Raw genomic sequence first — 57,671 nt, 5'->3', positions numbered from 1 at the left:
TGGAAGATAATGAGGACCCATGGAGGATGGACACGGACTGTTTCCCGAATATAGTGGGACGATTTGAGTTGATGGAAGCGGAGCAAGGAACGTCCTTCTCGGGGGTCAAGCACACGGTGTTACCTTCCGTCCGCGTTATTGAGGACGGCGAGGTGCGAACCGTCATTGAGGCGGTGTTCCGATACCAGGATTCCTTTCTCTGTCAGACCTATAAGCTGCCGAAACGAGGGACTGAAATCGAGGTGCAGGTGAAGGTATATTGGAACGAGAAGGATCGGATGCTGAAGCTGTCCATTCCAACCGTCATACCGCAGGGGGCGTATCGGGGGCAGACCGCGTACGGGATTAGCGAGCTGGCTGCGAATGGGCAAGAGTGCGTAGCGCAGCGATGGGTGGCGCTTGAATCGGCTGCAGCCGATATGGCGGTCACATGTATAAACAATGGCCAGTATGGCTCCGACTGTCAAAATGGAGAGATTCGTTTGTCGCTGCTGCGCAGTGCGGGATACTGTGCCCACCCGATTTTGGATCGGCCGATCGTCGTGCAGGATCGCTTTTTGCCGCGGATTGACCAAGGGGAGCGGAACTTTACCTTCTGGCTCAACGCTGGAACTGTATCGGCGCGGCGTGAAGCGATTGACCGCGAGGCGACGGTTCATAATGAGCAGCCGTTTGCCCTCTCCTTCTTCCCGCATGGAGGCGGTAAAGCTGTAGGTACAGCGCTTGAACTGGATGATCAGGTCATTCAAATGACGGCTTTCAAGCAGTTGGAACAAGGAGACGGCTACGCAATCCGTTTGTTCGAGCCAACGGGTATAGGCAGAACGACAACAGTGCGAATCCCGGCGCTGCAAATTGAACAGCAAGTCGAGCTGCAGGGCTTCGAAATCAAAACGCTGAAGCTGGACCTTAAGGCCGGCAAACTTACAGCAACAACATTGTTAGAGGCTTAATATACAACAAGGCAGGGGTATACAAAGTAACAATGTATACGCTTGCTTTTTTTGTTTATTTGCGACTGGAAAGTGGTTCTTACGAACTATATGTTATTAATTGGATTTATTAAATGAAAAAATTCTAATAAACACAGAAAAGGGCCTATTACCTGACTATTCAGGACTAAATACTCTGTTGCCGCTCCATCGAGATTGGCTATCCTTGTAGGTAGTTCAAATTTTGGGAGGACAATTAAGTGAAGAAGTGGACAGTACTATTTTTGACAGTTGTGATGGTTATTAGCTTGGCAGCTTGCGGTTCGAAGGAGAAAGACGGCGCTAACGGCGGCAACAGCAAGCCGGAGCAAACGACGAATAAAGGCGCAGGCGGCAACACAACTGGCAACTCTGAAAAACAAACAAACGCTGGAAATAAAGAAGCAACAGGTGCGGTTCCAACTGTTGAAGAGCTGATCGAAAAAACAGCAAAAGCTGGCGCTGAGTTGAAAAGCTTCTCGATGGATTCCACAGTGAACCAAAACATCGTGGTTGAGCAAGGCGGTCAAAAGCAAGAGCAAAAAGTTGACATGAAGATGAAATCGGATTTCGTTAAAGAGCCATTGCAAATGTTCCAAGAAATCCAAATGGCTACACCGCAAGGCGACCAAACTATCAAGCAATATATTACCGAAGACGGCATCTTTACTGAAACTAACGGTGCATGGGTGAAGCTTCCAAATGAAATGAAGGATCAAATGATTGCTTCAATGCAAGCGTCCATGGAGCCAGAAAAACAGCTGGAACAATTCAAATCGATCGCAAACGATACAAAAATCGTTGAAGAAGGCGACAATTACGTATTGACGGCTGAGCTGTCCGGCGACAATGTGAAAGAACTCGCTAAAGAGCTGATGGGCCAAACCGGTGGAGCTAATGAGCAAGTTGCGGCTATGATGGAGTCGATGAACATCAAGAGTATCAAAATCGTGAGCGGCGTGAATAAAGAAACGTTCTTGCCAACGCGTTCCGATGTCAACATGTCCATGGAAATGGAGCAGGAAGGTCAAAAAGTTACCCTCGACATGGTAATGACAAGCGCGATCTCCAAACATAACGAAGTAGCAGAAATCAAGGTTCCAAAAGAAGCATTGGACGCTCCTGCTGCTCAATAATTCAATAGTTGTTCCCAACGTCAAAGTTCTATTTTATAGAGCTTTGACGTTTTTTTGCTGTCAGATGATCGAGTCAATTATAATAGTATTAAAGAAACAAGGGAGGGAGTAAAGTGCCGCTATATTTTCGCGATAATTTTTTTAGTGCAGGTGTCACAGAGATTATGAATGAGCAAGGGGAGCGAATCGGGGAAGTTGATCTGAAAACCATGTTCGGCTCATCACTTGATATCCGTGAGTTAGACGGTAAACTAGTTTGTCATGGATCTTTTCGTTTCTTCTCGAACAAATGGGAAGTTACGGATGGCGGGGAGCGATTGCTTGGTGTCCTTCGTGCGCGTATGGCGATGTTCTCCAAAAAGTTTGAATATGCGTCAGAAAATAATCAAACCTACTATATAAATTCTCCGGCCTTTTCTAAAGCCTATGAAATTAAGGATCATCAGGAGCAAATTGTGGCGGCCTTTGAGCGTACCAGCAATTGGCTGATGCCGAGCGCATTTCGGCTGGATAATATCACTCATGCGTTGGACGACTATGAGTTAATTGCCGTTGTATTGGGCGTTAATGCGATTCACAAAAGGCATAATGATGCAGCAGCAGGCAGCCATTAGTGAACTGCCTGCTGTTGCATGCTTGTTGCATGCTTGACGTATTACTTCACGCTCATAACTTTGCCTTTCGTCATATCTACCAGCTCATCGGGCGTAAGCTCGAATACCGCTTTAGGGTGACCGGCTGCAGCCCATAATGTCGTAAATTGCAGCAAATCCTCATCAATGATCGTGACTGGTGGCTTTACATGGCCAACAGGGGCTACCCCGCCGATGACATACCCGGTATGCTCGCGGACGAAGTCGGCGTCAGCCTTGCCGAACTTTTCGCCCAGCTGCTCTGCAAGCGCCTTTTCATTAACGCGGTTGATCCCGCTTGTAACGACGAGGAGCGATTGGCCGCTGCTTTTGATCCGGAAAATAATTGATTTGGCAATTTGGGCTACTTCACAGCCAATGGCATCTGCCGCCTCTTGTGCGGTGCGTGCGCTGTCCGGCAGCTCGACAACTTTATTGTGGTACCCAAGCGATTGCAGGTGATCTTGAAATTTTTGTGCAGATTCTTTCAGTGACGTTGTCATAGTGGTGATTCCTCCAAATACTAATCTTCAGCATAATGCATTGTTACTTGAATGATCGTATCCGCATCAGACGGATTCAAGTAGCGATGCGGCACATTGGCCGCGAAGCGGATTGCGCTTCCTTCTTCTAATACATACAGCTCATCTCTTACTTGCATATGGAACGTTCCCGAGACAACAACGATATATTCCTGTACGCCATCATTGTGCGGTGACGACAAATAATTGCCCGACGGCTGCAGCACAATCGTAAATATTTCAATCCGCGTTTGCGGATCGAAGGGAAACAGCATATACACTCTGCATTTGCCGTCATCCTCGGTCACATGAGGAACAGGGCTGCGTCTCGCAATCGATACGGTCGTCTCGTCATCCTTCAATAGCGCGGAAAAGGAAGTATTGAGCCCTGTGGCAATTTTCCAAACTGTCGTTATCGTTGGCTGGGTATCGCCTCGCTCAATTTGATGCAGCATCCCTTTGCTTACCCCTGTCAGTTCGGCTGCCTTATCCAGACTCAAACCTCTTTGCTTGCGCAGACGATGTAGGTTTTGTCCGATTCGGACATGAATGGCGTCGTGTACGACGACCAGCTCCTTTCACTATCTTGTATAGTATATTATACAATTATAATTGAGTATAATACAAGCTTGGTGTTTGATGGGCTGCCGATGAGGGGGAGGTGTCAGAATGTTGTACAAAATACAACATTTCAGCCAGGATCTTGCCGTATTTTGCAAAAATGTTGTACATTATGCAATAACCATCCCCATTTCGCCCCCTTAGAGAAGCAGATTGTTGTATTTCGTACAACAATTCGGGGAATCCTTGCTTCCCACGATAAATTTGTTGCACAAGCTGCAACATTGGGATGGTTGTTTCCTTCGCCGGACCATGGCGTAAGAGTTATTGGTCTCAAATCTATGGGGAAATCAGAAGGATGTGATATCGAGTGGATTTGGCATATCTGGAAGAACGGCTGCGATTGTTGCAGTTGGAGTGTGAGCGGTTAAGAGAAGAAAATGACCGATTGCGAAAGCGGATATCGCAGCTGGAAGGGACTTCGAATATCCCGGCGGGCTCCTATCTTTTGGAAGAGGAAGAAATGTATTTTGATGATAGAACGCCTGAAGCAACCGATGATCGCAATGATAAAGCAGATGAGGGTGTCACCTGGCGATCCTCCTCGAGCGATAAAATTGCATTGTTTCGAAGCTTGTTTAGGGGCAGGGAAGATGTGTATCCGGTAAGATGGCAGAATAAAGCCGGAAAAGCGGGCTATTCTCCTGCATGTGACAACGAATGGACGGCAGTATGCAAGAAGCCGCAGGTTAAGTGTTCGGAATGCAAGCATCAAATGTTCCATTCAATAACAGATGAAGTGATCCACGATCACCTGGATGCATCAAAAAATCGCACGATCGGTATTTACCCTTTGCTTTCTAATGAACACTGCTATTTTATTGCACTTGATTTGGACAAGAAAGGCTGGGAGGAGGATGCGAAAGCGCTGCTCCATGCATGTGATCAATTATCGGTTCCAGCTGCGCTGGAGCGCTCCAGATCAGGAAATGGCGGACATTTATGGATTTTCTTCGAGCAAGCTCTTCCGGCAGTAACCGCAAGAAAGCTTGGTGCTGCATTAATTACCCGGGCAATGGAAGGGCGGCATCAGATGGCTCTTGATTCCTATGATCGTATGTTCCCTAATCAAGATACGCTGCCAAAGGGCGGGTTCGGGAATCTGATTGCACTGCCGCTTCAAGGTTTGCCCCGTAAACAAGGCAACAGCGTCTTTGTAAATAGCCAGTTGCTTGCTTATAAAGATCAGTGGGCCTATTTGTCCTCCATAAGAAGAATGACTTCTGATGAAGTGGAAATGATTATTCGAAATGCAGTACAGTCATCGGGTTTGTTAAACGCGGGCTTTATGATTGAAGCGGATGACGCTGTACCTTGGGAAACGCCGGAAGAGACAGATTGGTTTGCGGATATGAGGCTGGATTCGCTAAGTGTTGTTAATATCGTCCTTGCTAATATGATCTATATCGAGAAAACGGGCTTACCGGCGAAAGTGATTAATCGGCTCATACGATTGGCAGCTTTTCAAAATCCGGAATTTTATAAGGCGCAGGCGATGCGTCTCTCGACATATGGTAAACCAAGAGTGATCGGATGTGCGGATAACGATCATCCTCGCTATCTCGCTCTGCCGCGCGGATGCTACGAGCAGTTGATCGAACTTTTGAGTAAAGCTAATCTTCAATTTCAAGTAAGGGACGAACGGGTCAAGGGAAATGAAATCGATATTAGTTTCATCGGAGAGCTAACGATGCTGCAAGACACAGCAGCAAGAGCGATGCTGGCTCATGATACAGGTATTTTATCGGCAACTACGGCTTTTGGCAAAACAGTAGTAGCCTCCAGCATCATAGCAACGCGGAAAGTAAGCACTCTTATTCTTGTACATCGGCGGGAACTAATGGAGCAGTGGAAAGAACGGTTAACAGCTTTCTTGCATGTCCCTTCGCAATCAATTGGGCTGATTGGCGGGGGCAAGGACAAGAGAACGGGTAAGATTGACATTGCGGTTATGCAGAGTGTGAATGTGAAAGGGTCAGTAAAAGATTATGTCGCTGAGTATGGTCAAATTGTCGTAGATGAGTGCCATCATATTTCTGCTTTCAGCTTCGAGCAAATATTGAAGACAGTCAAGGCACGTTATGTGTTCGGTCTGACGGCTACGCCTTCCCGTAAGGATGGGCATCAACCGATTGTTCTGATGCAGTGCGGGCCTATCCGCTGCCGTATCGATGCGCGAAGTCAGGCGTTGGCGCGCCCTTTTTCACATAGGGTTAAACCCCGTTATACGACGTTCAAGCTGCCTGTAGAAAGCGGCCAAGCGACAATTCAAGAAATTTATCAGCTCTTAACGGAAGATGAAGCTAGAAATGAAATGGTATTTAATGATTTATTAACTTGTCTTGAGCAAGGGAGGTCACCTTTGCTGTTGTCTGAACGGACTTCTCATGTCGAGTATTTTGAGCAGCGGCTGAAAGGTTTTGCCAAAAATATTATTGTGCTGCGGGGCGGGATGGGCAAGAAGCAACGGGAGGCCATCAGGCAAAAAATGGCCGGTATCGGGGACGATGAAGAGTGTGTTTTCATCGCTACCGGCAAGCTTATTGGGGAAGGGTTTGATTATTCCAGACTGGATACGCTCTTCCTGGCTTTGCCAATTTCCTGGAGCGGCACGCTTCAACAGTATGTGGGGCGCCTTCATCGTCTTCATAAAGGGAAGAAGGAAGTTCAGGTATACGATTACATTGATCTGCAGGTCCCTATGTTAAACAGTATGTACAAGAAAAGAGTGAAAGGGTATAAAACAATGGGATATATAGGAGCGGAATTGTGATTTAAAGCGGGATGATAATGGGCATAGTGGGCAGTATGGTATAATGAAGACACTAAGGCAAAGGGGGCAGGAGGATTTGAAGCTTCCATATGGCATTTCGAATTTTAAAACAATACGTCAAGAGAAGTATTTGTATGTGGACAAAACCAAGTTCATTGAACCGTTAGAGAATGCCGGAAAATATGTATTCTTTATTCGTCCGCGGCGTTTCGGCAAAAGTCTGTTTCTCTCGATGCTGCAGCATTATTATGATGCAGGTGCCAGCGAAGAGTTTCAGGAGCTTTTTGGCGATCTTTATGTTGGCCAGCATCCTACCCCTCTGCGAAATCAATATTTAATCCTGAAATTGAACTTCTCAGCGTTGAACACAAATACAGCATTGGAGTTTGAGCAGTCTTTCAAGCGAAGACTTGCACAAGGGATACAAGCCTTTGTTCAGCAGTATACAAATTTACTGCCAGATGATTTGCCACGATATAATTGGCAAGGTGATCTGCCAGATGTTGCTTCTATGGTCATCAGCATTGTAGAGTTAGTCCGGCGTTGTAATCGTAAAATCTATGTTATCGTCGATGAATATGATCATTTTGCTAATGATGTTATCGCAATGGGAGATGCCCCGCTCTATAAAGAGATGATTCGGGCTGCTGGTGTTGTAAGAGATTTTTATGAAGCTTTGAAGATCGGGACCAGTAGTACTATAGACCGGATTTTTATAACCGGACTTTCTCCGATTATGTTGGATGATATGACTAGTGGATTTAACATTGCAACCAATCTTACAATTAATTTGGCGATGAATGATATGCTTGGATTCACGGATGATGATATGCGTAGTATCATTCAAAAAATTGAGGCAACTGGCCGGGAAGAACTGCTTCAAACAGAAATGAAACGTTATTATAACGGCTATTGTTTTCATGTTGATGCGACAAGGAAGGTCTACAATCCGGATATGGTACTGTATTTTTTCAATGAATGGCGTATTAGCGGGCAGTATCCCTCCCAGATGATCGATGACAACGTGAAGACAGATTATGGTCGCTTGCAGCGGTTAATTGCGAATGAACGAAATCGCAACCAGCTTGACTTCATTTTACGGAATGAAACGGTATGTACAACTATTGTAAGCAAATTTTCTTTTGATCGTATGTATGATGAAGAATATTTTGTCTCGTTACTGTTTTACATGGGACTACTCACAATCACTGGATCAAAGTATGGGCAAATGGAACTTGGCATACCCAATCTTGTTATTCGCCAGCTGTTCTGGGAATATTTCGAGCGGCGGATAAAGGAACAGACAGGTCTTCACTATGATACAACCGAACTTAGTAAAGCGGTCTGGGAATTGGCTTTTGATGGTAAGCTAACACCTTTAATAGATTTTCTTAATCAACGAGTGCTGAGTGTCCTGTCATATAGAGACCTCATACAGTTTGATGAGAAGCATTTGAAAATCTTACTATTGTCTTATGTGGCTCTATCCAACATTTACACTCCAATTAGTGAACGTGAGACAGTTAGTGGCTATACAGATATTTACTTAGAGCCTGATTTTCGACTAACGGGAAAACCATATAAGTGGCTATGGGAACTCAAGTATTTGAAAGCAAGTGATCGTAATAAGTTGGATTTAGTTATACAACAGGGGAAAGAGCAATTAAAACGTTACACAAGCAATTTAGGGCCGGATGGCGATCAGGATATTAAAATGGCTGTACTTGTACTTGTAGGCAAAGAGGAGATTGTGCCAGCTCTAATCGATCAGTAGAGAAGGGAACCGATTTTGAAAACGACAATCGGAATGCTGTTACTGCTGACGCTCGCCGTTATTTCTGCAGGATGCAGTAAAAGCGAGAGCAGCTTTGAGCCAAATACATTTTCCAATCAAGACATGTGTATAGTGAAAAAGAATGACAAGCAAGCCGCTATTTGCTACGGGATGACCCGTGCGAAGGCGGAAGAAATCGCGGGAATCGAAATGGACAGCCAGGTAGCAGTATTTTCGAACTACTCATCAGGCTTGAAAATCTTTTACCGGGATAACGCAGTCGCTGGAGTAGCATTAGTGGAAGGCTCTGAAGGCGCATATGAGACGGCGCGAGGCGCCGAGCTGGGCATGTCCAGGTCAGAAATTATGAAACTGTATGGTGAAGAATATGCAATAACGGAAACCGAGCGCAATTTGGATTATGCATATGATACGACTGCAAACAAGTTTTCAAATAAAACGGAAGCGGGCGGGAAAAGTCAGGGAGAGAGCCAGTCGATCTATCTCTTTTCCAGCTTCTACAGCGGCGAGGAGCAAAAAGCGGAAACACTGTTTCTGATCGACCGCAAAATGGCTGTTTTTATGAATTAATCAGCCCAATGTCTATTTTTATCAAATACAGACGAGAAGAATCCTTCCTCAAAGCGGAAGCTTAGGTAGGAGATGAATCGTCTTCGGACAAGGGGGGCAACTTTGCTATCTCAATTGTCCGACATGATTTTCAAGCCGTCCCTTCCCTATTTGAAATCGAACTGGTGTTCTGGTATAATGATAGATATGGGGGGATTGGAATTGAGTCTGAATACGATTACGATCAAAGTTCCTTTGTATCGGCCCACATTGGTGAAACAAGACATGTATAGAATCATGCGAGCCCACTTTTCACAAGCTAGCAACCAAGCCCTTCTGTACCTACAGGAAGGCCCAGTACGTAAGGCAACAGAGTTGGATCGCCTGCTTCGTTCCATACCACTACCATCCACGCTGCTTCAAGAAGCAAGAAAACTGGCGGTCAGCCGGTATCAAGATTGGCGGAAGTATGCCAACACCAAGGGGTTTCCTTCCTTTCGAGCAAACCTCTCGATCCTGTTTGACAATCAGAACTGGCGGCTCCGTTTCGATCAAGGACACCTGAAAATCGGCATCCCCACCATCGAAGGGCATTTAACCATCGATAAATATGTGCCTGTGAGCACCAACGATTATTCCTTATTTTGGGTGAATTACCTTCTGACCGGGGAAATGGATCCAAACAGCAAACACTATAAACCTTCGTACGAAGGAATCTCGAAACCGAAAAAAGGGAATGCGCAGCTTTTTGAGTGCAACGGGAAGTAGTATTTTGCTTTCACCCTTTCTTTTGAACTTCAGAAAACGCGGAAAACGAACAAGGCGATTGGCGTTGATCGCGGATTACGCCTCATTGCGGTTGCCGCCGATGCCGATACGGGGAACTACCTGACCTTTAACGGGAAACGTATTGGCCATATTCGCAGGCGGTATGCCCGTTTACGAAGGGAAATCCAGCAAGCGAAAAATATGAAAGCGCTCAAACGACTCGCACATAAAGAACGACGCATGATGCAATATTGGAATCATGTCATGGCCAAAAAAATCGTGCAATTTGCGCGTGCGAGCGGGGCATCCATCATCAAGCTGGAAGACCTGAGCCACATTCGTTCGATGAAAAAATATTGGAAGCGTGCAGATCGCAATATTCATGCCTGGGCGTTCTATGATTTGGAACGAAAGATCACCTATAAAGCCGCGTTAGCCGAGCTAAACGTGGAAAAGGTGAATCCCTATAAAACCTCACAGGAATGCAGTCAATGCGGAATCATTCGGAAAAACCATCGCAGGAAAGATCAATTCCAATGCTCTTGTGGCTATCACGATAATGCGGACGTCAATGCCGCCTTCGTCATATCCCGCAGACCATCTCTTGTCATATAAGACAAAACGACGGCGTAAAAAGCCGTTGTGCAGGGCTAGATACCTTGCATAAGGCACCTGACTGTGCTGAATACCTAACCGAAAAGTTCTATCCGTCACACCAAAAGGCGTTCAACATGGACGGAACTGAACCCCGGAGTTTGTTCGGATACAGAAGCAAGAGTACGAACCTCCTCTGTGATCATGAAACAAATTCCTAAGGTAACGGTAACTGAACCTGCTTCACGCTAATGAGGCGAATAAGGGGAATCCCCCGCCGCTAAAGCAAAGTGTAGGCGGGGGAGGATGTCAAAACCTATCTTTAAAAATCAAACTTCTGCATATGAGTTGAAGGCGTTATCCTAATTAAGACAATCAAGAGGGTACCAGGGGTAACGCCATGCTTAGAATAACAAACAAAATGAGGATGAAAAGTTTATTCGGTCGGATGTTTTTCTCCTTCATTTTGCTGCTGATTGTTTTTGCACTGGCAATTACAATGCTCGCGCAACAGCGAAACGCCCTATCTGCTAGCGGCGGTCAATCGCAAGCTGAAGGATGTGCTGTTTACCAACGAAAGCATTGATTCGATCTATATGTACAATGGGATGAGCAAGCTTATTTTAAGCAGCAATTTCTATGCGAAAGCAGAGCTGCCGACGGTAGAATGGCTGCGCGAGAGCAATGTTGCCAGTCTCGGCAAGGCGATACCGCGGCTGCTTAAATTGGAGACAGCTCCGAATAAATTAGAGGTTCATCCTGTCTACTCCATCTTCTACTACGATCGCTTTGAGGATAGCGGAAAGATTAGCAGTATGATCGCACTGAACGTGAAGGCTGACAGGTTGTCCGGTGCAGTTGATTCTAATGAGCCGGCAGTAAGCGACTTGTTGGCAGTGGACGGCCAGGGACTTGTTGTTTCGCCGGCAACAGGAGAATTCAGGTTTTTGCAAAATCTGTCCGCTGAAAACGATGTGCGTCAAATTATTTCTTAAGCCGGAGCATACGGGAGAAGACGAGCTGGATTTTAAGACAGGTACAGTGGCGTACCGATTTGTCGAGGATTACATGGGACGAAACGGCGCTGCCTTTGAGCTTGTCCGAATTGGTGCGGACATCGTATTGTTTCTCGGCCGGGAAGCGGATCATATGCCGCTGCAGCAGCAGCTTTTGACTGACATTGTATGGCAATATGAAATGAAAGTAACGCTCAGCATGGGGGATACGTACGAGCAGGCGCGCGATGCCTCTTTGTACAAGATCGTCTATGGAGCGGATGAGGTTTTGCTGTATGACCAAGTAGTAAGCGGCCTAAGCAATGATTTTGAATATCCGTTTGATAAGCATGAGGGGCTGCTGGAAGCGGTCAGGCTGCATAAAACAGAGCAGATCGAACCGATATTGGATGAACTGTTTGCTATTTTTAAAACTTTTTCCTATCCGGTCATTATGCTATCGATCATTGAATATTTGACCGAGCTGCGCATTAGAAAAGCAAACGAATATTTAATTGGCTCGCAAATGCCGGTCAAAGAGGTCGGCGAAAAGGTTGGGTTTCTCAATCCCTCGTATTTCGTCACCTGGTATAAAAAGCACACAGGCTTCGCGCCAACTGAATACCGCAGACAACGAAAGGCGCTTCCGTAAAGGAAGTGTTTCAAGGGGGAATAAGGCATGCGCATTCGCAAATACGACTATGTAACGCGAGAGGCTATGGCGGAGGAGGAAGGAACGGGCGGTATTCACCCTTATCACGAAATGCTGTATATTGCCTCCGGAGAGGTGATGCTGAAATGGATGGGGACTGTATATCGGGCAGTGGGGCCGGCGCTTTTTCTGCTTACGCCCAATACCCCGCATCAGCTGATTGTGACATCACCGCAAAGCAGCTACGGATTTTTGGAGCTGGAATTGGATCCGGCTGACTATTTTCCCTCCTTTGAAGAAATACAAATATGGAATGAGATGCAAGGTTATGAAGACTGGGGTACACAAGCACATGGGCATATATTCAGCTGTGTAGAACAGATGTGGGACATGCTGCGCATGCCGAAGTATTCCAGGCAGCTTCGGATTGAAGTTGCCTTGCTGGACAGCAGAAAAATATTTTTGTTCATCCATGATTTTTTGGAAAATGACACTGCTGAACAGGATGAGCGTAAAATTGCTTCAGAGGAAGCCGTTCACTTCTTGATGCGGTTCATGGAGACGGATTACAGGGAAAACATTACGTTAAATACTTTGACGCAATATGTGCATCTGAACACGTCGTATTTGATCCGGTTGTTTCATAGGGTGACGGGAATGTCGCCGCTCGGCTATCTGCAAGAATTGCGCATGAGTGCGGCGAAATCTTTTTTGTCGATGACAACCATGTCTGTACAGGAAGTTGCAGAGGCGGTAGGTTACCAAAGCATCCACTACTTCAGCAGGCTGTTCAAGCAAAAATACGGACAAAGCCCGACCCAATGGAGGAACGGAGAGCGCGGGAAAGATCGTGAATGTAAAGTTACATAATGAAGGTCAAACAGACAGCGCAGTCCTCCCGGATCGCTGTTTTTTGCTATGCACGTAAAGCGAAAGTCAATTTCGTACAAAAGTTGTGCTGCCTGAGCCCGCACTTTCAAAAAAATACCCGCCCATCCAGAAGTGAGAAAACGCCATTCCTGCAAAGACTTTTATAAGGCGATCCATTACCATAGAAACCAGGAAGAGAAGCGAAGCTAACCAAACGATCTCTTCGGTGCAATAGACGGTTACCATACTGATCGGGGGAGAGAAGGTAAAATGTGAGGTCATGCCAGTAGCATTGAAAGCGTTATCATGATCCGTTAACATGAAAAAACTTTTTAGGAGGATGAATATGTACGAAGGGAAATTCCGCAAAAAACAAGTCTGGAAGCTCGGATTGCTGTCTTTTGTCATCATTTCGCTGCTGGGTGCTGCTGTTGGCTGTGCCTCCAATAAGTCGCCGTCAAATGGAACGGCTCCCGGCAGCGATGCTGCGAAACCGTTCAAATTCACCTACGCGAGGCCGACGTGGGGGCCAGCGACGTATACGAAAGGCGGCGCGTATGAAAAGGAATTGTTCAAACGGGCCAATGTCGATATTGATGTGCGCATCATTTCCGTCATGGATTACGATGCCACCATTAAAACGACGGTCGCTTCCGGCGACATGCCGGATGTCATTTGGGGGCTTGGCCCGATCGATTCGTTCTGGAAAGATGTGCAGGATCAGGGCGGCTTTCTAAAAATCAACGAATATCTGGACCGTTATCCAGCTGTTAAAGAAGCGGTTCCGAACGGGATCTGGAAGAAGATGGCCGACGAAAAAGGAGATATCTATTTCATTCCCAATCTGATTTACCCGGTTGTGCCTTTCTTCATTAATTACCGGGCCGATATTTTCGAGCAGCTGGGGATTGCCGAGCCGACGACGATCAAGGAGTTCGAAGCGGCGTTGGAAACGATAAAAAATAGCGGGCTGGATGTCGTGCCGCTAACACATGGCAATACCAGCCTGACCTGGGCCGCTAAGGACATTGCTACCTCATTGGGGACGACTGGCGGCTGGGTGCCTTCGCAGGAAGATCCGAACAGGCTGGTACCACCGGAAATGCAGGAAGCGCATGTGGACTTTGTATTCTGGCTGCAGGATCTGAAGAAGCGAGGCCTGCTGGATGAGGAAGTGGGCGTCAATCCCGATTCGTCATTCGGCGAAACGAAATTCAAGAGCGGACGCGCAGCTGTTATGCTCGGCCATTACCCTAATACGACTGAGCTTAAAAAGGCTGTGCCGAATGCAAAAATCAAAATTATGGGCCCGCTAACCGGCCCGAATGGCGAGCAGGGCGGAACGCGGGTTGTCTTTCCGCAGGACAGGGGCTTCTATATTAATGCGAAAGCGAAAGATAAAGCGGAAGGGATCTTTCAATTTTTGAATTGGACCTTGACCGAAGGGGCTGAATTTAGACGCTACGGGATTGAAGGCAAGACGTACAATATCGATGCAGAGGGACGAAAGGTTCCGATTCCGGACGATCAGCGGGAAAATGAATATAAACTGGCGCAAATCGAGCCGTTGAAATTTATTGATCCGATGAGTGAAAAGCTGGATTGGGAGGCCAAGGAGCTTGAGTTTATCGGACTCGGCATGCAGGACCAATTCGACTATTATAAAAGCAAATTTGAGCAGTATACCGCTACTACCTACTACGATTACAAAGACCCGACTGTCACATCGCCTACCCAAGCGGAAATTGGTCCGCAAATTTGGGAGGATTATATGGGCAAAGTGGATGGCAGCATATTGACTGATTTCAAGGTGACCAAGGAAATGTGGAAGCAGGCGCGTCAGAAATGGCTGGATGCAGGCGGACAAAAAATTGCCGATGAAGTCAACGAGCTGCAAAAAGATAAATCCAAACCGAATTATCTTGAATAAATAACATTTTAGCGGGGCAGGGGCTGGCTGGTTCAGGGCCATGCTCCCCTCATTCAATAAGAAAGGAGCAGCCCATATGAGTACGGAAGCCGCATATTCTGGACCTGACAGGACACGGAAGCCAGGGAGACAGCAGAAAAGCAGGCTTGGCACTCGCATCTGGAAATCGCGCTACCTCTATCTGCTGATTTTGCCGACGATTATCTATTTTGCGATTTTTACTTATGCGCCCTTCTACGGCATAAGCATTGCCTTTAAAGATTACAAAATTATGGCGGGCATATGGGATAGCCCGTGGGTCGGCTTTAAACATTTTGCAGCGATTTTCACCTCGGAGAAATTCCCGTATTTATTGAAGAACACGATTATTATCAGCTTATACCGGATTGCATTCGGCTTCCCGGTTCCGATCCTGTTCGCCTTGCTGCTTAATGAGGTTCGGAGCATTTGGTTTAAACGCTCGATTCAGACGATTACGTATTTTCCCCATTTTCTGTCCTGGGTTGTCTTTGCCGGTATCATCTATAATTTTATCGGCCCGAACGGCATCATCAACCTTCTGCTTGTCAACGCAGGCTTCGAAAAAATCAATTTCACCACGAATGAGGAGCTGTTCCGCTCAATTGTCGTTGTAACGGCCATTCTGAAGGAGTTTGGCTGGGGGGCGATCATTTATTTGGCGGCACTGGCCGGCATCGATTCGCAGCTGTATGAAGCGGCCAAGATCGACGGAGCGGGTAAACTGCGGCAAATCTGGCATATCACCTTGCCGGGGATCAGGCCGATTATCGCACTGCTTTTCTGCTTGCAGCTGGCCGGCATTTTAGATGCCGGATTTGATCAAATTTTCATGTTTTTAAACCCTGCTGTCTATGATGTAGGGGATATTATCGACACGTATGTATATAGGCTGGGTCTTCTGCAATCACAATTCGAGATGGCGACAGCTGTCGGGTTGTTCAAAGGGGTCATTGGCATGATCTTCATCATTACCGCCAACTCGTTCATACGCAGGATGGGAGAGAAATCATTATGGTAGAGCAGACTGCCGGCATCGAGTCCGTTCATTCTGAGAAGGAACTGGCAGGGATGAACAAATTGGATGCCAATCCTTGGTGGGTACAGACGATCATCTATCTGATTTTGATTGGAGCCGGTTTAATTACGCTTGTGCCGATGGTGAACGTATGGGCGATCTCGTTTAGCGAGGCGCATGAAGTATTTGCGAATCCGATGATGCTGTGGCCCAAATCGTTCACTTTGGAGGCGTATCATTATATTTTCAATACAAAAGTATTATTGAAGTCGTTTGGCATTACGGTCTTCGTTACCGTCACAGGCACCTTTCTGAATCTCGTGTTTACGGCGACAGGGGCTTACGGGCTATCAAAAACGTATGTGCCGGGCCATAAAATATTGCTTTGGATCGTCATCATTCCAATGCTGTTCGGAGCCGGCTTGATTCCAATGTATATGCTGCTGAAAAATATTGGTCTGCTAAACAGTGTATGGGTGCTGATTTTGCCGCAGCTGGTTGCCTCATTCAATCTGATTCTAATGCGGAACTTTTTCTGGAGCATACCGGAAAGCCTGGAGGAATCGGCGCAAATCGACGGGGCTTCAGAGCTGCGCGTACTATGGAGCGTCATCCTGCCTTTGTCCAAGCCGGTAATTGCGACAGTTGGCCTGTTTTATGCGGTCGGGCACTGGAACGATTTTTTCACCGGATTGTTCTTTATCAGCGATAACAGCAAGTGGCCGCTGCAAATGGTGCTGCGTTCGATCATTATCGATTTCAACATGCTCAATATGGGTACTCAGAGTACAAGTGCGATGAATGACGCCAGCAAGATGGTCGTTCAGCCGGAAAATATTAAAGCTGCTACGATCATTTTTGCCATCGTGCCTATTTTGGTCGTTTATCCTTTTCTGCAAAAATATTTTGTGAAAGGCATTATGTTGGGCTCGGTAAAAGGCTAATTTCCCGGATGAGATAAGGAGGAAATAAAAGATGGACATGACGAGAAGAAAGCTGCTTGTATCGCTTGGAATGGCAGGGGCTGCGGTAGCCGCAAGCACGGTTGTTGGCGGAAGAATCGGGTATGCCGGCGCTGCTGGTTCTGCTGAGGAGTGTGTAGCTGGTAGTAGTTGCGTGATGATGGTAACTATTGCCGAGCTGCGGGCCGAAGCTGCTCCGGCAGGAGAGCTGTATGCCGTTACGGATCAAGGCCGTGAGGGATTATTCCGTTATGATCCGGCAGATACGGCGTCAGGCGACAATGAAGGACTAGTGCTCGTGTCCGTGAGTGGCAAACGATATAAAAGAGTTTGTGACGATGTCATCAATGCCCACTGGTTCGGGGCGAAGGGCGACGGCATACAAGATGACACGTCCGCCATTCAGCTTGCAATCGATGCCGGGCCGGGAACGGTCCTTTTGCCCCGCGGCACCTACCGGGTCACCGCTCCGATCAGCTTGCGCGGACGGAATGTCATTCTGGCCGGGGAAGGGATCGATGTTACCGTAATTGAGGCGTCTGCCGTGATGGCAGCAGTCATTGATGCCGATGAGACCAGCGATGTGAGAGTGTCGCCGTTCGAGATTCATCATCTGACGGTCAACGGCGGTCAAGCGGCGGCAGCAGGCGTTAAAATAAGATACCGCCATCTCGTCAAGCTGTGCAGCGTCCGCATTTGGAACGCAGGGGACGGCCTGCATGCCAAGGACACATGGCTGACCTCCTGCGATAACTGCTTGTTCGAGCATTGCGTCAACGGGGTTTATCTGGTCGGCTCCAATCATCGCAGCCAATTCAGCGCTTGCTCCTTTCAGGGCAATACAGGATATCAGCTGAGAATTGATCAGCTCGGAACAGGAGGCGACGGCAATGATGCGCTGGTATTTGCAAACTGCGATTTCGAATTTAGCGGGACGGGCGGCGGAGGCATCTATTTCGACGGCGGAACGGCCTCTTTTCAGACCTGCTATATCGGAGAAGGCATCGATAAGGAGATATTCCGGATGAAGGGCGGACTGGTGAGCGTTGACGGCGGTATCTTTTTTTACGGAAAAACGGCGGACAGCTTCGGTTTTTGGCTGGATGGCGGGACGATCACAGTTGCGGGGGCAAAAATCGCGCCGCAAACTTATTTCGGTTTTCAGACGCTGACCAAATATAACGGGGGCAAAGTCAGCTTTAGCCGTGTAAGCGGAGCGACGCCCGTAGGCGGGGATCAGGTAATGGCCGGCGACCCGCTTGATTATGGACCGGCATATCCGGTGTTTGCGGAACGGCTGGGCAAGTCGTATACGGCCAATTCCTCCAATGCTACGATCACAAATACGGTGGCTGCCAACGGGAGAAAGGTGACTTGCACGGCGCCGCTTGGCGTCAATCCTGTCATATCGCTTTATTCACCGTTAGTTTCCACGGCCTGGCGGGACGGGGAGGAGGTATATCTTGTCGTTAACTATGCCTCGAACAAAACGGTAAAGGTCGGCTTGTTCGGCGAAACGATGGGAGCTGCCCCGGCCCGGCTCCTGGGGTATATGCCAAACAGCAGCGGACTCAATCAGACGTATGTGAAGTTTGATTCCACGTTCAACGCGGGAGGCTATACGGTGTTGGAGTTTTATGTGGACAGCGCGCAGGCTGGGGATTACATCCAGATCAACGAGGTGTTCCTGGCCGATTCGCGCATGGTGGCCAAAGGGAGAGGCAATTTCGGCAACCTGTATAAATGCTGATAGGTGACGGTAAGCAAAACCTCAATGAACAAAATGGCAGGATGCTGTGGCAATAACATGTAGTTCCAGAAAACGATCCTGAGTCGTCTCTAAAGCGGCCCGGGATCGTTTTGATTATGTAGATATGAAAAGACAAGGGAAGATATGAAACTGTTTCTATTCGAATCGTCCGCCGCTTTTTACAATGGAAGTGTATTCCATAAATTGTACAGGAGGGACGAATGATGAGGAACGCATTGTTCACCGTGTTGACGTGTATGATGGCCGCTTTGCTCGCAGTAGGCAATTTCGGGCTTCCGCCGGATCGGATCGCTTACGCCGCGGAAACAAAGATTGTACTGACGCCATCGATGGTGACAAACGAGTCGGGACTTGGCGATGCAACGCTGCTTGTGGATGAGCAGGCGCTGGCCGGCGACCCGGCGAACGGAACGGGCGGCGCGCCGGTGACGAGCTGGCAGGCCGGTTGGAATGCGTCGCTTTATCCTGCGCAAGCGTATATCGACCTCGGTCAGCTTTACGACTTGACCAGCATTTATTTAAGGGACACGTATGACATGTACCCGATTACGATCTCTGCAGGCAGCCCCGGCAACTGGACCGAGCTGTTCACCGATCCGCTGACCGGGTGGATGACCTGGGACGCGCACCCGGTTGACGTGAAGACGCGGTATGTGCGCGTCATGCTGCACGATCCGCGGGTGAACATGAGCGAGATCGTGCTGTATGGCACGCCGGCAGACGGAGGCGGAGGCGGAGATACAATTGCGCCGGCTGCAGTAACGGATCTTGCGGCAACTTCATCGACTGCGAGTACGGTCAGCTTGACGTGGACGGCGCCCGGCGACGACGGGATGACCGGCACAGCGTCTTCCTATGATATCCGGTACAGCATGAGCGACATTAAAGCAGCCGACTGGGCATCCGCCACGCCGGCTGTCGGCGCGCCGGCTCCCGCTCTCGCCGGCACCGCTCAATCGATGACCGTGACCGGGCTGAGTCCCGCCACGACCTACTATTTTGCGCTCCGCGCCAAAGACGGGGCCGGTAATGAAGCGGATCTGTCTAATGTGGCGAGTGTTACGACTGCTACTACCAACGATACGATCCCCCCAGCGGCCATTAAAACGCTGAAGGCCGTCTCCTGGACGTCCGATTCGGTTACGCTGGCCTGGACGGCGCCGGGCGACGACGGCATGACTGGACAGGCAAGCTCATACGAGATCCGTTATGGCGATAAAACGATCGTCGATGGAAAAACCTCTCAGCCTGACGTATGGTCCGAGTCCGCCGTGTTCAACCAGACGGCGGTGCCGAAGCCGGCCGGCGGCGCAGAAACGATGACCGTGACCGGGCTTTTGCCGGGCACGTTCTACAGCTTCGCCATCAAGACGAAAGATAAGGCTGGCAATACGTCGGCTTTGTCCAACTCGATCGCGGTCCGGACCGATCCGAATCCTGCCGACATGGAATCGGGCATGTTGACCGAATGGTACGACGACACAAGCTTGAGTTCGTTCCAGGGACGCGTTATCTACGACCGGTTCGACTGGAAGAGCTGGCTGCAGCCGAACGAAGTGAAGCAATTCGGCTTGCGGGCGACCGCCCGGGTGAAGCCGGCATATTCTCAGACCTACACTTTCTACACGAAGGGTTCCTCCACTACAGGCGTGCGTCTGTGGGTCGGCGGTCAATTGCTGGTCGACACGTGGAACAATCCGACCGCAACGGAGCAATCCGCTGCGCTCGCTCTTACGGCAAACCAATTCTATGATGTTCGCTTAGAGATGAAAGGAACCGATCGCGCATCGTTTTTACAGGTCTATTGGTCGAGTCCCGGCCAGGCCAAGGAATTGCTCAAAACGCCGAAGCTGACTGCATTGCCGGACTCGATTCCGCCGAACGCGATCACCGACTTGACGGCCGCGCCGTCGGGAAAGTCGTCCGTGCAGCTTGCCTTTACGGCGCCGGGCGACGACGATATCGTCCTGCCGGGATTGAGTACCGCCTGGGGAAGGGTGGCGACCTACGAGGTCCGCTACAGCACTGCGGAGTCAATTACAGCAGATAACTGGGATCAAGCAACGAAAGCGACCGTGTACCCGGTTTCCAAAAAAGCCGGCGATGCCGAATTGATTGCGGTAAACGGACTTCGCGCCGGTACGACGTATTATTTTGCGGTTAAGGGAGTGGACGAGGCGGGCAATGCTTCGGCCGTCTCCAACCCAGTGTCGGCAATGACAGCCGGCACGGCGGATACGATCGCTCCCGGTACCGTCTCCAATCTGACGGCCTCCAATCCGACGCTGACGACCGTCCAACTGAACTGGACCGCGCCGGGCAACGACGGCTCGACAGGCAAGGCCGCCAGCTATGAAGTCCGCTTCGGCCAATCGTCGATCAATGCGACCAATTGGGACGCCGCGACTCGGGTAATCGGGGCGCCGGAGCCGGCTGCTGCGGGCACTGCACAATCGATGACAGTGCAAGGCCTCCGTCCCGGCACCACTTATTCTTTCGCGCTGCGAACGTCTGACGAGGCGGGCAACGTGTCGGCGATTTCCGCTCCGGCCTCAATCACGACGCCAGTAGCGCCGGGCGGGTACATCATCGCCGGGGCCTCGTCGATGGATTTAATTGTGAAACCGGCCGAAGCAGGCAAAGTTTACTACGCGGTGTATAACGCGGCGCAGACGCCGCCGACCGCGGCCGCGCTCAAAGCGGCGGCGCAAGGAGCGAATGGCGGAGCGCTGGTCAAAAACGGGGTCATGCCGGTCGACCAGGCGGGAGCCGAAACCGTTCGCACGATCGGCAAGCTGGCAGACAATGCGACCTACTATACGTATTGGGTGGCGGAAGGACAAAGCTCCGGCCTCGGCACGGTGTATAGCTCGACGAATACGCTTGCGGCCAGGCAGCGTCTCGTGCAATTTACTTCGCCGCTCGCCGGCGTAGGTACGGTTCAGTATTTGCTCTACATGCCGGAGGAGGCATACCGCAATCCGAACGGCGCATACCCGATGCTGCTATTCATGCCCGGCGGCACGGAGGAAGGGACCGATGCGGGCAAGCTGACGACGAACGGGCCGGCCAAGCGAATCAAGAATGGCGACGAGATGCCATTTATCGTTGTCACAGCGCAGTCCAAAGGAACGCCAAACACGCGGTGGTACACGCCGGGCTACGCCGATCAGTTCGTAAACCATGCGATGGGACGCTTCCCGGGTGATCCGAATCGTTTGTATGTCACCGGCCTGAGCAACGGCGGGGGCGGAGCGTACTACTACGCAACCGAGCATCCCGAGAGAGTAGCCGCACTGCTGCCCGTAGCGCCGCAGCTGAAAAACCATGACGCGACTGGCTATCCGTCGTTTATGACGAAAGAACTGGCCGCCCGGCTGAACGGTATTCCGCAGTGGACGTTCACCAACTCGAACGACGGCACAATTATGAGAAACTGGGTTGAGAAACCGATTCGCTTTCTGGTGGACAGCCCGAATCCACCCGTCCTGTCACCGATGCTGACCGTCTATCAGGAGAACGCTCATTCCGGATGGGAGGAAACATACGCCAATCCCGATATTTATACCTGGATGCTACAGCAATCCAAGTAGACTGCCAAACCGGATTTGAAAGCTAAATTCCATAGGAGGGTGAACAATGAGAAAAGCGGTACGGACTGTAATTGCTGTTTGGCTGGGTGTAGCGCTGTGTTTCGGGAGCGCAGCAGCCGCTCCGGACGGCGGAGCCAGTGGGAGCGACGAAGCGGCCGCTCCCAACAGGATTGCTGGTATGGAGACAAAAATCGTACTAACGCCGTCGATGGTGACAAACGAGTCGGGACTTGGCGATGCGACGCTGCTTGTGGATGAGCAGACGCTCTCCGGCGACCCGGCGAACGGAACGGGCGGCGCGCCGGTGACGAGTTGGCAGGCCGGTTGGAACGTGTCGCTTTATCCTGCGCACGCCTATATCGATCTCGGCCAGCTTTACGACTTGACGAGCATTTATTTGAGGGACACGTACGACATGTACCCGATTACGATCTCTGCAGGCAGCCCCGGCAACTGGACCGAGCTGTTCACCGATCCGCTGACCGGGTGGATGACCTGGAACGCGCACCCGGTTGACGTGAAGACGCGGTATGTGCGCGTCACGCTGCACGATCCGCGGGTGAACATGAGCGAAATCGTGTTGTATGGCACGCCGGCAGACGGAGGCGGAGATACAACTGCGCCGGCTGCAGTAACCGATCTGGCGGCAACTTCGTCGACTGCGAGTACGGTGAGCTTGACGTGGACGGCGCCGGGCGACGACGGAATGACCGGCACGGCGTCTTCCTATGAAATCCGGTACAGCACGAGCGACATTAAAAAAGCCGACTGGGCATCCGCCACGCAAGCTGTCGGCGCGCCGGCTCCCGCTCCCGCTGGCACCGCTCAATCGATGACCGTGACCGGGCTAAGTCCCGCCACGACCTATTATTTTGCGCTCCGCGCCAAAGACGGGGCCGGTAACGAAGCGGATCTCTCTAACGTGGTGAGCAAAGCGACTGCGCCCGTTTCACCCAGCACAAAAATTCCGCTGACCGCTTCGATGATTCTAAATGAGGCGACCAACGGCGACGCGACTTTGCTGGTCGACGAACAGGACCTCGCTGGGGATCCGAAAGCGGGGGCAGGGGGACATCCGGTTACGTATTGGAATCCGGGATATTTTGAAGGTTACTATCCGGCAAGCGCCGTCATCGACCTAGGGACAGATTATCAATTGACCGACGTCTACTTGTATGATGGGAGCGGCGGCGGCAAGATGTCCGTATTGGCAGGAACGCCGTTCAATTGGACGCACCTGTTTGACGACCCGCTGTCGCAGCAGAACAAGTGGATCGCGCATCCCATAAACATTACAACCCGCTACGTTCAGGTCAAATTCGACGGATGCTGCCGCAATATGCACGAAATTGTACTTTACGGCACGCCGCTTGGCACGCCGGCCCCGCCGCCGGCGTCGACGCCGCATACGCCGCCGACGATGGATCAACTGATGGGCGTCAACGCGTTCATCGACGATCCGCAGGACAAGATGCAGGCTGCAGGCTTTGTACGGGAATATCACAACTGGTTTTGGGACGAAGGGGATGCCTGGGACTTTCAAAATCATTCGACCGTGTATCCCGGCTATCCGAATAACGCGAACAAGTTCAACCCCAGCTACGGTGGCGGAGGCGGCTGGAACTTTGACGCCTATTACCAAAGCCTGAAAGGTGCCGGTTTGACGGTAGTGCCGGCAATCCAGGGCAGCGTCGACTGGCTGTCCGACGGGTTTGGACACAAGCCGGTTTCATCGGGGAAAGATGCCTTGCTGCCATCGTCCTATGCCGAGCATGCCGACCATATGTTTCAGTTTGCGGCTCGCTATGGCAGTACGGTCGTTGCTGACAGCAAGCTGAAGCTTGCTGCGGGCCAGGCAAGAAGCACCGGGCTGAATACGCTGCAATATTTCGAAGACTGGAACGAGCAAGATGCGAACTGGTCCGGGCGGATGTCCTATTTCACGCCGTATGAATATGCGGCGATGGCCAGCGCGGACTATGACGGCCACCAGGGGGCGATGGGGAATACGTACGGCGTGAAGAATGCCGATCCGAACGCGAAGATGGTGATGGGCGGACTGGCCGATCCTGATCTGGACTATATCAAGGCGCTCAAGTTCTGGTCCGACTGGAATCGCCGAGGAAGCCTGCCGTTCGACGTGGTCAACGTCCACTTGTATAACAACAAGCCTTCTGGATCCGGATATGTGGGCATCAGTCCGGAGGAAGGAAAGTTCAAGGAGCAGCTTGAGCAATTCGTCGATTACCGCAACCGCTACTTGCCGGGCAAGGAGATGTGGATTACCGAATTCGGCTACGATACGCACCCGGGATCCGATCAACGCTCACCTGAAATCGGACCCAATTCGCAGTTCGAAGTGCAGGCGCAATGGCTCGTGCGCTCCTATCTGGCGGCGGCAGCGGCCGGTGTTGACAAGGCGGTCATGTTCATGCTCCGCGACGAGCAGTATATTCCGGAAAAATTCCAGAACAGCGGGCTGATTACCAACAAGGCGACCGGGAGCGTGCCGAAAATTTCCTGGTACTACGTCTATACGCTCAAAAACCGGTTGAGCGGTATGCGCTATCTCGCCGAGGAGAATTCCGGCAATGCCAACGTCAAAATCTACAAGTTCAAAAGCGCAAACAGCTCGAGCGGGGCTTACGTCATCTGGTGTCCGACGAGTAACAATACGACAGTGAACGGCTATCAGCTTCAACTTGCCGGGACATCGACCAGCGCGACCCAGGTTGCGCTCGCAAACGGGAATACGAACGGCGTGCAATCCAACTTGACAATCAGCGGCGGCAAAGTAACGGTGAACGTCAGCGAGCGGCCGATCTTCGTCATGGTCGACAATATTCAGTAAAACTGCGAGCGGCGTCTCCCTGCAAAGGGGGGCGTCGCCGACGTGTTTCCCTGGAACTGACGATTGCCGAACATGCGCTATCCCGGACTTGGAAAAATTTGATATGATAGGTTTAAAACTTCCGGAAAACCGGCCGGGAGGAGCGTTTCGCTCGTCCATTATCGAGGGGGAGAACTGCTATGGAGCCAGCCAAGCAGAGCCGTTTCAAGCTTACGATTTTTGCCCAACTAATCGCCGCCTTTCTGCTCGTCATCGCTCCGATCTACGGCATCGGTCTGCTTATGAACCTGATGGGCGAGTCCGTTGTCAAGGAAGAGCTGTCCAAGTCGCTTGAATCCCGCGTCGACTTCTATTTGCATTCGCTGGAGATCGAGACGGAGCATATGTTCGGGATGTTGCAGGAGTACGTAGTTGACGAGGATTTGCAGCATCTGACGTTTTTGTACGGCATCATGACCTTAAGCGAATGGTCGGATACAGTGCGGAGCATTCAGAACAAGTTGCGGGTCATCAAGAGTTCCAATCATTACGTCAAAAGCGTCGAAGCCCACGTCCTGACGCTTGGCCGGACGTTGTCGAGCGAACGGTCGATCGCCGATGCGATCGATCCGGAGTACGAGGCGGCCAAGCTGATGCTGGACGAGACGGGCAGCGGCATCTATTATGCCGGAGAGCGGATGTTCATCGGCATCTCATATCCCAGTCCGCCGGTGTTTCAGCAACAACCGGGCTTCGTGCTGGCGATTGAGGTGAACGGCGATGCGATCCGCGACGTGCTGCAAGCTTTTTCCGATTACGGTCATTCAGGAGCGGCCTTGTTCAACATCGGGCAGAAGCGGGTGCTGACACACGATTCGCAAGCGGCTATCGTCCCTGTCATGCAGACGTATGTGCAGGAGGAGCGGGCGGCCGGGCGAACATCCGGTGTAAAAACGCTTCGTGCCGCGGGAGAGTCCTATTTGGTCTCCTACCGGTACTCTCCGCCTCTGGACAGCTATTTGGCGGCATATATCCCCAGCGAGCAGATGCTCAAACCGATCGATACGTACAAAAACTTGCTGTGGCTCATGTCGCTGGCATCGCTTGCCATCGTCATTTTGTATTCCAATTGGATCTACCGGCGGATTCACATGCCAATCCGCACGATGGTGCGCGCTTTCCGCAAAGTCGAACAAGGGCAACTGGAGCCGATCGGCTCGCCCCGGCGCAACGACGAGTTCCGCTACCTGTTCAACCGCTTCAATCTGATGACGGAAAGGCTGAAGATGCTTATCGATGAAGTGTATGAACAAAAGATCCGTTCCCAAAGTTCCGAACTAAAGCAATTGCAGGCGCAGATCAACCCCCATTTTCTATACAATACGTACTTTATTCTGTATCGGCTCGCACAGGAAAACGACAATGACAGTATTATGCTGTTCAGTCAGTACTTAGGCGAATATTTCCGCTACATTACCCGCAGCGGTTCGGATGAAGCGACGCTGGAGCAGGAGGTGCAGCATGCGCGGACGTATACGGAAATTCAGAATATCCGCTTCATGAACCGGATTGCCGTCGACTTCGGCGAGTTGCCGGAGGCATGCCGGGAGGCGTCGATTCCGCGTCTCGTACTGCAGCCGCTAATCGAGAATGCCTACAAGTACGGGATGGAGCGGAAACGCAAGGGAGGGCGCATCCGCATACGGATCGGCCGGGAAAACGAAACAGGGGCGATTGTTCTGACTGTGGAGGACAACGGCGACCAGCTGACGGAAGAGATACTCCGCAAGCTCGCAGCCGATTTTGCATCATCCTCTGTCCGGGAAATGGAATATACAGGACTGCTTAACGTGCACCGCCGGCTGCAAATCCGGTTCGGGGAGCGGTGCGGGCTTACGGTTGCGCGCAGCGAATGGGGCGGCATGAAAGTCGCAATGACTATACCGGGGAGGGATGGCGATGTATCGTCTGCTGATCGTCGATGACGAACCGATTATTGTAGAGGGGCTGAGTGCCTTGTTCCAAAGGCTTGATCGGCTGCAACTGGAAGTGTATCGGGCTTTCGACGGGTATGAGGCACTCGAGCTTGTCCGCAAGCTGCGAATGGATATCGTGTTGACCGATATTGAAATGCCGGGCATGAACGGCATCGAGCTGCAGCGGCAAATCGGCCGGCTCTGGCCAAGGTGCAAGTTCATCTTCTTGACGGGCTATGATACGTTCGACTATATCCAGTCCTCCATCCGCGGCGGCGCAGTCGACTATGTGCTGAAGACTGAAGGGGATGCGCCAATCATTGCCGCCGTGGAGAAGGCGATCGGCAGTATGCAGCTTGAGATGGATGCAGACAACTTGCTTCGCGGCGCCCGCACGCGGATGAAGGCGGCTTTGCCGGCGCTGCGCCGGGAATATTTGAACGCTTTGCTGTCCGGAAGCGCTTCTTGCGCGGGGGAAGAGCGGCGGGATAAATTTGGCGAACTGGACATTCCGCTTAATGCGGCGGCGCCAGTTCATCTCGTGTTGTGCCGGCTGGACCGGTGGCGGGACGAATGGTCCGGCTCGCCCGACAATTTGACGCTCTATGCGGTAAGCAATGTGGCCGAGGAATTGCTCGCGCCAGATTGCCTCGTCGTTCATCTGGCTGCGGGGCAGCGCCGGCTCGTCCTGTTCGTACAGCCAAAGGACGGGATGGAGGCCTGCGCAGCGCTTGCAGACGGCAGAGCGTTCGACGGTTATTTGCTGGGGACACTTGAGGAAGTCCAGGCCGCATGCCGCCAATATTTGAAAACGGTTTGCTCGTTCGCTGTTTCTCAAGAGCCATACGCATGGGAGCAGTTGGCCGACAAGTACGACAGGCTCACGTTGTTGTTCGAGCGGGGGCTCGGGCTTGGCAGCGAGACGCTTTTGTCCGATGAACGGATGTTTGCCGGCGGAGACCGGCAATTGCGAACGAAAGTTAACCGGATCCGGCTGCTGGAAGCGCATTTGGCCAATAAGGATACAGCTAAATTTTTCGCCCTGTTCGACGAGATAGCGGCTGCGATCGCGGAGCCGGAAGCGATGCAGACCGGCGCGACGTTAGAAGCGTTCTACGAATTGACCGCCGTCTTTATCTCTCAGCTGAATCGGCTGGAATTGTTCGCGTTCGCTTCCGAGCGGATGAACGTCGGCAAGCTGCTGTCCATTCGCGAACATGAGTCGTGGCCGGAGGCGGCTGCGTATTTCCGCCGGTTGGCAGAATGGTTGTTCGCGCGGATGAGCGAGCAGAATGAACGGGAGACGAGCGACGTAGTAGTTGCGGTGAACGATTATGTGACAGAACATCTGGGGGAAGATCTGTCGCTCAATCGTCTGGCGGAGCTGGTCTATTTGACCCCGTTCTATCTGTCCCGCCTGTACAAGCAGAAGACCGGCTCGTCGATCAGCGATTATATCACCGAGACGCGTCTTGACGAGGCCAAGCGTCTGCTTGAGCAGACGCATTTGAAAATTCACGAAATCGGCGAGCGTGTCGGTTACGATTCGGCCGCTTATTTCACCAAGTTTTTCAAGAAGCTGACACGGATGACTCCGCAAGAATACCGCGATTCCGCGAAAAGGCGATGAAGGGAGACGAGCGAAGAGCGAGTTAGCGAGGCTGCCGTCGGAGGGCCGGAGGCTGATATCCCCGGGTTCACCTCCCGGCATATTCAACGGGCGATCGATGCCGTTTCGAGAGAGGGGGCGGTTTCGTCAGATCTATGTGAATGACTTAAAGAAGATATGAAAGGAACAAGAAAAGCGAAACGTTGCTATTTCGCCTGACTCCCCCGACTCTTCATAATAAAGAAAGAACGAAAAATTTTTCTAAAGCTCCAGGGGAGGGAAAGAGTCATGAACAGAAAAAGAGTGCAAACGCTTTTGCTGGCAGTCGTACTGGCGTTGACGGCGGCGCTCGCCGCTTGCAGCCAAAACGGGACTGACGGCGGTAACTCCGGCAAGAAGACGGGCGAACAAACAGATGATTCCGGCCAGACAAAAAGCGATACGGGAGTGAAGATGGAGAGCGGACCGCTTGGGAAATACGATCCGCCGATCGAACTGACGACCGTTAGATCTGTTAATGCAGGCGTTCAGTTTCAGGGAGACGACTCGTACGACAGCAACATCTGGACTAAGGACTACGAAAGCGTACTCGGGATCAAGGTGAAGAACAAATGGAAAGTCAGCGATCAGCAATACCAGAACAAGATGACGGTGACGATTGTATCGGGCGATACGCCGGATTTCATGCTGGTCGACGCCCAGCAGTTTCAGACGCTTGTACAGGCGGAGCAACTGCTGGATCTGACATCGCTGTTCGACGAGTACGCGACCGACCTGACTAAGAGCAGTCTGGACGAGGCGGGAGGGGTCAAACGGCAGGCCGGCACGGTCGGCGGCAAGCTGTACGGCATCGCGGCGGACGGCGGCGGGCGGGATGACGCGCATCTGCTGTACATTCGCCAGGACTGGCTCGACAATTTGAAGCTCGAGCCGCCGAAGACGATGGATGACGTGATCAAAATCGCGATCGCCTTCACCAAGGACGACCCGGACCAGGACGGGCAGAACAATACGTACGGACTTGCGCTTGAGAAAAACCTGTTCGGCGGCTGGGCCGCCCTGAACGGCTTCATGAACGGCTATCACGCCTATCCGTACAATCCGGGCAACGGCAACGGCACAAGCCTCGTTTTTATGAAAGGGGCGGACGGCAAGCCCGTATGGGCCGACGCGCAGCCGGAAGTGAAGACGGCGCTCGGCAAGCTGAGCGAACTGTTCAAGGCCGGAGTCATCTATCCGGAATTTAGCGTCATCGATGGCGTCAAGGCCGGTGAGCTGGCGACATCGGGCAAGGTGGGCATGACATTCGGCTCGTTCTACGTGCCGACTTGGCCGATTAACAATATGAAAAAGGAAAACCCGAAAGTAGAGTGGGGCATCTACCCGATCGTCTCCGCCGACGGCGAAGCGGCCAAAGCGCTCAGCACCTCCGTCGTGCCGACGAAGTTTTATGTCATCAGCAAAAAATCGAAACATCCGGAAGCGGTTATCAAACTGCTCAATTATACGAACGAGAAGTTGCATGGGGAAAGCAGGGATATCAAGTATCATACGGTGAAGGATGCGAATGGCAACAGCCTGTCGGTTCATATGTACCCGCCGATTTCGGGCACCTTTGCAGACAAAAATCAGAGCTATTTCTATCAGTTGCAAGATGCGCTTGACAAGAAAGATCCATCTGGCCTGGACGAGGAAGCGAAGCTTTACTACGACCAGGTGATGCAATACCGCAGCGGCGATTGGACAGTCTGGTTCGCGGGCAAGTTGTGGGACAAAGGCGGGGTATTCGACCGTCTCGGCGAGTACAAGAAGGAGGAGAGAATCGTCGTCACCTCCTATCTCGGAGCGCCTACGCCGACGATGCTGTCCAAAGGAACAGCCCTCCGCGACCTGGAAGTGAAGACGTTTACGGAAATCATTATGGGTGCCAAGCCGCTCGATTACTTTGACGAATTCGTCAAGCAGTGGCATGAGCAGGGAGGGCAGCAAATTCTCGATGAAGTGGACGCTATGTCCGGCGGCGGAGCTTCCCAATGAATCGGGGGAAATGGAGGCTGGAACTGCCGCTCCATTTGATGATCTTGCCCGGCCTCGTTCTTGTCTTTGTTTTCTCGTACGGTCCGATGGCCGGGTTGTCTATCGCCTTCCAGCAGTTTCTGCCGGGCAAAGGGTTGTTCGGCTCAGAGTGGGTCGGGTGGGATCATTTCAAATATGTCTACAGCTTGCCGGATACGCATAATGTCATTCGCAATACGCTCGTCATCTCGGTCATGAAAATCGCCGTCGGCTTGGTCGCGCCGATCGTCGTCGCACTTCTTCTCAATGAAGTGCGACGGCGGCACTTCAAACGGGCTGTGCAGACAATCGTTTATTTCCCGCATTTTCTGTCCTGGGTCATTCTGGCGGGCATTGTCATCGACATACTCTCGCCGGTTTCGGGCATCGTCAACGCTGGGTTGGCCGCTGTCGGCCTGCCGAAAATTTTTTTCCTCGGGGATGCCGGCTGGTTTCCCTTTGTGCTGGTCGGCTCCGACGTCTGGAAGGAATTCGGTTTCGGCACGATCGTCTACATGGCGGCTCTCGCTGGAATTAATCCGGCGCTGTACGAAGCCGCCGTTGTGGACGGGGCAGGCCGCTTAAAGCAGACGTTTCACGTCACACTGCCAGGCATTGTGCCGATCATTGTGTTGATGGCGACCCTCAGTCTCGGCAACGTGCTTAACGCCGGATTCGATCAGGTGTTTAATTTATACAGTCCGACAGTTTATAGCACTGGCGATATTTTGGACACCTATGTATACCGGCTTGGCCTGGCCAACGGGCAGTTCGGCGTAGCGACTGCGGTCGGCCTGTTCAAATCGGTCATCTCGTTTTTGCTCATCTCCGTTTCGTACGGGTTAGCGTATCGGCTTGCCAACTATCGAATTTTCTAATATACGCGTCGGAAAGGAGCAGGACATGCGGCATCTTATTTCGTGGCCCCGCAGATTGTTTCTTGTGTGCAACGGCATCTTGTTGACGCTGTTGTCCATCGCCTGTCTTCTGCCGCTGATCAATGTGCTTGCCGTGTCGTTCAGTTCGGCGGCGGCGGTGGAAGCCGGTCGCGTGACGTTCTGGCCGGTCGAATTTACGCTGCGTTCGTACAGCTATGTGGCCGCCAAGCCGGAATTTGTCCAGTCGATGTGGATTTCGCTGCAACGGGTGCTGTTCGGTGTCGCGATCAACATGGCGCTGACGGTGCTGATCGCGTATCCGCTTTCCAAGGAACCCGTCCAGTTCCGGTTCCGCACCGTCTACGCCTGGTTGTTCGTGTTCACGATGTTGTTCTCTGGCGGCCTCATTCCAACATATATCGTTGTCAAGGAACTAGGCCTGATCGACACCGTCTGGGCGCTCGTCCTGCCGGGGGCGGTGCCGGTGTTCAATGTCATCTTGCTGCTGAATTTTTTCCGCAGTTTGCCGAAGGAAGTACTCGAATCGTCGTTTATCGACGGGGCGGGTCATTGGCAGACGTTGTGGCGGATGGCGATGCCGTTGTCGCTGCCTGCGATCGCTACGGTGACGTTGTTTGCCATCGTCGGCCACTGGAATGAGTGGTTCTCGGGCCTCATCTATATGAACGATCCCGAGCGGTATCCGCTGGCCAGCTACTTGCAGACGGTTATTGTCAGGCTGGATTTGACGCAGATCAATGACGCGACCCAGGCGCAGTTTCTGTCCGAGCTGAACGACCGGGGGCTGCGGGCGGCGCAAATTTTTCTCGGCGCCCTGCCGGTGCTGCTTGTGTATCCGTTCCTGCAGCGATATTTCACGACGGGGATCGTACTTGGCAGCGTCAAAGAGTGATGGGAACGGAGGGGTGGTATATGCTGGCTCGCTGGGACACGCAAAAATTGCGGGAACTGCTGCTGCCCGTGGAGCGTTTCGCACCGTTTCCGCGGGCAGACGACCGTGCCGGCTGGGCGGCGGTCGCGCCGCATACCCGGGATGCCTGGCTCGCGCTTGCTGAGCAGCACGCCGGTTATGAATGGCCGGCCGTCAGGGTGCGCGACTACAGGACGTACTGGACGGATGGCAATGTGATGAATTATGTGAACCGTCTGTTCGAGCGGCGCACAGTACTCGGCATTATGACGATGGCGGAGTGCATGGAGGGGAAGGGGCGGTTCATGGAACAAATCGTCGACGGCATCTACGCGATCTGTGAGGAGACGACGTGGGTGCCGCCGCTTCACCGGCTCCATGCTGGAAACGAACTTGACGAGTGTATGCCGGAGGCTTCCGATCATGCGGTTGAGCTGATGACAGCGACGACGGCGGATTTGCTCGTATGGATTCATTATTTGCTGCGCGCTCCGCTCGATAACATCAGCATCCGGATTGGGCGCCGCATCGAGCGGGAGGTACGCGAACGGCTGATGGTGCCTTATATGCAGCGCAGCGATTACTGGTGGATGGGGTTTCGCGAAGGAGTGCGCGTCAACAACTGGAACCCGTGGTGCAATAGCTGTGTATTGATGGTTTTTCTGCTGTTGGAAACCGACGCGGCTGCACGGGCTGAGGGCGTCGGAAAAGCGATGCGCAGCCTTGACGCGTTCATTCGGACTTATCCGTCAGACGGCTGCTGCGACGAAGGGCCGATGTACTGGGGCGCTGCCGGCGGCGGATTGCTTGCTTCGCTCGAACTGCTTGCGGAAGCTTCCGGCGGGCGGATCGATCTGTTCGACGATCCGCTTGTCCGCGATATCGGCACATATATTGCCAAGGTACACATTCATGATGCGTATTACGCCGCATTCGCAGACGGAGATGCCCGCGCTGGCATCGGCGGGAATCTTGTGTACCGGTATGGCCGCTGCATCGGAGATCAGGCGCTCATGCAACTCGGGGCGAGTATTCTGCCAGACCGGATGCCGGTGCCGGGGCTGCACAACTGGTTTGGGCTATACGGCTATTTGCGCGATGTATTCGGCGAGCGGGAACGACTGTCTGCGGAGCGGACGGCACCTTATGTGCGCGACACCTGGTTTCCGGTGACGCAAGTAATGACCGCCAGGGAGCAGGAGGGCAGCGAGCGGGGGCTGTACGTTGCGGCCAAAGGCGGACATAACGGGGAGTCGCACAACCATAACGATATCGGCAGCTTTCTCGTGTTTGCGGACGGCTGCCCGCTAATCATCGATCCGGGGACCGAATCATACAAAGCGCAGACGTTTGGGCCAGACCGCTACCAGTTGTGGTATTTGCAATCAAAATATCATAATTTGCCGACGGTGCGCGGCATTGGGCAAAAGGAAGGCAAGGTGTTCCGCGCCCGCGATGTTCATTACCGGCAAAACGATGAGCGGTCGGAGCTTCGGCTTAACTTGGCCGAGGCGTATCCGGCCGAAGCAGGCATCGTCCGCTGGGTCAGGACGGTTTCTCTGGACCGCGACAGTGCCAAACGCCGCATCGAAGTGACCGACGACTTCGAACTGAAGGAGCCGGCCTGCGAAATCGAGTACAGTCTGATGACGCCTTGTCTGCCGGAAGTGACCGCCCCGGGCGAGATTCGGCTGCCTTACGCCGTCGGGCTTTATGCACGGCTCTGCTTCGACGCTGAATTTGTGCGGCCGGTCATCGAAACGATCGAGCTGGGTGATCAGAGGCTAAAGAACAACTGGGGAGAGCGGATATTTCGCATCGTTTTGACGGAGAAGACCGCGCGGATGGCGGGAATCCGGACGTTGACGATCCGGCTGAACAACGAAAGCGGGGAGTGATCCCCGCTTTCGGTATGTGCGTACATAATTATTCCGTTTTCTCATGGTCATTCGAGATCCGCAGCACATCAAACAGCTTGAACATCAGGCTGAACACAATCGCGACGACAGTTGCCAGCGCCATGCCGGACAACGAGAAGCTGCCATAAGTAATTTTGACGCCGCTCAGTCCGGTAACAAGCACGATCAAGGTCAGGAACAGATTGGTCGGCTTGCTGTAATCGACCTTGGATTCCACCAGCATGCGGAAGCCGGAGGCGGCGATGACGCCGAACAGCATCAGCGATACGCCGCCCATAACCGGTTCCGGGATGTTGGAGATGAGCGCCGAAAATTTGCCGAAGAAGGAAAGTACGATGGCAATGACCGCCGCCCCGCCGATGACGAAGGTCGAATAGACACGCGTAATGGCCAGAACGCCGATATTTTCGCCGTAAGTCGTATTTGGCGTGGAGCCGACAAAGCCGGACAAGAGCGTCGAGATGCCGTTGCCGAGCATGGAGCGGTGCAGCCCCGGATCTTTGGACAAATCTTTATTAACGATATTGCCGGTGACGATCAAGTGGCCGATATGCTCGACGATGACGACGAGCGCCGCAGGCGCAATTGTCAAAATAGCCGACAGCTCGAAGGTCGGGAGCGTAAAAGTAGGCGCTTGCAGCCAGCTTTTGCCGTTCAGAACGTCGAAGTTGACGAAGCCCCCCATGAAATAGGCAATGACATAACCGGCAACGATCCCGAACAAAATCGGAATAATCCGCATAAAGCCACGGAACAGCACGGAGCCGAGAATGGTAATCGCCAGCGTGACGGTAGACAAGGTGACGGTTGCAGGATCCATCGACCAGCTTGTCCCAAGGTCCTTGGGAATCCAACCCGCCATGCCGGCTGCGGTCGGAACCAGCTCCAGGCCGATTACGGCAACGATCGCGCCCATAGCAGCCGGCGGGAACACGACATTGATCCAGCGGGTACCGGCTACTTGAATGATCCAAGCCAACAGGCTGAAAATAATGCCGGAGACGATAAATCCGCCCAGTGCAGCCGAGTATCCGTCACTGTGCGAAGAGTACTGGCCGATAACTGCACCAGCCGGTGCAATAAAAGCAAAGCTGGAGCCAAGGTAAGCCGGAATTTTTCCTTTACAAATCCATATGTAGAGCAAGGTGCCAATCCCGTTCATCAACAAGCATATTGACGGGTCGATCTCTAATATTGTGGGGACGAGTACTGTTGATCCGAACATGGCGAACAAGTGCTGCAAGCTGAGCAGAGTGCTTTGCACCATGGGCGGTCTTTCGTGGACCCCGATTTCTTTTCTCATCTGTCTCTATTCCTCCATAGCTGTAATAATATCCTTGTTGATTCTACCTACTAGCTTGTCCTTTTGGCAAGCATATTTTTCACCCCGCGAAAGAGAAAGAATTATGGCTAAGAGTGGCTGACCAAGAGGCATGCGGACCTACGATCCGCTATTTGCTCGAAAACAGGTGCTTCGAAGTTTTGGCGGACACAGGATCCGTTATTTGCCGATTTTGCTGGGGTTCAGCGGCGTTTTGAAGCCAATAACGGAACGAGGGTCCGCGAGCAAGCCGTTTTTGCTTTTTTGTTCACAGATAACGGATCCATGGTCCGCTTAGCTTATTCACGCTCATTCAGGAACACGAGCCGACGTTTAAGCTCAGCTTAGAGCGCGTCCACAATGAGTAGACAGCCTCCTACGATACGCTTGGGTCCGTTTCGCCCTTAAGTCAAAGAAAAAACCGCCCGAAGGCGGATTCTCTTTGATTTTTATTTATAAACTCAACTTTCTCAAACGAGCATTCGCTGGAAAACAACAGCCTTAAGCGTTAGCGTACATACCGACAGCGCATGAACGCTAACGGATGTCACAGCCGCTATTTTCGAAAATTTGGCCGATCTGAAATTGTAACGGAACTGTGAGCCGCTATTTGATGATTTTTAGCACGATTTCGAGAGAAAAAGTCCAATTAAGGTCGCTCAAATCCGTTAGATTTCCAAAAGAGGTTCTTTTGGCGAAATAGGGTCGGTGACTTCCGTTAGATCAATTCTCGTGTTTTCACGGGAAGAAACTTGGCGATAGCGCCAAGGACGGCGTCAGCCATTTCTTCTTGTGCTATCGATTTAGCGGGCTTCGCCGCCAAAAATAATGTCCATATGGCGGGCAGTGTCATAAATGAGCTGCAGCGGATTGGCTTCATAGATGCCGAGCTCCGCAGTTATCGTATCGGTATAGCCGATTTCCTGCAGGGCGGTGCGCACTTCATGCCACGGGACATTGCCGGCGAGCAGCGGGACGAAGCCATTGCCGTTGCCGACAGCCGTCAGGAAGTCCTTCACATGGATTTTGAAAATACGCTGGCCGAGAATGCGAATCCATTGCTGCGGGAAGCCGTAGAGCAGGATGTTGCCGACATCGAAGTAAACGCCTACATTCGGCGAGCCGACATCGTCAACATAGCGCGCCATCTCCAGCGGCGACAGCAAAAACCGGTTCCATACATTTTCAATGCCGATCCGCACACCCCGTTTCTCGGCTTCCTCGGCCAAAATCCGAATCTCCCGATGGCTGCGCTCATAACAGGCATCATAGGAGGTTTCCGCGGTGACGGAGCCCGGCACGACAAGTACTGTATCGATACCGAGCAATTCGGCAATTTCCATCTGTTTGGATACAACCCGGCGGCCCTGCTCACGCACAGCGTCATCTGCCGAAGAAAGCGGATACTGCCACAGCAGGCTGGTGGAGAGGCTGCGCAGCTGCAAGCCATGCTGACGTGCGAGCTGGCCGATTTTTTCCGCTTCCGCTGCGGTTGTATCCATCGTAAACCCGATGCCGCCAGGCTCATATAAATTTAGCTCCACTGCCCCGTAGCCGGCATCGCCGCTTACAGCCATCACCTGTTCAAGGGGAGTATCGCTTTTGAAGCACCATTGGTTGATCGATTTAATCATCGCTTTAGCGCTCCTTTCCCGTTTCCAGCACGACCGGTTGTCGGACTGCGGCGGAATCATTAGCGGCCAGTGTGACCTCTAACGTATCTACAGCATCGCTAAAATCAGCGAGCAGCAGCGTTGGATCGTTGTTGCGGATCGCTTCGACGAACGCTTTATCCTGCTCGTAGTAGAAGTCCATTTTCGACACCTCGGTAATATCCTGATGGTCGTCGACGATGCGCAGTGTAGGGATATCAACCATCACATAGAAGTCATGCCCGAAAAATTCAATGCCGCCGCGCCCGACATAATTGGCCAGGCAACTGCTCGTAATATTGCCGATTGCCCCGGATTCCATGACGAAGGAGACGGTGCCGACATCGTAAGCGGTTGCTTCCGGATCGATGTTGCGCAAATGTCTTTGCTCATGGATCGCGCTAACCTCTTTGACGTCCCCAGCCAAATAGCGGATCAAGTCCATCTGATGGGTGGATTGCTCGACAAGCTGGCCGCCGGACTGCTCGATCATCCGCCACCAGCGCGGGCCTGGCAGACCGCCGAGACGGTACGAAAGAATGAGATCGATCTTTTTGTCCGCCAAATAAGCTTTCGCTTTCGCTACTGTATCCAAATAACGCAGGCAATAGCCGGAAGTGTGAATAATACCGGACTCGCGAATAATCTGCTCTTTCCGCCGCGCGTCTGCTACGTTCAGGCCGACAGGCTTTTCGGAAAGGATGTGGATGCCTTTGCGGGCCGCCTGCTCTTCAATATCGCCCCGGGCAAATGGCGGCGTACAAATAAATACGCCATCGATTTCACCGGAATCAAACATTTGGCCGCTGCTTGCAAAAGATTTAGCGCCGTATGCCGCCGCCACCTCCTGCGAGCGCTCTTGATTAATGTCGTAAACAGCTGTCACTTCGGCATGCTCAATACGCTGCAATGTTTTAATATGATGCTCAGCCATGCCCCCAACACCGATAAATCCAATACGAACCGTCATCGTTCCATTGCTCCCTTCGCCGCCTGCAAAGTCATATTTATGATCATTGCGGAGTAAACTTCTTCTTGACTACAGAGCAAGGATAATACATTAAGTGCAGGATGTCGTTATTGAAATCGTCAAAATATTTACACAAAACGTGCACGCTAGCCATGATGCTGCAGCTTGCGCCATTCCGTCGGCGATACGCCTTCGGTTTGCTTGAACCATTGCGAGAAGGAATGCAGGCGGGTAAAGCCGATTTGCAGCGCAATTTCCATCATTTCTTTGTCTGAGGAGCTGAGCAGCCATTTGGCCTCGGCCATGCGGCACTGCTGCTGATATTGCTTGGGACTCATATGGTAGACCTGCTCAAACAGCCGCCGGAAGCCGGTCTCGGAAAATCCGGCCATTTCGGCGAGCGCAGATATTTGCACGCCCTCCTGCAAATTTTCGCGTATATAGTCAGCTGCCTTGGCGATGGTAAAGGATTGCTGATCTTTATAAGAATGCTCCAGTAAAAATAGAAGGATGACCTCCATCCATGCCCGGTACGTTCGTGCCTGTTCGTTCAGATGCGAAGCCTTTATGCGGATCCATTCCCGGAAGAGCCGCTCGAATCGTTCCTTGTCCAATCGCGATAGGGTAAAAAAGGTCGGGCTGTCCTGTTCGGGACTGAGCTTAGTGAGCAATTCGCTTATCGACGACGGAACATGTTCCAGGTGAATGACGGCATAGCGATTTTTTCCATATGCTTCGAATCGGTGATCGGTCTTTGCTGGTATAATAACAATATGGCCCATTTCGAGCGGCAGCCTGCCTTGCCGCCATTCGAACAGACCGCGCCCTTCCAGCACAAATTCGATTTCCAGACTAGAATGCTGGTGGAAGCCGGGGTCCCGCCATTCGATATCGCTTGTATGGATGAAACTTCTCACTTGAAGTTCCGTATGCATAGAATAATCCTCTCCTTTGACACAAGGCTCTTCGTGCAGACTGGAGTAGAGGACAGTCCTACTTGTGGGCCTTCCTTCAACATTCGCTCACAGTAGTGGAACATCCTGCTATGAAAATGAAAACAACGAAGGAGTTGAGTTCATATTGTCCAGGCGCAAAATGACGATTCGAACGTTGGCGGCAGTCTGCTGCTGTTCAATGCTAGTATCGGTATTGGCTGTTATGCCGGAGAAAAAGGCGGCAGCTGTGGTGGGATGGCATGTACAGGAAGCGGTTAAAAACCGGACGAAGGATGAAATTACCCGGCGCTGGCTGGCCCATATGCCACTGGCCGCCGGATCGTTATATATGGAAGGCAAACAAATCTATGAAAATTTGCCTTCGCTCGTCCCGGGCCATTATCAGGGTGGAAAATTAAAGTCCGCCTACATTCTGGATGGCATTCATGCGGTTAATTTTGCCCGCTATCTGGCAGGACTGCCGGACGATATCGAACCGGACTGGTCGCTTGCGGATCAGCAGCAGGCTGCGGCGCTGAGCAATGCCGTAATCGACCGGTTGGAGCATGCGCCGCCGCAAGTGCCGGAGATGAACGACGAGCTGTATTTGCTGGGTTATCAAGGAGCGTCAAAGAGCAATTTGCATGCCGGCAGCCAGACTTTTTATAATAATGTGCTTGATTATATGGGAGATAGCGATGACAGCAATATTGATCAGGTTGGTCACCGTCGCTGGATATTGAATCCGCTTATGACCAAGACGATGTTCGGCATGGTACATAGCAATCTCAGGCAATATCCCTATCCTTATTCCTCGATGTATGCTGTAAGCAGCGACCGCAAGGCCGAAGAGATCAGCTTCGATTACATTGCGTGGCCGTCCGCCGGATGGTTTCCGACAGAATGGTTCGCGGCCGAGGATGCTTGGTCCGTGTCGATCAATGATCGGCATTTTGATGCAGATCGCACCGGACAGATCGCCGTCCGAATGGTGCGGGAGCGCGATGGACAGACATGGGTATTTGACAAGCAGGAAACGAATCCGGCTGCAAATTTTTTTACAGTTACCGGCCGGCCTGGCGATCCATTCTGTATCATCTTTCGCCCCAAAGCTTTGGCTGAGCTGCAGGATGGAGATACCTATCAAATTACGATAGATGGCTTGTACAAAAAAGATGGAACATCCGCTTCACTTACATACAAAACGGCTTTCTTTGAGATGGTGCCGCGGATATACAGTAAAGAGGCGATGATCAGGCTGGCGCCGGGCAATCGCCTGCCGCTCGAATTCGGATGGACAAAGCCGCCATTGTCAGGCATGCGTCCTTACTTTGACAGCTCCAATCCGGATGTGCTGACAGTGGACCAGAGCGGCCGGGTGTATGCAGCAGAATCCGGCACAGCGGTGGTAAGAGTTCTTGGCTATTTTGGCGATGAAACCTCCGTCCTGTTTGATATAGAGGAGCCGGATGCCGCCGACCGGCCGAGCGTATGGGCGCTGCAGGGTTATCGTCAGGCGAAAAACCTCGGTTTTGTGGATTATGAGTACGACCGCCAATATAAGGAGGAAATCGACCGGCGGGGCTATGCAGTGATGGCGGTGCGTCTTGTGGAGCGGATATTGGATCAGCCGCTAGACGTACCGGAATCGCCGTTTGTCGATTTGGCAGATGACAGCATCTCGAAGGCTTACGGCTATGGCATTGTACGCGGAGGCTCAGCGCAAAAATTCAACTCATCGGCGAGCATATCCCGTCAGGAGGCTGCCGTCATTTTAATGAATGTCTATGATAAATTGGCGGCGGCCAATCCTGCTGCAGTCAAAACGCGAACGAAGCGCGCGAGCGAGAAGTTTGCCGATGACGAGGCGATTGCCGCATGGGCCAGAAGCAGCGTATACCGCGCGGCCGAGGCCGGCTTGATGGCGGGAAAGGGCGCACGCTTCGAGCCCGAAGCGCTGCTGTCCAGAGAGGAAGCGTTTATCCTGATGGTGCGTTTATATGATTCGGTGCTGCGCGAGCAATAAAAAAAGATGGGGCAGAATGTGTTGTTCTGCCTCATCTTTTTTTAATATTTTTAAAATTTAGGTTGGTGTGGCCTAAACTTGGGGGACTCACTATCATAGAAGGACGTGAAGTGTTTTCTAAAGCCAAGTGGACATGCTACGACGCGGCATCATCACGACATTGACGAGTGGGGCTAACGAACCTCAGACACGCTATTGGCCAAAAAATCGGCTTCTTCAGCGTGTAACGAACCGGACACACGTTATTGGAGGAAAAAAGGCGGGAAAGCGGCCGATTTTCGGTAAATAACGATCGGTAGATTCGTTACGCCACAGATGGCCCCATTTTGAGCCGAATAAGGATTGTCAGGTTCGTTAGCGGGTAGCTTCAACCTTCGTTGAAGAGTTTGCGAACTAGGCATACCTTTAGGTCGTTCATCCTCGAAGGACTTCGATAGATCGCACTAAGGACGCGTCAGCCGTTTCTTCTCAATGCTTACGCCATCAGCGCTGCCTGACGCTTGAAGTGGTCTTCGATGACCAGGCAGGCCATAGCTTCGACAACCGGAACAATACGCGGGCAGATGCAAGGATCGTGACGGCCCTCGGTTCTAATTTCGCATTCCTCGCCAAAAATATTCATCGTCCGCTGCGGTGAAGAAATAGACGAGGTTGGTTTGACGGCAATGCGGAATACAATTTCCGCACCTGTGCTGATGCCGCCAATAATGCCGCCGGCGTTGTTCGTCAAAAAGCCGGACTTGTCCATCTGGTCATTATGCTCGCTGCCCTGCATGGCCGCCGCGGCAAAGCCGGCGCCAAATTCAATGCCTTTGACGGCGCCGATCGACAGCATGGCTTTTGCCAGCTCGGCGTCAAGCTTGTCGAAGGCAGGCTCGCCAAGACCTGCAGGGACGTTGCGAATGCGGCATTCGACGATACCGCCGCAGCTGTCGCCGATCGAGGAGAGATGCTCGATTTTTTTCACCATTTCAATCGCAGCTTCTGGATCGCAGGCTCTTACCGGGTTTTTCTCGATCGATGCTTCATCGAAAGTTTTGCAGGCAATGCCGCCAACTTCCTTCGTGTAAGCGACGACCGAGACGCCTCTGTTTTCCAGCGATTTTCTGGCGATCGCGCCGGCGGCGACGCGTGCGGCAGTCTCGCGGCCAGATGCGCGGCCGCTTCCGCGGTGGTCGCGAATGCCGTATTTTTGCAAGTAAGTATAGTCAGCATGACCCGGGCGGAAAGAATTTTGAATATCGCTATAAGCTTCTGGCCGCATATCTGTGTTGTACAGCATAATAGCGATCGGGACACCGGTCGTTTTCCCTTCAAATACACCAGACAAAATGTGGATTTTATCATACTCTTTCCGCGGTGTTGTCACCGAGGATTGTCCCGGTTTTCTGCGGTCCATCTGTACCTGGATGTAGCTTTCATCAATTTCGATGCCAGGGGTAACGCCATCTACAATAACGCCGACTGCTGGGCCATGGGATTCACCAAAAGTAGATATTTTAAAATGTTCGCCAAAAACGCTTCCTGCCATTGTAATCACTCCAATTATTCGTTGTCTCTATCCGATATGTATAGTTTAGCAGTATAATTGCAATAAATGAAATAGATATAACTGGACGCTGTGATAGAGAGGGTTTATGCCAATGACGATTCATACAGAATGGTACCGGATTTTCATGTATGCCGCTCAGTTCGGAAATTTAACGAAAGCAGGGCAAATGCTGCATATGACGCAGCCATCGGTCAGCTATGCGATCAAGCAGCTGGAGGAAGCGCTTGGCATGACGCTGTTCGACCGGTTGTCCAAAGGTGTCCGGCTCACTCAGGAGGGGCAGCTGCTTTTTGAGCATGTCAAGCTTGCATTTGCTCACCTGGATACAGGCGAGAAGCAGATGCGGCAGCTCAAGCAATTTAAAGACGGACAAGTGCGGATTGGCGCGAATGGAGCCATTATTAAAGATATTTTGCTTCCCAAGCTCGATTTATTCCATCAATCGTATCCTGACATTCATGTTCGCCTCATTCAAAACCGGACAAGTCTTATCGTACAGCATCTGAAGGAAGGCAAGCTCGATATCGGCTTTATTCATTTGCCGCTTGATGATAGCGAGCTTGCGATTAAATATACCGCTCCGCTGCGTAATTGCTTTGTCGTCGGCGCCCGCTACCGCGAGCTTGCGGAGTATGTTGTGACAACCGCGCAGTTGCTGACGATTCCGCTGCTGCTGCTGTCGGCCGGCAGCAGGACGAGGTCATTCGTGGAACAATGGTTCAGCAGGCAGGGCTATACGATTGATGCCGATATTGAGCTGAACAGCTTGGAAATGCTGGCTGTATTCGCCGAACGCGGCTATGGCGCAGCTTTTGTCCCGCGTTCTTATGTTGAGGCAGAACTGGCTCGTGGTGTACTGTTTGAATTGCATACAGAGGTACCAATTGACGATCGGCAATTTGGGATTGCAACCCGGCGTGATCTTACATTGTCTTTGCCGACAGCCAAATTTTTGGAACTGTTTCAGCACGAAGCATAACGAAGGAAATGTTGCAAAAGAGTCAATTGCATAAATACGGGCGGCTATTCGTCCAATCCCCGGTCGGGAACCTTTCATACTCTATATCAGGCTTTCAAACAATAAGGATGGGAGTGTTCACACCGAATGGACGAAATGTATCATTTGTGTTTGCGACATATGAACCGCAGGGTTCGGATCAGTACGCGAAGCGGAGCATGCCACGAAGGCGTCATCGTGGGCTTGGACAGGAATCACGTCTTCTTGCGACCGGTGGGAAATGCAAGGATATCTGGGCAAAAAGGGAAAAAGAAAAGAACGAAGGTTTCCAAAAGTGCAAGGATTTCCGGTTGGGGTTTCGGGTTCGGGTCCGGCATTGTGGCGTTATCGCTGTTCACTCTTCTGGCCATCGCGTTGATCTGATGAATGAGCTGTTTTCCAAACTCCGCAACGAGACCCCCGCAAAGCCGAGAGGCTAAGCGGGGGTTTTTGGGATTCTCGTTTCATCGAACGATCGGCATCGGCATGGTCGGATCAATTTCGATGTGCTCACTGGCCGGAGGCTCGGGATATGTCAGCTTGCCCCGCTCGGCGAGAGTGCCCATGTCGTTCGCCTTCAGGAGGCTGTCGGACAAGGTGAACAGCGTATCGCCCGCGTATAGAATCCGCCGGACGGACTTCGCGTAATCGTAGTCGTACTGGCCGCTCTTGAGCAGATCGTCGTTCGACAGATGCGTGATCCGCCCGCGAAGCTTAAAGCCTTCGTTCAAGTCGACACGGTAGACGTAGGCGCCTTGATAGACGAATTCCCCGTATTCGGTAATGTCGTTCGTGCCGTCTCCGGACGTTTTGTTCGGAATCTCCATGAGCTCGACCGGGAAAGCGAGCAGATTTTTGGACTTGGAGAACAGCAAGGCTTTCGGATTGCCCAGCAGCTCGGAGCCGGTTCCCCGATCGCCGATGATTTCCTTGAATTTCTCCTTCGGATGGCTGACGTCGGAGACGTCGAACAGCGCCATTTTCAACCCTTGGTAAAACGCCGTCGGCTCCTCCATTCCAGATCCTTTAACCGATTGCACCTCCGTATCCTTGCCAAAGCCGATGATGTGGTTGTCATCGTATGGATGCAAATAGTCGCTGTAACCCGGAATTTTCAATTGGCCGAGGACGGCCGGCTTCGCCGGATTGCGAAGATCGATCGCGAACAGCGGATCAACGTTGCGGAACGTTACCATATAGGCTCGCCCTCCGAGAAAACGGGCCGAGTAAATCCGTTCGCCCGGCGCCAGCTTCTCCAGCTTACCTGCCGTCTTCATGCTTTCGTCGAGCACGTACAAATTGTTCGAGGCGCGATCTTCTCCGGTCCCCCACACGTTTCCTTTGGTCGTCGCGATCCGGAAGTAGCCGTTATGTTCGTCCATCGAGTATTGGTTCAAGACTGTTCCCGGGACCGTACCTTCTCCGGTGTAGACGATGCTGCCGCCGTCCAAGCGGAATTTGTGCACCCGCGTTTGTTCGCGGAAGCCCTCCCCGTTCGGAACGTATTCGGAGATGGCGACGTACAGATGCTTCGCGGAAGCGTAGATCGTCTGTCCAGAACCGAGATATGCGGACACCTGCATCTCTCGTCCGGGCGAATCGAGATCCAGAGCGCCGACGAGCATCGTCGTGGCGTCAGGAGAATCAGGGAAGTACCGAACCCGTTCGAGCGGTAGCTTCTTCAATTCGGAAGATTTGCCCGTATCGCCGTACCAAGGCTCGTAATCTTCGGAAGTTTCGTAATTCGCCGGGTAAAAATAGCCCTTGTTCGTAACGAGATAAAGCGCTCCGTCAATTTTGCGGGAGGACACGTAATCGCCTTCGAGCGTCGTTTCGCGTACCAGCTTGGGCACGCCGGAGCCGCCGAGCTCGTAAATCTTCGTCTTCACGGCGCTTCTCGAAGCAGCCGGAGGAGCTATGATGGCCATCTTATCCTTGCCGGAACTTGGGACGGCGCTTTTCGCAGCGGCGCCTTCCGAATGCAATGGAACAGGGAAGAAAACGCGATTCTGGCCGATCACGATCAAACGTGAGCCGTCGACGTAGAGTTCCAGCGGCGCGAATTGCTCTTCCGCGCCGTATTCGAGCGTAGCCGCCAGTTTCGGCGCTCGGGGATCGGTGACGTCCGCGATGAAAACCCGCGAACCGCTAATCTGATACACGAAACGCCCGTCCGTCTTCGCCCAATCGGCTTCGTCGACGCCTTCTACCTGAACGTTGGTGCGGGAATAGTCGGCCGCTTCGACGGATCCGGAGAGAGACTCCTCCATAGGCGCCGCGGCAGGAACGGCATTCACCTTCTCCTCTTGGGCAATCGTGATACCATCGTCCCTTCCGTAAAGATTGCCTCGCGCATTCGCGTTTTCGATCAGCTCTCTCAGCTTCTTGTACGTGCCGACGGCCGGCAGCTCGACCGGGTCGTCGATTCGCACGATGCGGCGAGCCCCGTCCCAGGCGACGACTGTCCCGAGCGCTTCGGACAGCGCGCGAACCGGGACAAAAACGACGGAGCCGGAGCGTCTAGGCGCCGTCTCGAGCTTGACGGTCCGGCCGCCCGCGTTCAGCGAAGCGCTTCCGATCGTCAGCTTCGCCGAGCGGTCCCCCCGAACGATCGTGGCGGTATCGCGACTCGCGCCGCTTGTTCCCCACGTCACTTTTGCCCCCAGCGCCTTGGCGACTTCGTCAAGTGGAACGACGATTGTTTTGTTCTCCGCGTATGCGGGCTTAGATAACGTTACCGGTTTGCCATTTACCCATACTTGGGCAGTCGTTTGCGGCGCTTTGGCCGATTGCGCCGATTCAGCGGCTATGGATGGAATGGCCAGTATGACGCACATCAATAAGCATAAGATCAACTTGCGCATCTCGGTATGCCTCCCTTTTTGAAATATTTGCTGACTTCATTACGCAATAGACGCGGTTTGAGAATAATTGGTTGCAGTTGAAGGGCGGATCGACGAACGAAAGATGAATAAGGTTCGCATCAGCCGATTTTCCATGTATAATGGTGCTAGTTCGCGTTGTGTAGGAGGAACCAAATTCATGACTTTATTGAACAAGCTGACTGCAGGGGATGAGTTCGTAGGGTTTTATTTATTGAAAGAGCTGGAGGTAAAACAGACGAATGGCAATCCGCCCAAGGATTATTTCGACATTATGCTGAGTGATTCGAGCGGGCAGCTGTCAGCCAAATACTGGGATGTAACATCGGCAGATAAGGAAACGTTTTTCCCGATGGGGCTTGTAAAGGTGCATGGGATCGTTCAGCTTTATAGGGAGCGACTGCAGGCGAAGATTTTCCGGCTCCGCGCGGCGGCACCGGACGATCATGTATCGATTACTGACTTTATTCGCGCGGCTCCGATCCAACCCATCGATCTGGTACATACAATCAAAATGTCTATGTCTGCTATCGTAGATGCTGAAATTCGGACGATTGTTTCTTATTGCGTTGATAAAGTAGCCGACGACCTGATGCACTATCCGGCTGCCAAAACCCATCATCATGCTTATTATGCAGGGCTTGCTTATCATATTGTACGCATGCTGGAAATTGGCGAATTTATTTGCAAGCAGCGTCCATTTCTAAATCCGGACTTGATCCGGGCGGGCATTATTTTACACGATATCGCCAAGCCGACTGAAATGATTGCAGAGTATGGCATCGTGTCGGACTACAGTGTGCAGGGCAAGCTGATTGGCCACATTTCGCTTGTGTCTAACTGGATTACAGAAGCGGCGATCCGCTGCGAGCTCGATCTGCAATCCGATAAGATTATCGCTCTGCAGCATTTGGTGCTGTCGCATCATAATTTAGGCGAGTGGGGCAGTCCTGTCCAGCCGCAAATGGCCGAAGCGGTAGCGCTCCATCATATCGATACGCTGGATGCCAAGCTGCAAATGGTTGAAGATGCACTGGATACGACACCGGAGACTGAGCCGTGGACGCCGATGATTCGGGGATTGGAAAATAAAGCGATCTACCGATCGCCGAAATAAAGCAAAAAGGGAGGCTACCCCGATTGAGCTGTTGCCGGTTGAAACTGCTCCATCAGGATAGCCTCTTTGCCGTAAGCAGGAAAGTGGGAGGCAAAATGAAATAGCTTTAAGTGGCTGATTCTGTCGGCGCCGTTGGCAGTGGCGATGATGATGACGAGGCATTAGCCGTAGCTGCTTCCAGGCTTTTGGCATAGGCTTCTCTGGCTGCATCGGATATTTCGACTGAATCATCATTGGCGTTAGTTTCCTTTTCCTCAGTCTCTACCTCTGTCTGAGTTTTTGCTGCAGACTCTGCCTGAATTTTGTCGATTTCTTGCTGAAGCTTCTTCATCTCGGAGAAATGAACCTTCATATATTCTCCTTCTTGCTCTTTTTGAAGCAAGCGCAACATCCTGCTTCTCTCACTAGGCGATGCCGCGCTTTCTTGAATGGCCAGCAGACGCTGAAGCATGTCATTGCGCGGCGCATTAGCTTTGGATGCAAATAAGCTGGGGTTGCCTGATGAAATCGGTGAAATAGCCATATGATATCAACTCCTTCCAAAATAAGTGAATTCATTCTTTTTATCGGCCTGTTGTCGGAAATCTTGAATACTAGTGCGTGGAAACGGCCGGTACACTTTGCTATAGTTAAATATTACCTTGACGGGAGCAGAAGCTCGCGAGTATGATAAGGATAATTTTAGAAGGGAGGCCAATTAAAATGACTAAGATCGTTCAACTGCAAATTACAACTGGATATGACATTCATTGGTCTCCACGGACTGGGAGCGGCAATAAGATGTAAGACTTTTTCATCCTGCAGATATGAGATAAGCTGCACAGGCGGGTGAGTTGATACATTACGTGCGATTATTAGCCATGGACAATGATTGTCTATGGCTTTTTGCGTTTTTAAAAGGTACGTGGAGATTTAACATAACGAATCTTATTACGCGAGAGGAGAATTACCGATGAACGAGATCATGATCATTACAATGCCGGGGCGGACAACAACAATAACACGAGAGGAAAGTGGATTTTTATATGGAACCAAACCTATTTTACCGGGAGGTGCAGCTTCCTTCGGGGACGCTGCATGTCTATGCCAATGAGGAAATTTACCAATCCTTAGACTATAAAGTCTTTCATATGGCGAACAATAATTTGCAAATTCCAAACCATGCCTATATGAGCTACACGCCTGATGTTCATGTCGGAGTCGGAACCTGCATCGGGACTACTGCAGTGTGGAGAGCAGAGGATGGCTATGTATCGCCTTCTATTGTAGGCAGCGATATTGGCTGCGGGATGCGTGTACATCTGACGAATTTGCATAAGGATGATTTGCGGGAGGTCGGATTGCGCCGGAAGTTAGTGCGGACAATTGAAAAATATATGCCGGTCGAGCAGCATGCGCGCGGACATTACTCCGATATCCGGCTGGAGCATATCGTTACGAAAGGGCTGCACGGCCTGCCGAAAAAATATATCCCTGACGGCTATACGCCGCGCAAATCCACATCGCTTACGCATGTCGAGTGCGCAAAGTTTTATATCGATGAAGAACCGTTAAATCGTTTCCCGGACCAAGTGTGGCACCGGTCGCACCGGCAGCTTGGCACCCTTGGCAACGGCAATCATTTTGTGGAGATTCAGGCGCTGGAAATACCGGATGAAAAGCGGGAAATCGCCGAAGCGTGGGGGATGCGGGATGGACAAATCATTGTGATGATTCACTCCGGTTCGCGCGCCTGGGGCGGGGCGGTAAGCCAATATTGCGGCAGCGATATGGCGAAATTGATGCGGGCGGCAGGGTATGGCACCGCCGATCCGAAGCTGATTTATGCCTCTTTGTCTGAGTCGGTCGCGCAAGATTATGTCAATCTGATGTATGCCGCGCTCAATTATGCCGTCGTCAACCGGCATCTGATCGCTTATGCCGTACGGGAAGCGGGCAAGGATGTGTTCGGCTCAAAATTTGAGATGAGCACTCTGTACGATCTCATGCACAACTACGCATGGGAGGAAGAGCACGAGGGAGCGCGCTACTTCGTTCATCGCAAAGGGGCGACGCGCTCACTGCCTGCAGGCCATCCGGACAATCCGGAGCCATACCGGGCAACCGGCCATCCGGCCCTTATTCCGGGCTCGATGGGGACGGCCTCCTACATTATGGTTGGCAACCCGCACGGACGAGACAACTTCTACTCCATTTGTCACGGCGCCGGTCGGATCCGTTCCCGCAGTGCGACCAAGCGGCTGGTTAGGCTGGATGAGTTCGAATCGGCGATGAAAGTCGGAACGGACGAGGAAATCGTCGTCAATCAGCGGACATTGGAATCGCTGATCGATGAATCGCCGCAAGCGTATAAAGACGTCGATCAGATTATCGAAAGCGTCGCGGGAGCCGGGCTTGCCGATGTTGTGGCCAAATGCAAGCCGCTTGCGGCGGTGAAGGGAGCATAAGCATCATGCGAAGAAATGAACAAGCGGATAAAAAGCTGAGCAAATGGATGTCAAAAATATTGCGTCATGCGCCTGATAAATACGGTATCGTGCTTGCAGAGGACGGCTCGTGCTCCGTCGAGGAGCTGCTGCGCGTTCTGCTCCGTGCGGATCATTGGAATCATCTGACGCTGGCAGATATTGAACGCATCGTGCGGGAGTCGGATAAACAGCGGTTCGAGATGAAGGATGGCCGGATACGGGCAAGATACGGACATAGCTATAGCCGCGTGTCTTACCCGGCGGCCGTGCCGCCTCCGGTGCTTTATCATGGCACGAATCAAACGGCAGCCCCCGCGATTTTGGAAAGCGGGATTCAATCTATGGGGCGGCAGTATGTGCATCTGTCGGCAGGGCTGTCGTTTGCCCGGCTTGCCGGGGAACGGCGCGGGCAGCTCGTTATTTTGCAAGTGGATACGGTAAAAGCGGCAAGTATGGGGATAACTTTTTACTATGCGGGCAATGAAGTATGGCTGGCTGATCATATTCCGGCTGCGTGCTGCTCGGTCTTTAAACAGGGCGGAAATAGCTAGCGCTGTGAGCTGCTTCGGGAGTGCGCAATCTCCTGAAGCAGCTTTTTTGACGACATAAGAATGTATAATTCAACTTTCGGTGCACGAAAAAGACAGTTTATCCCTAGATGTAGCTAGGTAGTCCCGAGAACCATTGTTGGAGTTGCTGTGCTTAGCAGAATGGATTTGAAGGGTCGCTAACGAACCCGACAGGCCTTATTCTGCTTAAATTGGGGCCTTGTGGGATGTAACGAATCTACCGATCGTTATTCACCGAAAATCGGCCGCTTCCCCGTCTTTTTTCCATCAATAGCGTGTCTCAGATTCGTTACACGCGGAGCAAGCCGATTTTTCGGCCAATAGCGTGTCTCAGGTTCGTTAGCCATTTCGGTCGCTCATCGTTAAGGGACTGTGATAGAAGTTTTTCTCATGCCGTAATACTTTTGCCATGTTCATAATTATGGAAATGAGCGATGATATTAATTAAAGATAAAGCTAAGGAGTGCAAACAAAATCATGAGCTATCAAACGATTGACAATGTGCTCATTTGGGGAGAGCCGGAGGAAGGGGCGCTGGCACAAGCGAAAACATGCGCCAGACACGGGAATGTCATACAGGCGCTACTTATGGCAGACCATCACAAAGGCTACAGTCAGCCGATCGGAGGGGTCGTCGTCTATGACGGGCAAATATCGCCCTCCGGCGTAGGGTATGATATCGCTTGCGGCAATAAAGCAGTTAGAACGAATCTGCTTGCCGCGGATGTCCGTCCTCATCTCGCCAAGGTGATGGATGAGATTGCCGGCAAAATCTCTTTCGGAATGGGGCGGGTCAATGATGAACCGGTCGACGATCCGTTATTTGACGACCCGGACTGGGCCGTATATGCCGCAATTGGGCGGCAGGAGCATGACAAATTGAAAGCTTTGGCCCGCGCCCAGCTGGGAACCGTAGGAAGCGGCAATCATTATGTGGATTTGTTTGAAGAGCCGGCTACGGGCATATTGTGGATCGCAAATCATTTTGGCAGCCGCGGCTTCGGGCACAAGACGGCCAGCGGGTTCCTTAATTTGGCCGCAGGCCGGGAGTTTTTGGCGAGCGCACCGGGAGAGAAGATGGACCAGCCGCCAGTATTGCTTGATTTGGAGCAAGAGCTGGGCGATATGTATTACCGCGCGATGCGTCTGGCCGGGCGCTATGCTTATGCCGGGCGAGACTATGTCATCCGTCAAGTGCTGTCTATACTGGAGGCGGAAGCCGATTTTTCGGTTCACAACCATCATAACTATGCTTGGAAGGAACAGCATGGCGGGCGCGAGACAGTCGTCGTACGCAAAGGAGCCACCCCGTCTGCACCAGGACAGCTGGGGTTTATCGGGGGCAGCATGGGAGACATATCCGTCGTTGTGAAAGGGAAGGATACTGGGGAAAATCGCGATTCCTACTATAGTACAGTGCATGGTGCGGGTCGAATAATGAGCCGAACGCAGGCAGCCGGCAAGATGAATTGGAAAACCCGCACCCGTTCCGGCGGCAGGATTACGCCTGAACAGATGCGGGAAGCAGTGCAAAGCTTCGGCGTTGAACTGCGCGGAGCGGGCACAGATGAAAGCCCGTTCGTTTACCGCAAACTGCAGCAGGTGCTTGATGCGCATGCTGAAACGCTTGAGGTGCTGCATGTATTGAAACCGATCGGGGTATGTATGGCGGGGGCGGATGAGTTCGATCCGTACAAGGATTAATCTGCATTGTAGCGGGCAAGCGCCTTGGTTGCAGAATCAAGCATGCGCCAGCGCAGCCTGTTATTTTCCACGATGCGGACCCTTAAGCCGAGAAAGCGGATTTTCGTCAAAATATATTTGCCTTCATCGCCAAAATAAATTAATTTAATCCGGTACGTATCGGCTGCCGCGTCATAATCAATCGACTTTTCGAAGCAGGAAAAGGCGTACAAAATACGCGAGAGCTCGGAATTATAGCGCGGCACAACCTCGATGATAACCTGCTCTTTGCGGCTTTCCAGCATGCTGGAAATTTCAGCCGCTAGCTCAACTGGCGGTTTAACGGCGGCAAGGAGCGAATTGTCCGCTTCCAATGCCGTAATATTGGCCAGCTTGGTCAGCATTAGCGCCCGGCTGCGGAGATGCTTCCACAGCAGATACCATTCCCGTTTCACCATGCTGTATTCCAGCCGATATGGGAAGCAGGGCTGCTCCGTGCGCAATTGCCCGTTTTTGAGCTTAAAGGAAAGACGTGCGCTGCCGCCTGTCAAAATCATCCGGCGGAGAGGCCGCAGCAATGGATGATACACCTGCTTCTCAATGCTGCGCCCCTTTTCGGCAAGATGCTGCGTGAAATCCAGCTGATCCTCGTTCGTCCGTTCCTCCTGCAGCAGTGTACGCAGCTTAGCCAGCGTTTCCGGCAAAAAGGCATCGGCTGCCGCGGGATGGTTCAGCATCGATTTTAGCCAGCTTCGTTCGGGAGTCGTAAGAAAATAAGCTTGCGAACCTTCGAGCCGCGAAAAAATTTGGTAGTTAAATATTTTCTCAAACAGATTCATAATAGGCTTGTATCTCCTTCCACTCCGCTATAAATTCTTCACGCAGCCGTTGCGGCGCCAGCACCTCGCAGCTCGACCCGAAGCTGCGCAGCCAAGGCTTGATTTCAGTTGTGCCGTTTACTGTAATTTCAAAAATAAATGAATGCTCATCTTCCTCGACGATGCGTCCCCACTGGCCTTGCAGCTCCACGCGCTCTCGCACAAAATTGTTTTTTTCGCCATTCTGCATTGGATTGTAGAATCTTGCCCTCACTAAAGTCGCTCTTCCGGAATCAATAAGCCAGCTGAAGCGCAGCTGTTCCTCCAATGCTAATCGCCATTTGTCAAACAGCTCTGCTGCGATACTGTCTCCTTGCTCAATCTGCGTCATGCCTTCAACGCGAAATTTCACGGTCCGATGCTTGGAATGGCCAAGCAAGTACCACCGTCCATATTGATGATCATAAATAACCTTTAACGGGACCATATGAACGAGCTTGCCTTCACTTTCCCGTTCAAACAAGGGGTTCGTATTTTTTGCACCGTAGCTCAACTTGTTTTTGGCGGAAAAATATAAAAAAGTTAACCGTCTGCGTTCCCGGATTGCCTGAAGCAAAGTAAACAAATGCGCTTCGTCCAAAATACGCGAGTAATAGTGGTAACGATATAAAAAGGGCTCCACAGCCTGCTGCAGTCTACCCGTTTTTTTCAAACTATCGCGCAGCAGGTAGCCGTGAACGGAAGGGATTTGCGTATTGGCCATTACATCGACAAAGGCGTATAAATCGGCAAGCTCCTCGGAGCTGAGACCGCTAATGAGATCGATTTGCAATGAATAGCGGTAAGGACGTTTGCCCGGCTCCCGGCGAATAACGCCTACTTCCTCCAAATAGCGCAGGTCGGCGCGAATCGTTTTTTCGTCGGGCAGTGCCAGCTCCTGCGGCAAACTGCTGCAGCAGAGATCAAGCAGCTCCATTGCCGTTAAAGCGCCCTGTTGAAAAGAAGAAATAATTAATGACAGCCGGTGAATTTCGGATTCTTTGACTGATTTGGCGCGATATAGAAATAGCAGCATCGGATCAGCGGAATCGTAATAATTAAAGCGCAACATGTCCGACAATTCCCGGCTCTCCTGTTCGGGTAGCTGGCGATGGACGCTTGTAACGATCTCCTTCATCCGGCGCAGCGTTTTATCAAATGTATGTACAGAAATGCCAAGGCGGTCCGCGAACTGCTGGCGGTTGTAGGCGCCGCTCGTTAAAGCCATCATCCGCAAAAACTGAACCTCTTTGTCAAAGCTTTCCTTTGCCATGTCTATTAAGCAGCCTCCAACTCTTTTAAATTATTTTCTATCATTATTGTAGCAGAACGCGAATAAAAGCATGAACGCTATGAAAAATGTGGTAGTATAGTACTATGTCATCATGACCATACTTACCTCAGAGTTGGTGAACCTTTGGAGCATACTTTAGATATGTTTTTATCGCTTGGCGATGCAGTTATTATTACTGACGAAAATCATCGCATATTGGCGGTCAATAAGACATATGAACGAATAACCGGCTATACTTTAGAAATGATTAAAAGCAAAAAGGCAGGCATTTTGAAATCGTGGCTTACCCCCGATGAAACTTATCGAAGCATGTACGCTGCTTTAAATGCGCAGATCCCGTGGTCCGGGATTTTTACAAATCGCAAGCGAGACGGCAGTCTTTGGCACTCCTCGATTACGATCAGTCCTTTTTTAACAGAAGGCCGAACGTATTATGTAGGGGTTTTTCGCGAGTTGGAGCAACTGGACCGCGGCTATTATTTGAATGAAGATCGGGTAGTCTCCATCCAGGGATCACTGCTCAAGGCGCTGGCAATTTCTTGCGAAATTCGCGATCCGGGCATCGAATCACATCTAATCCGCGTGCAGGAGCTTACGGCTCGCCTTACCGAATGGCATAACGACCACTGCGGGCTGGAAATGCCGGCGCAGACGGTGTCTCGCATTGCCCATTCCAGCATTTTGCATGACATCGGCAAATCGGCAATACCGGAAGGTATATTGTACAAGCCGGGGCGGCTGGCCGATTATGAACGGACGATTATTGAGATGCATCCTGTCATCGGCGTTGATATAATTGATAAGATATATGCAGAGTTAAATGATGAAATTTTCGAAAGCGAGCTTTCAACTGCTAAAAATATTATTTTGCATCATCATGAAAAATGGGACGGCACGGGCTACCCGCATCGCCTTTCCGGCGAGCAAATTCCGCTGGAAGCAAGGATTGTAAGCGTCGTTGATGTATTCGATGCGTTAACATCGAAGCGGCCCTACAAGGAAAAGTGGCCGGAGACAGAGGCCATTCAGTTTTTGCTTGACAAAAAAGGCAAGCATTTTGATCCTGAGCTTGTGGACTCGTTCGTTGCGATGTATGAAGCGGAGCGGGTGCCGCAGCTCAGTTTGGTTAATGAACAATAAAGGAGACGAGTGCCTTGGGGAATGATGTACAAGACGTTAAGCCGGAAGTACGGGCTTATTTGCAACGCATCGGATACACGGGCAAGCTGGACGGCAGCGCGGCAGTGCTGGCTGAGCTGCAGGAAAGGCATCTCCATACTGTCCCGTATGAAAATTTGGATATCATTCGCCGAATTCCGCTATCCTTGGAAATCCCGCAATTGCTCAATAAAATTGTTGAGCGCAAGCGGGGCGGATATTGCTTTGAATTGAATGCATTATTTGGCTGGCTGTTAAGAGAGCTGGGCTACCATGTGGAGGATCGGGTTGCACGCTTTTGGCGCGATGAACCGAACTGCCCGCCGAAGCGAAGGCATCATGTGTTGAAGGTAACTGTCCAAGGCAATAGCTACTTATGCGATGTCGGCGTTGGGGGGATTGTTCCGCGCAGGCCGATTTTGATGGTGACGGACCAGGAACAGGAGCAAGGGGAAGAATGCTACCGTCTTGTACAGGATGCTGGATATGGCTGGATGCTCTGCGAACGGAAAAAGGGGCAGTGGCAGCAGCTATACTCATTCACCGAAGAGCCCCAGCTGGCCAAGGATTTCATTATGGCTACATTTTGGTGCGAGAATGCTCCGGATTCGATCTTCACCAAAGAAACGATGGTTGCTGTGCGCACCGAAGCTGGGCGCAATACGGTGGCCGGAAAAGAGTTTCGGATTTTTACAGCACAAGGCGTACACAGCTTTGAACCTCGTACAGAGCAGGAATTTAACGAAGCTTTGTACAAATATTTCGGCTTGAAGCTCGATGCTATCAACAATTGAGTCAGATTATAAGCGGCTCATGGGAGACATTCTGCAGCTAACGACGGCCGCTCGGCATTTGGTAAGAGCGGGCGTAGCGGACCTGAACGGATCTGAACGGACCTGAGCGGACCGTAGATCCGTTATCTGTGAACAAACATGCCAAAATGGCAGGGCGACGGACCCTGGTTCCGTTATTGGTCTTAAATCGCCGATAAATCCAAGCAAAATCGGCAAATAACGGATCGTGTGTCCGCGAAACCTCCGAATGAGCCGGGATTCGACAAAATAACGGATCCTTTGTCCGCATGGATCACAGTTGGCCCGCATTCTGCGGCAAATAGTCCGCAGAAAATCGACAGCCTCCGTAGATCCGTTATCCGTGAACAAAACAGCAAAAACGGTTTGCTCGCGGACCGTAGATCCGTTATCTGTGAACAAACATGCCAAAATGGCAGCGCGACGGACCCTGGTTCCGTTATTGGCCTTAAATCGCGGATAAATCCAAGCAAAATCGGCAAATAACGGATTCACTGTCCGCCAAACTCTCCAATCACTTGTTTTTCGCATAAATAACGGATCGTCTGTCCGCTTGTCTCTTGATTGGCCGTTCCTAGCTTTGCTGCCGAAAATCTTTGACTGCATTATATCGACATCCTCTATCGTCCTTCTTTATATGATAGTAATGTCACGAACGAAGAAAAAATAAAAAAGTACTTTACAAACAAATAGATTCCGTGTTATATTCTAATTCCGGCCGGGACGAGTAACTAAAACACGGTCGGAGCAAAAATAAGTTTTAAAAAGTGCTTGCAATCTTCTAGGCGAATGTGATATATTATAAAAGTCGCCGCTGAGAGACACGGCGAGCAAGAAAAGAAGATTTGTTCCTTGAAAACTGAACAATGAGCGAAACTGTCAATTCGCAAGAAAACAAGTAATGAGCTAACAAGCTTATTCATGAATAGAAGTTTTCGGACTTCAACTTTTATGGAGAGTTTGATCCTGGCTCAGGACGAACGCTGGCGGCGTGCCTAATACATGCAAGTC

The 57,671-nt window shown here is 51.6% G+C and carries 41 protein-coding genes, 1 rRNA gene and 1 pseudogene (1 of these 43 running past the window's edge); 32 read left to right on the top strand and 11 right to left on the bottom strand.

The genetic code is table 11. From position 1 onward, the window contains the following. The 3 genes from ACFQ0N_RS26245 to ACFQ0N_RS26235 all read left to right on the top strand — a co-directional run. Nucleotides 1-953: the 3' end of a glycoside hydrolase family 38 N-terminal domain-containing protein gene (locus tag ACFQ0N_RS26245; protein ID WP_379331928.1), read on the top strand. It extends 1,519 nt beyond the left edge of the window; 953 of the gene's 2,472 nt are visible here — the last part of the coding sequence; its start codon lies off the left edge, out of view; it ends in the stop codon at nucleotides 951-953. 239 nt (nucleotides 954-1,192) lie between these two features. Further along, nucleotides 1,193-2,107, top strand: a complete 915-nt coding sequence (locus tag ACFQ0N_RS26240) for a DUF6612 family protein (protein ID WP_379331926.1) — start codon at nucleotides 1,193-1,195, stop codon at nucleotides 2,105-2,107. Nucleotides 2,108-2,220: 113 nt separating this feature from the next. Continuing rightward, nucleotides 2,221-2,721: an LURP-one-related family protein gene (locus tag ACFQ0N_RS26235; RefSeq protein WP_379331924.1), complete on the top strand. Its 501-nt coding sequence runs from the start codon at nucleotides 2,221-2,223 to the stop codon at nucleotides 2,719-2,721. 41 nt (nucleotides 2,722-2,762) lie between these two features. On the opposite strand, the gene ACFQ0N_RS26230 is transcribed toward ACFQ0N_RS26235, so the two are convergent. Both ACFQ0N_RS26230 and ACFQ0N_RS26225 read right to left on the bottom strand, forming a co-directional pair. Beyond that, the gene (locus ACFQ0N_RS26230) at nucleotides 2,763-3,242 is read right to left on the bottom strand and encodes a YbaK/EbsC family protein (protein WP_379331922.1); all 480 of its coding nucleotides are present in this window, start codon (nucleotides 3,240-3,242) and stop codon (nucleotides 2,763-2,765) included. Between the two features lie 20 nt (nucleotides 3,243-3,262). Then, nucleotides 3,263-3,799, bottom strand: a complete 537-nt coding sequence (locus ACFQ0N_RS26225) for a helix-turn-helix domain-containing protein (RefSeq protein ID WP_379332075.1) — start codon at nucleotides 3,797-3,799, stop codon at nucleotides 3,263-3,265. A 392-nt stretch (nucleotides 3,800-4,191) separates the two neighbouring features. Here ACFQ0N_RS26225 and ACFQ0N_RS26220 point away from each other — a divergent pair, with 392 nt between their 5' ends. From ACFQ0N_RS26220 to ACFQ0N_RS26125, 20 genes and pseudogenes are all read left to right on the top strand, one after another. Beyond that, nucleotides 4,192-6,654 (top strand): TOTE conflict system archaeo-eukaryotic primase domain-containing protein, encoded by a 2,463-nt coding sequence (locus ACFQ0N_RS26220; RefSeq protein WP_379331920.1) that lies wholly within the window; start codon nucleotides 4,192-4,194, stop codon nucleotides 6,652-6,654. A gap of 76 nt (nucleotides 6,655-6,730) precedes the next feature. Continuing rightward, nucleotides 6,731-8,428, top strand: coding sequence for an ATP-binding protein (locus ACFQ0N_RS26215; RefSeq protein ID WP_379331918.1), 1,698 nt, complete (start codon nucleotides 6,731-6,733; stop codon nucleotides 8,426-8,428). A 15-nt stretch (nucleotides 8,429-8,443) separates the two neighbouring features. After that, the gene (locus ACFQ0N_RS26210) at nucleotides 8,444-9,019 is read left to right on the top strand and encodes a hypothetical protein (protein WP_379331916.1); all 576 of its coding nucleotides are present in this window, start codon (nucleotides 8,444-8,446) and stop codon (nucleotides 9,017-9,019) included. 201 nt (nucleotides 9,020-9,220) lie between these two features. Then, nucleotides 9,221-9,766, top strand: a complete 546-nt coding sequence (locus tag ACFQ0N_RS26205; protein WP_379331914.1) for a hypothetical protein — start codon at nucleotides 9,221-9,223, stop codon at nucleotides 9,764-9,766. Nucleotides 9,767-9,787: 21 nt separating this feature from the next. Beyond that, nucleotides 9,788-10,381: pseudogene (locus ACFQ0N_RS26200) on the top strand (RNA-guided endonuclease TnpB family protein); the annotation flags it as partial. A 461-nt stretch (nucleotides 10,382-10,842) separates the two neighbouring features. Continuing rightward, nucleotides 10,843-11,355 (top strand): hypothetical protein, encoded by a 513-nt coding sequence (locus ACFQ0N_RS26195; RefSeq protein ID WP_379331912.1) that lies wholly within the window; start codon nucleotides 10,843-10,845, stop codon nucleotides 11,353-11,355. After that, complete coding sequence (locus ACFQ0N_RS26190) at nucleotides 11,333-12,007, top strand: AraC family transcriptional regulator (RefSeq protein WP_379331910.1); 675 nt, start codon at nucleotides 11,333-11,335, stop codon at nucleotides 12,005-12,007. The genes ACFQ0N_RS26195 and ACFQ0N_RS26190 overlap by 23 nt, the downstream gene beginning before the upstream one ends. Before the next feature lie 27 nt (nucleotides 12,008-12,034). Beyond that, nucleotides 12,035-12,877 carry a helix-turn-helix transcriptional regulator gene (locus ACFQ0N_RS26185; RefSeq protein ID WP_379331908.1) on the top strand — a complete coding sequence of 281 codons (843 nt, stop codon included), beginning with the start codon at nucleotides 12,035-12,037 and terminating at the stop codon, nucleotides 12,875-12,877. A gap of 346 nt (nucleotides 12,878-13,223) precedes the next feature. After that, a complete protein-coding gene (locus ACFQ0N_RS26180) occupies nucleotides 13,224-14,807 on the top strand; it encodes a type 2 periplasmic-binding domain-containing protein (RefSeq protein WP_379331906.1) in 1,584 nt (527 codons plus the stop codon). Nucleotides 14,808-14,883: 76 nt separating this feature from the next. Beyond that, nucleotides 14,884-15,846: an ABC transporter permease gene (locus ACFQ0N_RS26175; RefSeq protein ID WP_379331904.1), complete on the top strand. Its 963-nt coding sequence runs from the start codon at nucleotides 14,884-14,886 to the stop codon at nucleotides 15,844-15,846. Then, nucleotides 15,840-16,787: a carbohydrate ABC transporter permease gene (locus ACFQ0N_RS26170; RefSeq protein ID WP_379331902.1), complete on the top strand. Its 948-nt coding sequence runs from the start codon at nucleotides 15,840-15,842 to the stop codon at nucleotides 16,785-16,787. The genes ACFQ0N_RS26175 and ACFQ0N_RS26170 overlap by 7 nt, the downstream gene beginning before the upstream one ends. Before the next feature lie 31 nt (nucleotides 16,788-16,818). After that, on the top strand, nucleotides 16,819-18,555 hold the full coding sequence (locus ACFQ0N_RS26165) for a glycosyl hydrolase family 28-related protein (RefSeq protein WP_379331900.1): 1,737 nt from the start codon (nucleotides 16,819-16,821) through the stop codon (nucleotides 18,553-18,555). Nucleotides 18,556-18,776: 221 nt separating this feature from the next. Continuing rightward, nucleotides 18,777-22,169, top strand: a complete 3,393-nt coding sequence (locus tag ACFQ0N_RS26160; protein ID WP_379331898.1) for a fibronectin type III domain-containing protein — start codon at nucleotides 18,777-18,779, stop codon at nucleotides 22,167-22,169. Nucleotides 22,170-22,215: 46 nt separating this feature from the next. Next, nucleotides 22,216-25,020 carry a fibronectin type III domain-containing protein gene (locus ACFQ0N_RS26155; RefSeq protein WP_379331896.1) on the top strand — a complete coding sequence of 935 codons (2,805 nt, stop codon included), beginning with the start codon at nucleotides 22,216-22,218 and terminating at the stop codon, nucleotides 25,018-25,020. A gap of 179 nt (nucleotides 25,021-25,199) precedes the next feature. Continuing rightward, on the top strand, nucleotides 25,200-26,984 hold the full coding sequence (locus ACFQ0N_RS26150) for a sensor histidine kinase (protein ID WP_379331894.1): 1,785 nt from the start codon (nucleotides 25,200-25,202) through the stop codon (nucleotides 26,982-26,984). After that, a complete protein-coding gene (locus ACFQ0N_RS26145; RefSeq protein ID WP_379331892.1) occupies nucleotides 26,959-28,605 on the top strand; it encodes a response regulator in 1,647 nt (548 codons plus the stop codon). The genes ACFQ0N_RS26150 and ACFQ0N_RS26145 overlap by 26 nt, the downstream gene beginning before the upstream one ends. A gap of 267 nt (nucleotides 28,606-28,872) precedes the next feature. After that, a complete protein-coding gene (locus tag ACFQ0N_RS26140; RefSeq protein ID WP_379331890.1) occupies nucleotides 28,873-30,621 on the top strand; it encodes an extracellular solute-binding protein in 1,749 nt (582 codons plus the stop codon). After that, nucleotides 30,618-31,517 carry an ABC transporter permease gene (locus ACFQ0N_RS26135; protein WP_379331888.1) on the top strand — a complete coding sequence of 300 codons (900 nt, stop codon included), beginning with the start codon at nucleotides 30,618-30,620 and terminating at the stop codon, nucleotides 31,515-31,517. Before ACFQ0N_RS26140 ends, ACFQ0N_RS26135 begins: the two co-directional genes overlap by 4 nt. Nucleotides 31,518-31,542: 25 nt before the next feature. Further along, nucleotides 31,543-32,430: a carbohydrate ABC transporter permease gene (locus ACFQ0N_RS26130; protein ID WP_379332073.1), complete on the top strand. Its 888-nt coding sequence runs from the start codon at nucleotides 31,543-31,545 to the stop codon at nucleotides 32,428-32,430. Nucleotides 32,431-32,450: 20 nt separating this feature from the next. Beyond that, nucleotides 32,451-34,346, top strand: a complete 1,896-nt coding sequence (locus ACFQ0N_RS26125) for a heparinase II/III domain-containing protein (RefSeq protein ID WP_379331886.1) — start codon at nucleotides 32,451-32,453, stop codon at nucleotides 34,344-34,346. Between the two features lie 28 nt (nucleotides 34,347-34,374). Here ACFQ0N_RS26125 and uraA read toward each other — a convergent pair whose 3' ends face one another. The 4 genes from uraA to ACFQ0N_RS26105 all read right to left on the bottom strand — a co-directional run bounded on the left by uraA (nucleotide 34,375) and on the right by ACFQ0N_RS26105 (nucleotide 39,245). Beyond that, nucleotides 34,375-35,670: a uracil permease gene (uraA, locus tag ACFQ0N_RS26120; protein ID WP_379331884.1), complete on the bottom strand. Its 1,296-nt coding sequence runs from the start codon at nucleotides 35,668-35,670 to the stop codon at nucleotides 34,375-34,377. 821 nt (nucleotides 35,671-36,491) lie between these two features. Continuing rightward, entirely contained in the window at nucleotides 36,492-37,322 is an 831-nt protein-coding gene (locus ACFQ0N_RS26115; protein ID WP_379331882.1) for a sugar phosphate isomerase/epimerase family protein, read from the bottom strand. Between the two features lie 4 nt (nucleotides 37,323-37,326). Continuing rightward, nucleotides 37,327-38,310: a Gfo/Idh/MocA family protein gene (locus ACFQ0N_RS26110; RefSeq protein WP_379331880.1), complete on the bottom strand. Its 984-nt coding sequence runs from the start codon at nucleotides 38,308-38,310 to the stop codon at nucleotides 37,327-37,329. A gap of 146 nt (nucleotides 38,311-38,456) precedes the next feature. Continuing rightward, nucleotides 38,457-39,245, bottom strand: a complete 789-nt coding sequence (locus tag ACFQ0N_RS26105; protein WP_379331878.1) for a helix-turn-helix domain-containing protein — start codon at nucleotides 39,243-39,245, stop codon at nucleotides 38,457-38,459. A gap of 145 nt (nucleotides 39,246-39,390) precedes the next feature. On the opposite strand from ACFQ0N_RS26105, the gene ACFQ0N_RS26100 reads away from it, so the two are divergent. Next, a complete protein-coding gene (locus tag ACFQ0N_RS26100) occupies nucleotides 39,391-41,271 on the top strand; it encodes an S-layer homology domain-containing protein (protein WP_379331876.1) in 1,881 nt (626 codons plus the stop codon). 475 nt (nucleotides 41,272-41,746) lie between these two features. On the opposite strand, the gene aroC is transcribed toward ACFQ0N_RS26100, so the two are convergent. Then, entirely contained in the window at nucleotides 41,747-42,802 is a 1,056-nt protein-coding gene (aroC, locus tag ACFQ0N_RS26095; RefSeq protein ID WP_379331874.1) for a chorismate synthase, read from the bottom strand. Nucleotides 42,803-42,914: 112 nt separating this feature from the next. Here aroC and ACFQ0N_RS26090 point away from each other — a divergent pair, with 112 nt between their 5' ends. After that, nucleotides 42,915-43,802 carry a LysR family transcriptional regulator gene (locus ACFQ0N_RS26090; RefSeq protein ID WP_379331872.1) on the top strand — a complete coding sequence of 296 codons (888 nt, stop codon included), beginning with the start codon at nucleotides 42,915-42,917 and terminating at the stop codon, nucleotides 43,800-43,802. A gap of 482 nt (nucleotides 43,803-44,284) precedes the next feature. Here ACFQ0N_RS26090 and ACFQ0N_RS26085 read toward each other — a convergent pair whose 3' ends face one another. Continuing rightward, nucleotides 44,285-46,684 carry a beta-propeller domain-containing protein gene (locus ACFQ0N_RS26085; RefSeq protein WP_379331870.1) on the bottom strand — a complete coding sequence of 800 codons (2,400 nt, stop codon included), beginning with the start codon at nucleotides 46,682-46,684 and terminating at the stop codon, nucleotides 44,285-44,287. Nucleotides 46,685-46,862: 178 nt separating this feature from the next. Here ACFQ0N_RS26085 and ACFQ0N_RS26080 point away from each other — a divergent pair, with 178 nt between their 5' ends. Beyond that, nucleotides 46,863-47,819 (top strand): 3'-5' exoribonuclease YhaM family protein, encoded by a 957-nt coding sequence (locus ACFQ0N_RS26080; protein WP_379331868.1) that lies wholly within the window; start codon nucleotides 46,863-46,865, stop codon nucleotides 47,817-47,819. A gap of 106 nt (nucleotides 47,820-47,925) precedes the next feature. Here the strand turns inward: ACFQ0N_RS26080 and ACFQ0N_RS26075 are convergent, their stop codons facing one another. Continuing rightward, a complete protein-coding gene (locus ACFQ0N_RS26075) occupies nucleotides 47,926-48,342 on the bottom strand; it encodes a hypothetical protein (RefSeq protein WP_379331866.1) in 417 nt (138 codons plus the stop codon). 502 nt (nucleotides 48,343-48,844) lie between these two features. On the opposite strand from ACFQ0N_RS26075, the gene ACFQ0N_RS26070 reads away from it, so the two are divergent. The 3 genes from ACFQ0N_RS26070 (at nucleotide 48,845) to ACFQ0N_RS26060 (ending at nucleotide 52,560) form a co-directional block, all read left to right on the top strand. Further along, nucleotides 48,845-50,266, top strand: a complete 1,422-nt coding sequence (locus ACFQ0N_RS26070; protein ID WP_379331864.1) for an RtcB family protein — start codon at nucleotides 48,845-48,847, stop codon at nucleotides 50,264-50,266. A gap of 5 nt (nucleotides 50,267-50,271) precedes the next feature. Further along, nucleotides 50,272-50,838: an RNA 2'-phosphotransferase gene (locus tag ACFQ0N_RS26065; RefSeq protein WP_379331862.1), complete on the top strand. Its 567-nt coding sequence runs from the start codon at nucleotides 50,272-50,274 to the stop codon at nucleotides 50,836-50,838. A gap of 495 nt (nucleotides 50,839-51,333) precedes the next feature. Then, on the top strand, nucleotides 51,334-52,560 hold the full coding sequence (locus ACFQ0N_RS26060; RefSeq protein WP_379331860.1) for an RtcB family protein: 1,227 nt from the start codon (nucleotides 51,334-51,336) through the stop codon (nucleotides 52,558-52,560). Here the strand turns inward: ACFQ0N_RS26060 and ACFQ0N_RS26055 are convergent. After that, nucleotides 52,557-53,378 (bottom strand): WYL domain-containing protein, encoded by an 822-nt coding sequence (locus ACFQ0N_RS26055; RefSeq protein ID WP_379331858.1) that lies wholly within the window; start codon nucleotides 53,376-53,378, stop codon nucleotides 52,557-52,559. The genes ACFQ0N_RS26060 and ACFQ0N_RS26055 overlap by 4 nt on opposite strands. Next, nucleotides 53,365-54,669 carry a helix-turn-helix transcriptional regulator gene (locus tag ACFQ0N_RS26050; protein WP_379331856.1) on the bottom strand — a complete coding sequence of 435 codons (1,305 nt, stop codon included), beginning with the start codon at nucleotides 54,667-54,669 and terminating at the stop codon, nucleotides 53,365-53,367. Before ACFQ0N_RS26050 ends, ACFQ0N_RS26055 begins: the two co-directional genes overlap by 14 nt. 162 nt (nucleotides 54,670-54,831) lie before the next feature. Between ACFQ0N_RS26050 and ACFQ0N_RS26045 the strand changes: the two genes are divergently transcribed. The 3 genes from ACFQ0N_RS26045 to ACFQ0N_RS26035 form a co-directional block, all read left to right on the top strand. Further along, entirely contained in the window at nucleotides 54,832-55,830 is a 999-nt protein-coding gene (locus ACFQ0N_RS26045; protein ID WP_379331854.1) for an HD domain-containing phosphohydrolase, read from the top strand. 14 nt (nucleotides 55,831-55,844) lie between these two features. Further along, a complete protein-coding gene (locus ACFQ0N_RS26040; RefSeq protein WP_379331852.1) occupies nucleotides 55,845-56,642 on the top strand; it encodes an arylamine N-acetyltransferase family protein in 798 nt (265 codons plus the stop codon). Between the two features lie 966 nt (nucleotides 56,643-57,608). Further along, a 16S ribosomal RNA gene (locus tag ACFQ0N_RS26035) occupies nucleotides 57,609-57,671 on the top strand; the annotation flags it as partial.

This window comes from Paenibacillus sp. GCM10027626 (genome assembly GCF_042676285.1).
Classification (GTDB): domain Bacteria; phylum Bacillota; class Bacilli; order Paenibacillales; family Paenibacillaceae; genus Paenibacillus_Z.
This window is presented reverse-complemented; position numbering and strand designations above follow the sequence as displayed.

What these genes read in the sequence shown, in the direction of transcription:
- ACFQ0N_RS26135 (WP_379331888.1), top strand. Translation starts at nt 30,618, where the DNA reads ATGAATCGGGGGAAATGGAGGCTGGAACTGCCGCTCCATTTGATGATC.
- ACFQ0N_RS26075 (WP_379331866.1), bottom strand. Translation starts at nt 48,342, where the DNA reads ATGGCTATTTCACCGATTTCATCAGGCAACCCCAGCTTATTTGCATCC.
- ACFQ0N_RS26185 (WP_379331908.1), top strand. Translation starts at nt 12,035, where the DNA reads ATGCGCATTCGCAAATACGACTATGTAACGCGAGAGGCTATGGCGGAG.
- ACFQ0N_RS26045 (WP_379331854.1), top strand. Translation starts at nt 54,832, where the DNA reads ATGTTTTTATCGCTTGGCGATGCAGTTATTATTACTGACGAAAATCAT.
- ACFQ0N_RS26230 (WP_379331922.1), bottom strand. Translation starts at nt 3,242, where the DNA reads ATGACAACGTCACTGAAAGAATCTGCACAAAAATTTCAAGATCACCTG.
- ACFQ0N_RS26115 (WP_379331882.1), bottom strand. Translation starts at nt 37,322, where the DNA reads ATGATTAAATCGATCAACCAATGGTGCTTCAAAAGCGATACTCCCCTT.
- ACFQ0N_RS26145 (WP_379331892.1), top strand. Translation starts at nt 26,959, where the DNA reads ATGTATCGTCTGCTGATCGTCGATGACGAACCGATTATTGTAGAGGGG.
- ACFQ0N_RS26140 (WP_379331890.1), top strand. Translation starts at nt 28,873, where the DNA reads ATGAACAGAAAAAGAGTGCAAACGCTTTTGCTGGCAGTCGTACTGGCG.
- ACFQ0N_RS26190 (WP_379331910.1), top strand. Translation starts at nt 11,333, where the DNA reads ATGTGCGTCAAATTATTTCTTAAGCCGGAGCATACGGGAGAAGACGAG.
- ACFQ0N_RS26170 (WP_379331902.1), top strand. Translation starts at nt 15,840, where the DNA reads ATGGTAGAGCAGACTGCCGGCATCGAGTCCGTTCATTCTGAGAAGGAA.
- ACFQ0N_RS26125 (WP_379331886.1), top strand. Translation starts at nt 32,451, where the DNA reads ATGCTGGCTCGCTGGGACACGCAAAAATTGCGGGAACTGCTGCTGCCC.
- ACFQ0N_RS26175 (WP_379331904.1), top strand. Translation starts at nt 14,884, where the DNA reads ATGAGTACGGAAGCCGCATATTCTGGACCTGACAGGACACGGAAGCCA.
- ACFQ0N_RS26060 (WP_379331860.1), top strand. Translation starts at nt 51,334, where the DNA reads ATGAGCTATCAAACGATTGACAATGTGCTCATTTGGGGAGAGCCGGAG.
- ACFQ0N_RS26090 (WP_379331872.1), top strand. Translation starts at nt 42,915, where the DNA reads ATGACGATTCATACAGAATGGTACCGGATTTTCATGTATGCCGCTCAG.
- uraA (WP_379331884.1), bottom strand. Translation starts at nt 35,670, where the DNA reads ATGAGAAAAGAAATCGGGGTCCACGAAAGACCGCCCATGGTGCAAAGC.
- ACFQ0N_RS26070 (WP_379331864.1), top strand. Translation starts at nt 48,845, where the DNA reads ATGGAACCAAACCTATTTTACCGGGAGGTGCAGCTTCCTTCGGGGACG.
- ACFQ0N_RS26150 (WP_379331894.1), top strand. Translation starts at nt 25,200, where the DNA reads ATGGAGCCAGCCAAGCAGAGCCGTTTCAAGCTTACGATTTTTGCCCAA.
- ACFQ0N_RS26160 (WP_379331898.1), top strand. Translation starts at nt 18,777, where the DNA reads ATGATGAGGAACGCATTGTTCACCGTGTTGACGTGTATGATGGCCGCT.
- ACFQ0N_RS26085 (WP_379331870.1), bottom strand. Translation starts at nt 46,684, where the DNA reads ATGCGCAAGTTGATCTTATGCTTATTGATGTGCGTCATACTGGCCATT.
- ACFQ0N_RS26065 (WP_379331862.1), top strand. Translation starts at nt 50,272, where the DNA reads ATGCGAAGAAATGAACAAGCGGATAAAAAGCTGAGCAAATGGATGTCA.
- ACFQ0N_RS26130 (WP_379332073.1), top strand. Translation starts at nt 31,543, where the DNA reads ATGCGGCATCTTATTTCGTGGCCCCGCAGATTGTTTCTTGTGTGCAAC.
- ACFQ0N_RS26110 (WP_379331880.1), bottom strand. Translation starts at nt 38,310, where the DNA reads ATGACGGTTCGTATTGGATTTATCGGTGTTGGGGGCATGGCTGAGCAT.
- ACFQ0N_RS26105 (WP_379331878.1), bottom strand. Translation starts at nt 39,245, where the DNA reads ATGCATACGGAACTTCAAGTGAGAAGTTTCATCCATACAAGCGATATC.
- ACFQ0N_RS26050 (WP_379331856.1), bottom strand. Translation starts at nt 54,669, where the DNA reads ATGGCAAAGGAAAGCTTTGACAAAGAGGTTCAGTTTTTGCGGATGATG.
- ACFQ0N_RS26155 (WP_379331896.1), top strand. Translation starts at nt 22,216, where the DNA reads ATGAGAAAAGCGGTACGGACTGTAATTGCTGTTTGGCTGGGTGTAGCG.
- ACFQ0N_RS26180 (WP_379331906.1), top strand. Translation starts at nt 13,224, where the DNA reads ATGTACGAAGGGAAATTCCGCAAAAAACAAGTCTGGAAGCTCGGATTG.
- ACFQ0N_RS26055 (WP_379331858.1), bottom strand. Translation starts at nt 53,378, where the DNA reads ATGAATCTGTTTGAGAAAATATTTAACTACCAAATTTTTTCGCGGCTC.
- aroC (WP_379331874.1), bottom strand. Translation starts at nt 42,802, where the DNA reads ATGGCAGGAAGCGTTTTTGGCGAACATTTTAAAATATCTACTTTTGGT.
- ACFQ0N_RS26080 (WP_379331868.1), top strand. Translation starts at nt 46,863, where the DNA reads ATGACTTTATTGAACAAGCTGACTGCAGGGGATGAGTTCGTAGGGTTT.
- ACFQ0N_RS26165 (WP_379331900.1), top strand. Translation starts at nt 16,819, where the DNA reads ATGGACATGACGAGAAGAAAGCTGCTTGTATCGCTTGGAATGGCAGGG.